The sequence below is a fragment of the Curtobacterium sp. 458 genome (genome assembly GCF_030406605.1).
Taxonomy (GTDB): Bacteria; Actinomycetota; Actinomycetes; order Actinomycetales; family Microbacteriaceae; genus Curtobacterium.
The window spans coordinates 3,623,238-3,677,865 of the sequence record NZ_CP129104.1 but is presented as its reverse complement, the minus strand read 5'-3'; the positions used below and the strand labels follow the sequence as shown (position 1 = coordinate 3,677,865).

Genomic DNA, 54,628 nt, shown 5'->3' with positions numbered 1-54,628 from the left:
ACGCCACCGCGGGCCGGGCGACCGGTCCAGGCGTCGTCGGTCCATGCGAAGCGCTCGGGGTCGACGACCTCGGACGGGCCGTGCACCCCCTCGGGCTGGAACCGGCTGCGGGGGTCCGGGCGGAGCGCGTCGTCGTCGTCGATGCGGAAGCCGTAGCGCGCACCGACGTGGGGGAGCACCGCGTCGGTGGTCCACCAGTCGTCGGTGCCGCGGGTCAGTGGGTACTCGACGTCGTCGACGACGAGCCGGACCCGGTCGGGCTCCGGCGCCCAGACGGCGTAGCGGGCGGGGACGGTCATGCGTGGCCTTCCAGGATGTCGACCTCGGCCTGCGCCTCGGACTCGGGTTCGTCGGGGCTCGTGCCGCCGGACGTGGTGGTGGAGCCGGTCGTGGCCCGGGAGCCGGACGCGGTGTCTGCCGTGGTGTCGGCGCCCGCGGACTCGCGCTCCGTGCCGTCGGCGACGGCCGCGGGCACGAGGAGGGCGACGGGGAGGTCGGCGAGCACCTCGGCCAGGGGGATGCCCCGGGAAGCCGGCACGCGCCTCCCGGTCAGCAGGTCCACGCGCTCCACGGGGGCCGCGTGCACCAGGGTGTCACCCCAGCCACCGACGCGCTCGAGGCCGATCGGCAGGCGCGTCGCTATGGTGACGGCACCGCCGCGGTCGAACGCGAGCACGTGGTCGGCGGCGACGCCACTGGCCTCGAGACCGAGGTACCGGGTGAACAGCTCCGGGTGGTCGCGGCGGAGCCGGAGTGCGCGGCTCGTGACGAGCACCTTCGCGGCACCGTCGAGCCCGATCGCTGGCAGCTGCTCGGGCCCGGACTCCTCCGGTCCGTCGAGGGTCGCGAGCGTGTGGCGGCGCTCGGCGTAGTCGACGGGGCGACGGTTGTCGGGGTCGACGAGGGAGCGGTCCCACGTCTCCGTGCCCTGGTAGACGTCCGGGACCCCCGGTGCGGTGAGCTGCACGAGCTTGGCGCCGAGGCCGTTCGACCAGCCGGCCTGATCGATCCGCTCGTCCAGTGCGTCGAGCACGGCGACCACGGCCGGGTCGTCGAACGCCGCGTCGACGAGCGCGTGCATCCGACGCTCGAAGTCCTCGTCCGGCTCCGTCCAGGTGGTGCTGTCGCCGGCCTCGCGCGACGCCTTCTCGGCGTAGGCGTGCAGACGCTCACGGCTGGCCGGCCGTGCTCCTACGATCGCTTGCCAGAGCAGGTCGGCGAGCACCGCGTCCTCGAGCGGGGCGAGGGACTGCAGCCGGTCGAGGGTCGACGACCACTCGTCCGCGATCTCGGCGAGCACGGCGATTCGGGCGCGGGTGTCCTCGCTCCGTTTCGTGTCGTGCGTCGTCAACGTCGTCATCGTGTGCGGCCAGCTGCCGAGACGATCACGCTGCGCCCGGTGGAAGTCCGCGACCGACACCGCGAACACGCTCGGGTCGCCGCCGACCTCGCTCAGGCTCGTCAGGCGGGAGGTGCGGTAGAACGCGGTGTCCTCGACGCCCTTCGCCATCACCATGCCGGAGGTCTGTTGCAGGCGCACCGCAGCGGCGGAGTCGGGGTCGATGAGGGTCGGCGCGATCCGGTCGATCACGTCGTCGAGGTCCGGACGTGCCTCGGCAGCGCCCTCGAGCGCGTCGATGAGGTGGTGCCCGCCCTCGGGCAGGTAGGTCCGGTAGACGTCGAAGGACGCGATGACCTCGGCCAGTGCGTCGACGACGCGGTCCTCGGGGAGGCCCTCGGTCGTCGGGGCGAGCAGCCGCGCGAGGCGTCGGACCTCGCTCCCGAGGATGCCGTCGGCGATGCCGCGTCGGGTGTCGTGCGTGAGATGCTGCCAGTCGGCCGGTTCGGCGCCCGACGCGGCGGTCAGGGCCTCCTGCCCGGCGGGGTCCACGAACACGCGGTCGACCACCCCGAGGGCGTCGTAGCCCGTCGTGCCGTCGACCGGCCACGACGCCGGGAGTTCCTCACCCGGTTCGAGGATCTTCTCGACGAGCGTGTAGGCGCCGCCGGTCAGGCCGGCGAGGTCGTCGAGGTACCCGGCCGGGTCGTACAGGCCGTCCGGGTGGTCGATGCGCAGACCGTCCACGAGGCCGTCCCGGAACCACCCACCGATCACGCCGTGCGACGCGGCGAAGACCTCGGGTTCCTCGACCCGGATCGCCGCCAACGTGTTCACCGCGAAGAACCGGCGGTAGTTCAGCTCGTGGTCGGCGCGCTTCCAGTGCACGAACTCGTAGTGCTGCCGGGCGTGCACGTCCGCGACGGAGCCGCCCGCGTGCACCGTGCCCGGCGCGGTCGGGTACGCGGTCTCGCCGACGTACAGCCGGTCGTCACGGAGTTCGACGGCGTCGAGCAGCCGGTCGTCGAGCACCGGCACCCGGATGCGACCGTCGGCGGCCTCCCAGTCGACGTCGAACGCCCACGCGACCGGTGAGCCCTGCCCCTGCTCGAGCAGCGACCACCACCACGGGTTCGCCGACGGGGTGGCGACCCCGACGTGGTTCGGGACGACGTCGACGAGCACGCCGAGCCCCGCCGCGTGCGCGGCCTCCGCCAGCGCACGGAAGGCCTCGTCACCGCCACGCTCGACGTCGACGCGGGTGTGGTCCACCACGTCGTAGCCGTGCTGCGAACCGGGCTCCGCCTGGAGCACGGGCGACAGGTACAGCCAGTCCGCGCCGAGGTCGTGCACGTAGTCGACGACCTCCCGCGCACGCGACAGGTCGAAGTCGGGCGTGATCTGGAGTCGGTAGGTCGAGGTGGGGACGCGCCTGGCGCTCATCGGGTTCCTTCGTCGGACGGCGCGGGGGCTCCGGCCGGGTTCTTCGGGGTGCTCGGCTCGGTGGAGGTCGCGTCGACCGGGGTGGTCCGGACCTCGTGGTCGGGCTCTTCGCGGAGGACGATCATCGACCGTGCGGGCACGTCGAGCGCGGTGCCGGCGTCGAGGACCTCTTCGCGGGCGCCGGGGTCGGCCGTGTCGATGCGGACCGTCCAGCCCGGCGCGTACTCCTCCGGCGGAAGGGTGAACGTGACGACGCCGTCGTGCGCGTTGAAGTACGTGATGAACGCGACGTCGCTCACCCGTTCACCACGGGCGTCGCGGCCGCGGATGCCGTCGCCGTTGAGGTACATGCCGACGCTCTTGCCGAAGCCCGAGTCCCAGTCCTCCGGGTCCATGGCCTCGCCGGAGGGGGTGAGCCAGACCACGTCGGGGAGCGGTTCGCCCTCACCCCGGCGGACCGGGCGCCCGTTGAAGTAGCGCGTCCGTCGGAACGTCGGGTGGTCGTGCCGCAGCTTCACGACGTCGGCCGTGAACTGGACGAGGTCGTCGTCGGCGTGCTCCCAGTCGATCCAGCTGATCGCGGAGTCCTGTGCGTACACGTTGTTGTTGCCGGACTGCGTGCGCCCGAGTTCGTCGCCGTGCGCGATCATCGGCACGCCCTGGCTGAGCAGCAGCGTCGCGAGGAAGTTCCGCCGCCGCTGGAGCCGCAGCGCGGTGATCTCCGGGTCGTCGGTCGGACCCTCGACCCCGGAGTTCCACGACCGGTTGTGGCTCTCGCCGTCGTTGTTGTCCTCGCCGTTGGCCTCGTTGTGCTTCTCGTTGTAGGCGACGAGGTCGTACAGCGTGAAGCCGTCGTGCGCGGTGATGAAGTTGATGCTCGCCTTGGGCGTCCGGCCGTCGTGCTCGTAGAGGTCCGCCGAGCCGGAGATCCGCGACGCGAACTCGCCGAGCGTCGAGGGCTCCCCGCGCCAGAAGTCACGCACGGTGTCGCGGTACTTGCCGTTCCACTCCGACCACTGCGGCGGGAAGTTGCCGACCTGGTAGCCGCCCGGCCCCACGTCCCACGGCTCGGCGATGAGCTTCACCTGCGAGACGATCGGGTCCTGCTGGACCAGTTCGAAGAACGCCGCGAGCCGGTCGACCTCGTAGAACTCCCGCGCGAGGGCGGCCGCGAGGTCGAAGCGGAACCCGTCGACGTGCATCTCCGTCACCCAGTACCGCAGGGAGTCCATGATGAGCTGCAGCGAGTGCGGGTGCCCGACGTTGAGCGAGTTGCCCGTGCCCGTGGTGTCCATGTAGTACCGCTTGTCGTCCTCGACGAGGCGGTAGTAGGCGGCGTTGTCGATCCCGCGGAAGGACAGCGTCGGCCCGAGGTGGTTGCCCTCTGCCGTGTGGTTGTAGACCACGTCGAGGACGACCTCGATGCCCGCGCGGTGCAGTTCGCGCACCATCGCCTTGAACTCCTGCACCTGCTGCCCGCGGTCGCCCGAGGACGAGTAGTGCGAGTGCGGGGCGAAGAACCCGATGGTGTTGTAGCCCCAGTAGTTCGACAGCCCCTTCTCCTGCAGGGTCGAGTCGTTCACGAACTGGTGCACGGGCATGAGTTCGAGCGTGGTCACCCCGAGGCGCTGCAGGTGCGCGATCACGGCCGGGTGCGCGACGCCCGCGTACGTGCCGCGCTGCTCCTCGGGCACGTCCGGGTGGGTCTCGGTGAGCCCCTTGACGTGTGCCTCGTAGATGACCGTCTCGCCGTAGGGGATCCGCGGTGCGCGGTCGCCCTGCCAGTCGAAGAACGGGTTGATCACGACGCCCTTCATCATGTGCGGCGCCGAGTCCTGGTCGTCCGTGGAGTCCGGGTCGCCGAACGTGTACGAGAACAGCGCCTGGTCCCAGTCGATGTCGCCGCTCGTCGCCTTCGCGTACGGGTCGAGCAGCAGCTTGTTCGGGTTCGCGCGCAGGCCGTTCGCCGGGTCGTACGGGCCGTGCACGCGGAAGCCGTACTCCTGCCCCGGCCCGATGTTCGGCAGGTAGGCGTGCCACACGTAGGCGTCCACCTCGACGAGGTCGACGCACTCCTCGGTGCCGTCCTCGTCGAAGAGGCAGAGCTCCACGCGGTCCGCGGTCTCGCTGAACAGGGCGAAGTTCGTGCCGCTGCCGTCGTAGGTCGCGCCGAGCGGGTACGGGTTGCCGGGCCAGGTGTGCAAGCGGTCCTCCAGGTGTGGGTTGCGCCAACATATCGGCGCCACCCCTCCACGTCCGCAGACAAGCCCCAGCGGTGGATGAACACCCCGTGCTCGCCCGCCTGTGGAGGGAGCGCCGAGTAGCCTCGCGCGCATGGCCAACATCGTGACGCAGATCGCAGACAAGGTGCGCCCCGCCGGGGTCAGCACGAACTACGGGGAGCCCGTCGAGGTCGGCGACCAGACGCTCATCCCGGTCTCCATCGCCTGGTTCGGCTTCGGCGGCGGCGGGGACGACGAGAACGGCGGCGGCGGTGGCGGTGGCGGCACCTCGATCCCGGTCGGCGCCTACGTCCGGCGCCCCGGCAAGGACCTCGAGTTCGAGCCGAACCTCATCTCGCTGCTCGCGGTGAGCATCCCGGTGATCTGGGTGACCGGCACGGTCCTCCGCAAGCTGGTGCGGGTCCTCAAGAAGTAGCGGACGACGGCCTGGAGGCACGTGGCGAGCCCGCCACGTGCCTCCAGGCCGTCTCATGCGCACCACGCGCAACGCGAGCGCAGCGCGCAGTACACTGCTGGCACACACACGGGAGTCCGGTCACCGGGCTGAGAGGGAGCGAACGGCGCTCCGACCGTCGAACCTGATCCGGATCATGCCGGCGCAGGGAGGAGTCACCACCATGCCTTCGCGCATCCAGTCAACCGTTCCGTCCACCGGCCAGACGGTCCCGGCCCCCAGGCGCTCGCTGCGCTGGCGGGTCGTCGACATCGTCGTGGCGAGCGTCCTCGCCGTCGCGCTCGGCGTCGTCTTCAGGGTCTGGGAGTTCCCCTACGAGCCCCTCAGCGCGGCGATGAAGCTCCTGCTCCCGGGCACCCAGGCGCTGTTCGGCGGTGTCTGGCTGCTCGCCGGGCCCGTCGTCGCCATCGTCGTCCGGAAGCCCGGCGCCGCGCTCTACGGCGAGATCGTCGCCGCGTCCGTCGAGGCCCTCTTCGGTACCCAGTGGGGCTGGGGCACGCTCGAGGCCGGACTCGTGCAGGGCCTCGGCGCCGAACTGGTCCTGGCACTGTTCCTGTACCGCGTGTACCGCCTGCCGGTCGTCGCGCTCGCCGGGGCCGCCGCCGGCCTCGCGCTCGGCATCAACGACTCGATCCTCTGGTACCCCGGCTACGCGCTCGGGTTCAAGGTCGTCTACATCGTTTGCGCGGTCATCTCCGGCGCGGTGATCGCCGGGGTCGGCTCGTGGTTCCTGGTCCGGGCACTCGCCCGCACCGGTGTGCTGTCGTCCTTCGCCGCCGGACGCGAGCACAACCGGCGCGCCGACCGGTGACCAGCGGCACCCGGATCGCGTTCGCGGGCTGGGGCTGGCGGTACCCGGAACGCGCCGAGTGGGCGGTCCGCGGCGTCGACCTCGTCGTCGAGCCCGGCGAACGGGTGGCGGTCGTCGGACCGTCCGGCGCCGGGAAGTCCACGCTCCTCCGAGCCGTGGCCGCCGTGCTCCCGGACGAGCCCGATGCGACCGACGACGCCGCCGCCGAGGTGGAGGGCACGCTGCTCGTCGACGGCACCGACCCGCGCGACGCCCGCGGCCGGGTCGGCCTCGTCATGCAGGACCCCGAGGCGCACACGGTCATGTCGCGCATCGGCGACGACGTGGCGTTCGGCTGCGAGAACGCCGGCGTGCCGCGCGCGGAGACCTGGGAACGTGTCCGGGACGCCTTGGAGGTCGTCGGCCTCGACCTGCCGCTCGACCGCAGCACCGCGCAGCTCTCCGGCGGGCAGCGGCAGCGACTCGCTCTGGCCGGGGTGCTCGCCATGCAACCCGGCGCCCTCGTGCTCGACGAACCCTGCGCCAACCTCGACCCGTCCGGCGTCGAGCAGGTCCACGCCGCCGTCCGTTCCCTGCTCGACGCCACCGGGGCGACCCTCCTGGTCGTCGAGCACCGGATCGGCACCTGGCTCGACCTCGTCGACCGGCTCGTGCTGCTCGAACCGGGCGGTGGGGTGGTCGCGGACGGGGCTCCCGACACGGTGCTCGCGACGCACGGAGCCGCGCTGACCGCTGCCGGGGTGTGGGTGCCCGGTGCGGAGCCCGGCCGGGGGAGCGTCCGGCACGACCGTCCCGGAACCCCGACGGAACTCCTCCGCGCCGCACGCCTCGGGACGGCGCGCGGCCGGCGACAGCCCGTCGGGAGGGGCATCGACCTCGCGGTGCGGTCCGGGAACGTCGTCGCCGTCACGGGGCCGAACGGCATCGGCAAGTCGACGCTCGGCCTGACGCTCGCCGGACTCCTCCGTCCCACGGACGGCACGCTGACGGCCGCACCCGAGCTCGCCGGGGACGCCGGCGCCGGCACCGCCCCGCACGCGTGGTCGAGCCGGGCCCTCGCGGCGCGGATCGGCACGGTGTTCCAGGACCCCGAGCACCAGTTCGTCGCACGGACCGTCCGCGAGGAACTCGCCGCCGGCCCACGAGCCCTCGACCAGGACGGCGTCGACGAACGGGTCGCCGAGCTGCTCGACGAGTTCGGCCTCGCCCACCTCGCGGACGCGAACCCGTTCACCCTGTCCGGCGGCGAGCAACGGCGGCTCGCGATCGCCGCGGTCGTCGCGAGCAGTCCGCCGGTCGTCGTCCTCGACGAGCCGACGTCCGGTCAGGACCGCGCCACGTGGGAGTCCGTCGTGCAGCACCTCGGTGCGCTCGCCGACGCGGGTACCGCGATCGTCGCGGTGACGCACGACCGCGACCTCGTCCGGGCGCTCGACGCCGACGAGGTGGTGCTCGCCGCCGACGGCGTGACCAGGGTCTCGGCCGCGCGGTCCGACGACGCGACGGCCGCGACGGCACCGGGGGTGCCGCGGTGACCGCCCCGTCGACCGCGCCCGCACGCCGGACGCGACCCGTGCCTCCCGGCCGGCCCCTGCCGCCACCCGCCGCCCGCGGGATCCGCGGCGTCCAGCCCGTCGCCTCGCTCCTGGGGGTCCTCGGCCTCGGGGTGTTCCTCGTCCTGAGCCTCGACGTCGTGTCCGCGGCCGTCGCCCTCGCCCTCGAGCTCGCGCTGCTGCCGCTCCTCCGCATCCCACCGCGCACGCTGCTGCTCCGGACGTCGCCCGTGCTCCTCGCGGTCCCACTCACGGCGCTCAGCATCGCGCTGTACGGCCGACCCTCCGGACGTGAGTGGTTCGACCTCGGCTTCGCGCACGTGACCGACGGCTCCCTGACGCTCGCGCTCGCGACCGCGCTCCGGGTGCTCGCGATCGGACTGCCCGGCGTCGTGCTGTTCATCCGGGCCGACCCCACCGACCTCGCGGACGGCCTCGCCCAGGTGCTCCGGCTGCCCGCGCGGTTCGTGCTCGGAGCACTCGCGGCCGTGCGGATGATCACGCTGCTCGGCGACGACTGGCGGCAGCTCGCCATGGCCCGCCGGGCGCGGGGCCTCGCCGACACCGGACGCATCCGCCGAGCGGCGTCGATGGCGTTCGCGCTGCTCGTGCTCGCGCTCCGGCGGGGGACCACCCTCGCGGTCGCCATGGAGTCCCGGGGGTTCGGGGCGCCCGGACGCCGCACGTGGGCGCGTCCGGCCCGCTTCGCCGGCCCGGAGTGGGCGATGGCCGCGGTGCTCGTCGGGATCGGCGTGGTCGCCACCGCGGTCGCGATCGCGGCGGGGACGTGGCGTGCCTGACGGCGACGGCCTGGAGGCGCGGGTCGCTCGGGCAGCGTCGACCCGCGTCGGTGATCGGGCCGCCACGGCGGCTGCGGTCGCCCCCGGTGACGAGGCGCCGCGGGACGACGGGGCTGCGCGGGGCGACGGGGCTGCGCGGGGCGACGGGGCTGCGCGGGGCGACGGGGTCGCGCGGGGCGGACGTGCTGGTGGGGTCGGTGGCGCCGGTGGGTTCGTCTCGGTCGGTGCGCTGGCCGCGAACCTCGCAGCGCGGGCGCGGGCGCGGGCGCGGACGCAGGCTGCGGCGCCGGCCTCTGCTCGCGTCGTCGTGCTGCTCGACGGACGGTCGGGGACGGGCAAGACCACGCTCGGGGAGGCGCTCGCCGAGGAACTCGACGCCCAGCTCGTGCACCTCGACGACGTCTACCCGGGGTGGGACGGCCTCCGTGCCGCCGCGGACGCCGTCGTCACCGACGTGCTCGGTCCGGCGTCGGGACACCGCCGATGGGACTGGGACGCCTCGGCACCCGCCGGTTGGACGGCGGTCGATCCGGGCCTGCCGGTCGTCGTCGAGGGGTGCGGCGCCCTGTCACGAGCGTCGGCGCCGCTGGCGACCCTGCGCGTGTGGCTGGAGGCGGACGACGACGAACGGTGGCGCCGGGCGATCGGCCGCGACGGCGAGGTCTTCGCCCGCGAGTGGGACCGGTGGGCTGCCCAGGAGCAGGCGTTCATCGCGGCCGAGGACCCGGCGTCCTTGGCCGACGTGGTCATCCGGACCTGATCCGCGGATGCTCGCCCCGATTTCGGACCGTCGTCGCTGCGCGCGGTGTCGCGTCTCGAGTCAGGCCCAGCCGAGCTCGTGCAGGCGCTCGTCGTCGATGCCGTAGTAGTGCCCGATCTCGTGCACGAGGGTCGTGTGCACCTCGTCGCGCAGTTCGTCCTCGGTGTCGCACTCCGCGAGGTGCGCCGTGCGGAACACCACGATCCGGTCCGGGAGCTCGCCGAACCCGTACTGCCCGCGCTCGGTCGCGGCGACGCCGTCGTACACGCCGAACAGGTCGGAGCCGTCCTCGGGGGCGTCCTCGACGACGAAGGCGACGTTGTCGAGCCCGTCGAGCATGTCGTCCGGCAGCCGGTCGAGCTCATCGGAGACGAGCTGCTCGAAGTCGTCGGGGGACATCTCCATCACGAGTCGATCGTGTCACACCGCGTCCGTGAGCCGCCGTACGGCATGCGAAGAGCCCCGGCCGAACGACCGGGGCTCTTCATCGTGGGGTGAATAACGGGTCTCGAACCCGCGACCTCCTAGACCACAACCAGGCGCTCTACCAACTGAGCTATATCCACCATGTCCGGGCCGGGTGACCGGCGCGACCACTCAATAGTAGTACATGCACGGCCGGATTCCGACCACGTGTGTCGTCACTCGGTGGGCTGGGCGAGCCGCGGCTCCCACTTCGCGACGACCTCGGCCTGGACGGCCCGGACGTCGTCGGTCGAGGGGCCGGGGTCGGCGACGAAACCGGCGCGGCGGTAGTACTCGAGCTCGCGGATCGACTCGAGGATGTCGGCGAGGGCTCGGTGGCCGCCGTGCTTCTCCGGGGCGTTGAAGTACACGCGCGGGAACCACCGTCGGCACAGCTCCTTGATGCTCGACACGTCGACGCTCCGGTAGTGCAGGTGGTTGTCGACCCGCGGCATGTACTTGGCGAGGAACGCCCGATCGGTGCCGATGGTGTTGCCCGCCAGGGGAGCGGTGCCCTCACCCGGCACGTGGGCGAGGATGTACTCGAGCACCTGGTACTCGGCGTCGGCGAGGCTCACACCGTCCGGGATCTCGTCGATGAGCCCCGAGGTCGTGTGCATGTTCGTGACGAACTCGTTCATGTTGTCGAGCGCGGACTGGTCCGGCTTGATCACGATGTCGAAGCCGGGGTGCACCGGCACGAGGTCGAAGTCGGTGATGACGACGGCCACCTCGACGAGTTCGTCGACCGCGAGGTCGAGACCCGTCATCTCGCAGTCGATCCAGACGAGGCGGTCGTTCGCAGTTGCCATGTCGTCGATCCTATTCCCGTGCGCGGACGGCCCCTCCACGGGTGGTGGCGGGGCCGTCCGGGTGGAGTGGGTGGTGTGTCAGGCCATCTCGCCCGCGGTGACCGCCTCGGCCTCGACGCGGACCGGCTCCGGACCGTCGTCGACCCGGCGCAGCACCCGCGTGGTGGTGGCGACGACCACGAACGCGATCGCGACCGATGCCCCGGCGAACACGTACGCGGCGCTCGGCGCGATGGCGTCCGCCAGCAGGGTCGCCACGGGCGGCGCGATCGCGCCACCGATGAACCGCACCGCGGAGTACGCGCTGGAGGCCACCGAGCGGGGGAGGTCCGTCGCCTCCATGACGCACTCGGTCAGGACGGTGTTGAGCACGCCGAGCACGAGGCCGCCGATGATGACGCAGATGATCAGGCCGACCTGCGACGACACGACCACGGCCGCGGCGAACAGGTCGAGCGCGAGCAGCGGCAGCGCGATCTTGAGCACCGTCGTGCGGCGGAGCCGTGCGGTGAGCATCGGCGCGACCCAGACCGAGGTGATCGCCAGCCCGACGCCCCATCCGAAGAACGTGAACCCGATGCCGATCGCGCCGAAGCCGAGCGGGAAGGGCGTGTAGGCGAGCAGCACGAAGAAGCCGATGTTGTAGAACAGCGCGGTGACGGCGAGGGCCGCGAGCGCCGGGCGGCCGAGTGCGCGGAACGGTGCGGAGAGCTTCGTCGGCGTCGGCTTCTCGATGCCGGACGTCTTCAGCAGCGTGACGATGGCGATGAACGCGATCGCCATGAGCGTGGTCACGCCGAAGAACGGCCCACGCCAGCTCACGTTGCCGAGCAGACCGCCGACGAGCGGTCCGATCGCGATGCCGAGGCCGAGTGCCGCCTCGTACAGGATGATCGCGGACGCGGTGCCGCCGGACGCCGCCCCGACGATGGTCGCGAGCGCGGTCGAGATGAAGAGCGCGTTGCCGAGGCCCCAGCCGGCGCGGAAGTCGATGATGCTCGACACGCTGTTCGACGTGGCGGCGAGCACCGAGAACGCCACGATCAGTGCGAGGCCGATGAGTAGGGTGTTCTTCGGACCGATCCGGCTCGACACCCAGCTGGTGAAGAACATCGCGACGCCCGTGACGGCGAGGTAGCTGGTGAAGAGCAGCTCGGTCTGTGCGGCCGTGGCCTGCAGGGACGACGCGATCGCGGGGAGGATCGGGTCGACGAGCCCGATGCCCATGAAGGCGACGACACAGGCGAAGGCGATGGCCCAGACCGCGGAGGACTGCTTGAGGATGCTGCCGGAGGCGGCGGGTGCGTGGGCGTTCACGCGGTGATCTCCGTTCGTGTGGTGGTGGCGCTGCGGGCGGCGATGATGGCGGCTGCTTCGTGCAGTGCATCCCACTCGTCGTCGGTGAGGTCGGCGAAGAGCGGCCCGACCGTCCGTGTGAGGGTGGCGCGCCATGCGACGAGGCGGTCGCGCCCGGCGTCCGTGATCGTGATGAGCTGGCCCCGCGAGTCGTCGGGGTCCACGGTGCGTGAGACCAGGCCGTCGTCGAGCATGCCGGCGACGAGGCGCGTCATCGTGGGCTGTGCGACCCGGGATGCCTCGGCGAGCTCGCCGAGGCGGAGCGGCTGGTCGGTCTCGAGGATGCCGAGCGTGCGCCAGACCGCGGGGGAGGTCGTGTTGCCGGTGGACCGGACCGCGGTGCGGATCAGGCGGTTCACGGAGACGAGGAGCGTCTCGACCGTCTGCTCGCGGGATGTTTCCATAGCAAAACTATATAGCCCGGCTATGGATCAGTCAACAGGTGTGCCCTGGTACAAGGGATGCATGAGTGACATCACGATCTCCGAGGGTGACGAGTACACCGCGATCTTCCACGGCGGCCCCTTCGACGGCACGACCGACACCCGCACCGCCACGGGTGGTGCGCTGGACGACGAGATCACCGTCTACGCCGACGTCGAGGGCCTCCAGACGGCCTTCGCCTACCGCCTCACCAAGTCGCGCCAGGTGCTCGACCAGACCTCCGGCGAGTACACCTACGACCCGTCCGACTCCGACCCGGTCGACGACCTCCAGGACCGTGGCGACCGTTCCGGCGAGTTCGACCGGGAGTAGACCGACGCCGCGCCGCGTTGTCCCCGCCGTGCGACTCGACCTCTGGACCTCCGCCTTCTGCCCGCCCTGTGCCGCGGCCCGGCGCGTTGCAGCCGAGGCGGCGGCGCTCGTGCCGGACCTGACCGTGTCCGAACGGGACGTCGCGGCGCATCCCGACCACGCGGAACGCCTCGGCATCCGGTCGACGCCCACGATCATCGTGCGTGGCGACGACGGCGCCGAGGTGTTCCGCTCACCGGGCGTACCGACGCGCGACCAGCTGCTGGTCGCGGTCGCGAAGGCCCTCCCGCCCGCCGACGGGTGAACCCGGCCTGGAGGCACGGATCACCTTCCGCACGACCTGTTTCGTCCGGCGCACGGGCGTCCCCACGACGAGTGCGACGCTGCCGAGGAACGATCGGTCGTCGCGGCCGAGCGCGTTCTTGCGCTCCCAGGCCCGGCGCAGTGCCCCGCCCCGGCTGCGCCGCGCGGCCGGTCGGTCGACCAGTCTGCCGTCGTCCCGCTGCAGCATGAGGTCATCGGCGCGCACCGCCCAGTCGTCGTCCGACGGCGGGTGGAAGTGGTTGTCCCGGAGCCACTCGGGCCGGACCGTCCGGAACCGCCCGGCGATGAGGTCGGAGGCGTCCCCCGGCAGGCCGCTGCCCTCGAAGACCTCGTTGATGAGCTGCGGGCCGACACCGAAGTCCGTCAGCGTCAGTGCTGGGACGCCGGCGGCCACGGCCTCGAGGACGGCCGTCGAACTCACCGTGACGAGGGCCACCGCACGGGCGAGGTGCTCGGCCATCGGTCCCGATTCGACCACGAGGTTCGCCGGGGCGTCCGCGGGGACGAGCTCCGCGTAGGGGTGCTCCTCGCGGTGGGTCTGCTGTTCGCCCGTCGTCGCCCGGATCTTGACGACGACCCGCCACTCGGGGTGGGCGATCGCCGTCGCAGTGAGCCAGTGCACGATCCGCTGCCGCTCGGCCCGGTCGCTCGGCACGCTCGGTTGCGCCGCGAACACGACCGAGTCACGCACTGGTGTCGCTCCGCCCGACCGGGTGCCGCGGGTGTGCGCCGGCCGGGCGAACGGCAGCGTCGCGAGTGCGAACGCGGGTTCGAGGCCGCCGGTGCGGGCGAGGTCCTCGTAGGCACGGACCTCGCGGTGGCTGTGCAGGACGAACAGGTCGGCGCGCGCCCGGAGGAACACGCCCTTCCACTTCGCCGGGTAGGAGATGCCCGGGAGTCCGGTCACGAGGACCGGTCGGTCGCGGACGTGCCGGTGCACCTGGTCGACCACGAGCTCCGCGACCGGGCCGATGAGCGCGACGAGCACGGCGTCCGGCGGATCCTCGCGGAGACGGCGCACGACCACGTCGAGGTCGGTCGGCTCCGGCGGCAGCGAGGCGAGGTGCGCCAGACGCGCGTCGAGGCCCCGGAAGGCCGAGCGGAGCTGTGCCCTGCTCGCGGTCCGTGGGGTCCGCACCGTCAGGAGTTCGAGGTCCCAGTGTGCCGGGGCGGTGGCCAGCAGGTGGGCGCCCCACTTCGCGAAGGAGTCGGTGTCGACCAGGCCGACCACGCGGCGGCGGCGGGTCGGCACGGCGGAGGCGGGTCGTGCCTCCAGGGCGACCGTCGAGGAGTCCGCGACGTCCGTCACGCGACCACCCGACGGAGCTTGGCGAGCGGGGCCTCCTCGCCCGGGAACACCCGCTTGATGCCGTCGCCGAGCGCGGTCTCGATGATCCGCACGTCACGGGCCAGCGTCGCGAGCCCGTGCGGCTCGAGCGAGGCCGCGTGGTCGGAGCCCCACATGGTGCGGTCGAGCGTGATGTGCCGCTCCACCGCGGTGGCACCCAGGGCGACCGCGGCGATCGAGATCTGCAGTCCGGGCTCGTGGCCGGAGTACCCGACGGGGACGCCCGCGTACCGGTTCGCGAGGGTGTCGATCATGCGGAGGTTCGCCTCCTCCGCCGGGAGCGGGTACGTCGACGTCGCGTGCATGAGGACGAGCCGCGCGGTCCCGAGCGTCGCGACCGCGCGGTCGATCTGCTCCAGCGTGGACATGCCGGTCGACAGGATCACGGGCTTCCCCGTCGCGGCGACGGCCTCGAGCAGCTCGAGGTCGGTCACGGACGCCGAGGCGATCTTGTACGCGACGACGCCGAGGTCCTCGAGGAAGTGCACGGAGGGCACGTCCCAGGGAGAGGCGAACCAGTCGAGCCCGCGGAGCGTGGCGTGGTCGCCGATCTCGATGTACTGCTCGCGGTCGAACTCGACCCGGTAGCGGTACTCGAGGTACGTCATGTCGCCCCACGGCGTGCTGCGCGGGGTGTTCTTCATGTGCTCCGGCGTGGAGATCTCCGGCGTGCGCTTCTGGAACTTCACGGCCTGGAGTCCGGCGTCGGCCGCGACGTCGACGAGGCGCTTCGCGATGTCGACGTCGCCGTTGTGGTTCAGGCCGATCTCCCCGATCAGGTAGGCCGGGTGGCCGGCGCCGATCGTGGACGAGCCGATGGTGACGGTCATGGTGCTCCGTTCGGTACGGGGACGAGCGCGGTGGCGAGTGCCTGGGCCACGGTGAGGTCGGTCTCGTCGTCGACGTCCACGGCGGTGGCGGCGTCCACGACGGCGAGTTCGGTCCGGCCGAAGAACCGGTGCCCGTGCTCCCGGAACCCGTCGACGCGGAGGACGTAGAAGGACCCGGTCTCGCGGAACTCCGCAGCGCGGTCCTGCCGATGCGGGCGCACCGCAGCGTCGTGGTTCACGGCGCGGGCCCGCCCGTCGGCGTCCACGCGCCAGAGGAAGGCGTGCGACGGCGCCGCGGCGAACACGACGTCCGCGGCGCCGCTGCGCACGCGGTGCACCGCCGCGTCGAGGTCGGCGGGGTCGGTGAACGGCGAGGTCGCCTGCAGGAACACGAGGACCTCGGGTACCTCGTCGTGGATCTGCTCGAGGACGTCCAGCACGTGCAGCAGCGCCGATTCGCTCGAAGCCGTGTCCCCGGCGAGGTCCGCCGGTCGGTGCAGCACCCGGGCGCCCGCGGCTCGGGCCTCGTCGGCGATGTCGGGTCCGTCGGTGGAGACCACGACCGTGTCGATCGAGGGCGTCGCCAGCGCGGCGTCGACCGCCCGCGCCACGAGGCTCCGCCCGCCCACCTGACGGAGGTTCTTGCCGGGGACGCCCTTCGAGCCGGCGCGCGCGGGCACGACGGCGAGGACGCGGCCGATGGAGCTCATGCGCCGGACGCTACGGAGGGCCGGTGTCGCGGAGGCGAACACGAGGGGGCCACCAGTGGAAGCGCACAGGAAGCCGCGGCTGCCCCGGGTCGTGGTCGATGGCTGCCGGCGCCGTGGCTGGTCGCCACCTGCCGTCGGGGCTAGGGTCGTGCGGTGCTCACTGCCGACGACGCCCTCGACCCCCGGCCGCGCCGGATCCTCGTCGCCGGGGTGTCCGGTGTCGGGAAGACGACCACCGCCCGTCGGATCGCGGACGTGCTCGGCGTGCCGCACACCGAGATCGACGCGCTGTTCCACGGGCCGGACTGGGAACCACGGGCGACCTTCGTCGACGACGTCGATCGCTTCACGAGCGAGCCGGCCTGGGTGACGGAGTGGATGTACGCCCCGGTGCGTGAACTGCTCGTGGAGCGCGCCGACACGCTCGTGTGGGTGGACCTGCCGACCCGAGTGGCGCTCTGGCGGCTGCTGCGACGGACCCTCCGGCGACGCCTGCGCCGCCTCGAGCTCTGGAACGGGAACGTCGAGCCGTCGCTGTGGACGTTCTTCACCGACCGCGAGCACATCCTGCGCTGGGGGATCTCGACCCGCAACAAGTTCCGGGAGCGGGTGCCGCCGCTCGAACGGTCCGCGCCGCACCTGCGCATCGTGCACCTCCGCTCGCAGCGGGAGGTCGACGTGTTCGTCGAGCGCCTGGCACGACCCGCGGTCTAGAATCGTCGCCGTCCGCCTCCGTAGCTCAGTGGATAGAGCAGGTGGTTTCTACCCTCCGTGTCGCGGGTTCGATTCCTGCCGGGGGCACCGACGGCGAAGGCCGCCACCCCTCGGGGTGGCGGCCTTCTCGCGTCTGGTGGCGGTGCGGGTCCGGTGGCGGTGCGCGTCTGGTGTCCGTGCGGGTCCGGTGGCGGTGCGCGTCTGGTGTCCGTGCGGGTCCGGCGCCGGGGCCGGTGCGGGTGCGGGTCTGGTGCCCGCGCGGGTCACTCGTCGTCGTCGGACGCGCGGCGGCGGATCTCGTTCGCGCTGATCGGTTGCGTGTAGGGCGCTTCGTCGGTCTCGTGTGCGTCGGCCGGCTCGGCGGCAGCGCCGTCGACCCGCGTGGGGACCGACTTCGTACTCGGCGCCGAGACCGTGGCAGCGGGACGGTTGACGTGTGCATCGGCAGCGGTCGGTCGAGCCACGGGCGGAGGCACCTCGCGGTCCTGCGTGCCGGGTCGTGCGGCGTCGTCCACGACGTCGGTCTCGTCGTCGTCGGTACGGCGCTGGGCGACCGGGTGGGCGGACACCGCCCGTGCGGGACCGGCCGACGCGCCGGGCGCAGGTGCGGACGTCGCCGGTGCGGAAGCGGCCGCTGCGGAGGCCGAGCGGGAGGCCGGGGAGCCGAGCGCCGGCCGGATCGGTGCCTGTGCGGACGAGCCGTCGCCGTCGGGCCGGGCCAGTCCGTCACCGTAGGGGCGGGTCAGGCCGTCGCCGAGCGGCGTGGTCGCTGCCGTGGCACCCGACGCGCCGGCAGCCGACGGGGCCGGGGCAGCGCCGGCTCCCGACCGGGGAGCGGGCCGCAGCGACGTCGTGGACGGCGTCTGCGCGTCGGACTGTCGAGCCGAAGCCTGGTCGGCGTTCCAGTCCTGCTGCCGCTTCACGAGTTCAGCGTCCGGGTCCGGGGACTCGAACTTCCACCGCTCGAGGTCGCTCTTGAAGAGCTTGCGCGCCCGGTTCGGCCGGGCCTGCCACTCGAGGAGACGGTCGCGGAACTCCGCGAGGGACTGTTCCGCCTGGAACGAGAAGGTCGACGAGTTCTTCTTGATGTCGGCGATCTCGTGTTGTGCCCAGTTCGCGGCCATCGGTGAACCGCTCACGGGCAGGAGCCGCAGCCGGACGTCGGCGTCCTCGGCCAGGTGGTCGGCGTAGGCGCGCTCGTCGTGCCCGAGCGACCCCCACGTCGCAGCCTTCCGTGCCGCGGAGATGATGGCCGCGACGGCGGCGTTCTTCGCCTCGCGCTCCTGCAGGGCGACGACCCGCTTGGTCGCGCCGCGGCCGATGAGCGCGGCGACGACACCGGCCACCACGATGGCGACGAAGGGGATGATGGCGCCCGACAGCACCCGCCATCCCGCGTCCGACGCGGTCCAGTCCATCAGGTCGTTCCACCAGTTCATGCGCGAACCGTACCGACCGTGCGGCGTGACGTCGTGGAGGCCACCCGGCGATCCGCACTTCCGCCGGACGGGCGCCGCGTGGAGCGCATCATCCCCACCGCAGGCAGTCCACGGCGTCGTCGGCGGACCACACGTCGGGGAACTCGACGAAGCGCCGCTCGGTGGCGACGTAGCGCCGTGCGCGGTAGGCGGTCCCGCCGGCGACGTCCACGCGGTCCACGTAGCCGACGATCTCGCCGTTGGCCCGGGTCACGCGGCTGAGGTCGTCCCGCACGTCGAGGATGCGGAGGTCGCCCCGACTGCGGGCGACGGAGGACGTGCGGAGCCGGAAGGCCGGTTCGGTAGAGGTGTGCTCGGTCGTGGTCGGCACGGTCGTGATCGGCACGGTGTCCTCCTGTGGTGCGTTCGATGTCTCCGTGGTTCGTGGGGACGACGCTACGGGCGACCACCGACACGCCGGGGCGAGCGCCCGGAACTGTGGACCTGCGTCTCCGGCCGCTCGCTGTGCAGGAGCGTCTCCCGACTCCCAGTGGGCCCGGACGTCGTGCGCGGTAGCGTGGGCGGCATGACGACCTTCGTGCTCGCTGGTGGATGCTTCTGGTGCCTCGATGCGGTGTACCGCACGCTCCAGGGCGTGCAGGACGTCGTGTCCGGGTACGTCGGAGGGACGACCGACGGCCCGACCTACGAAGCCGTCTGCACGGGCACGACCGGTCACGCCGAGGCCGTCGCGGTCACCTTCGACGAGTCGGTGCTGCCGGCCGACGTGGTGCTCGACGTCTTCTTCACGCTGCACGACCCGCGCCAGCTGAACCGCCAGGGGGCCGATGTCGGCACGCAGTACCGCTCGGCGATGTTCCCCGCGGACGACGGACAGCGTGCGCTGTTCGAGCGCGCGGTCGAACGCGCCTCGGATGTCTGGGACGGCGGTGTCGTGACGACCATCGAGCCGCTCACGACGTTCCACCGGGCGGAGGAGTACCACCAGGACTTCTTCGCGAAGAACCCCGGTCAGGGCTACTGCCTCGCGGTGGCGCTGCCGAAGGTGAACAAGGTCCGCAAGGCCTACAGTCAGTACATCCTGGCGTCCTAGCCACGGGCGTCGGGGCCACGAGGAGGTGGTCGATCGATGACGAACAACACGATGACGAACAGCACGACGGGTGACTCGACGACGAGTGACGCAGGCACCTGGGTGGCGGTGGGCCCGGCCGGCGCGGTCGGCAGCATCCACCGCGAGCCGGACGGCTTCCACGTGGAGCTGTTCGGGCGACGCGGTACCGGATCGGTGTTCCCGTCGCTGGACTCCGCCAAGAGCGCGGTCCACTCGGCGATGGGTCCGCTCGCGGACCGTCCGGAGTTCCGCGCGCACTGAGGGTGCGGACCACCGGCACCGCGGCGCCGTGGTCCACACGCTGACCCGGCCTGGGGGCACGGTTCGCCGTTCCTGCACAGGTCGCTCTGAGTGCTTCACGACTCACAGATCGAGGCCCGGGCCGCTGACGCGGCCCGGGCCTCGCGACGATCGGACCATGAACGACACGATCACGATCTGCGGCATCGTCGCCACCGAACCCCGGCACCTGGTCACCGACACCGGCGTCGCCATCACGAGCCTCCGTCTGGCCTCACCGTCGCGCCGGTTCGACCGCGCCACCGGCGTCTGGACGAACGGCGCGACCAACTGGTTCACCGTCACGGCCTTCCGGTCGCTCGCGGCGAACGTCCACAAGTCCCTGAAGAAGGGCGACCGCATCGTGGTGACCGGCCGGGTGCGCATCCGCACGTGGGAGCGGGACGGTCGCGGCGGCACCTCGGTCGAGGTCGACGCCGAGGGCATCGGGCACGACCTCGCGTGGGGCATCAGCAACTGGATCCGTGTCCCGCGCCAGGCGAACGAGGTCGCGGTCTCGCCCGTGGACAGCTCGCGGGTGGACCCCCAGACGGGCGAGGTCCACGGCCAGCACGACCCGGCCCTGCCCGACGACGACCCGGGCGTCGGTCCGGACGACCAGTCTGGTACCCGCGCGGGCGACGAGCCCGACGTCGAGCGGCTCCCGGACCCGGCCGAGGCGGATCGACACGCGGCGGCGATACTCGGCGAGCCTGCACCAGGCATGGGCTTCGCCACCGCTGGTCCGGCCCACGCGCTCCGGCCGGTCGGGCCCGATGCGGAGGACGTCGACGGGCACGAGCCGGAGGACCCGTACGTCGGCGGGGCTGCGGCCTGAACCCGTCCGACATCCCGCGTACCGGAGTGCCGGTCACTCGTAGGTGGCCGGCACTCCGGACGGGTGTTCAGCGGTTCAGCGGCCGTTCCAGTACTGGGCGATCATCGCGATGCCCGAGACCTGGTCCGTGTCCCAGTTGCGACCCGACCCGAGGCCCGAGACCCGGCCGTCGATCGCGAAGCTCGCTCCTTGCTGCTTGGCGGAGTTCGTCTGCTTCGCCTTGAGTCCGTGGAAGGAGAAGCCCGTGTTCCAGGTGCCGTTCAGACCCTTGCGTCCCGAGACGTTGCCGACGGCGATGCTGACGTTCTGCACCGTCGAGTGGACGACGTCGCCGTTCAGGCGGGCGTTCGCCTCGGCGTTGAAGAACAGCCGCGGCTCGAGGTTGACCTTCACGGTGGCGACCGTTCGGTGGTTGACACTCAGCGCGACGGTGTCGTTCGTCCACCAGCGGAGGCCCACCGGGGTGAGGTTGTTCGACGCCGCGTTGAGGTAGCCGTACGTGAACTTGCCGTTCTGCACGCGCTCCCAGATGTAGCGGGGCTTGCCCTTGCTCTGGGGTGAACCGGAGTCGGACTGGATGCCGAACGAGATCGCGTTGTTGTGCGCGTCGTGGATGTTGATGTAGGAGGAGTAGCCCGTGCCGGACCCCTTGGCGCTGATGTTCGCCGTGTAGGTCACGTAGGGCGTGCCCGACGGGGTCGTGATGGCCGACGCGGGGGCTGCTGGGGTGGACACCGCGATGCCCAGCGCGAGCGCGCCGATGAGGGGCAGCATGAGGCGTCGGAGTCGGTTGTTCGCCATGAGGTCCTGGTCCTGGTCCTGATCGAAGCCGTGCTGGTGGTTTCGGGTCCCGCCGGCGAGTGATGCAGGTACCGTACGTCGGCCGACCGCGGCCTGTCAGCCCCCGAACGGGTCCGTGCGTGTTCCGGCGGACCCGGTCACCCCGTCCTGGCACCGCCCGCCGCGCGGTCCGTCGCTCGGGTCACTACACTTGACCGCGATATGGCTGAGTACATCTACCAGATGGTCCGCGCCCGCAAGTCGGTCGGCGACAAGCTGATCCTCGACGACGTCACGATGTCGTTCCTCCCCGGCGCGAAGATCGGCGTCGTCGGGCCGAACGGTGCGGGCAAGTCGACGATCCTGAAGATCATGGCGGGTCTCGACCAGCCGTCCAACGGCGAGGCGAAGCTGACCCCCGGTTTCACCGTCGGCATCCTCATGCAGGAGCCCGAGCTGGACGAGGACAAGACCGTCCTCGAGAACGTCCAGCAGGGCGTCGGTGAGATCCACGGCAAGGTCGTCCGCTTCAACGAGATCTCCGCCCTCATGGCAGAGCCCGACGCGGACTTCGACGCGCTCCTCGCGGAGATGGGCACGCTGCAGGAGGAGATCGACGCCGCCGACGCGTGGGACCTCGACTCGCAGCTCGAGCAGGCCATGGCCGCGCTCCAGTGCCCCCCGGGGGACGAGATGGTCACCCACCTGTCCGGCGGTGAGAAGCGTCGCGTCGCCCTCTGCAAGCTCCTCCTGCAGAAGCCCGACCTGCTGCTCCTCGACGAGCCCACCAACCACCTCGACGCCGAGTCCGTGCTGTGGCTCGAGCAGCACCTGCAGCAGTACCACGGTGCCGTCCTCGCGGTCACCCACGACCGGTACTTCCTCGACCACGTCGCACAGTGGATCGCCGAGGTCGACCGCGGACGCCTGTACCCGTACGAGGGCAACTACTCGACGTACCTCGAGAAGAAGCGCGCCCGCCTCGAGGTCCAGGGCAAGAAGGACGCCAAGCTCGCGAAGCGACTGTCCTCGGAGCTCGACTGGGTGCGGAGCAACCAGAAGGGCCGTCAGGCGAAGTCGAAGGCTCGTCTCGCCCGCTACGAGGAGATGGTCGCCGAGGCCGAGCGCACGCGGAAGCTCGACTTCGAGGAGATCGTGATCCCGGTCGGGCCGCGCCTCGGCTCGCAGGTGATCGACGCCGAGAAGCTGCACAAGCAGTTCGGTGAGCGCGTCATCATCGACGACCTCTCCTTCACGCTGCCCCGCAACGGCATCGTGGGCGTCATCGGCCCGAACGGCGTCGGCAAGACCACGCTGTTCAAGACGATCGTCGGCCTCGAGCCGCTCGACGGCGGCACGCTGAAGATCGGTGAGACGGTCGACATCTCCTACGTCGACCAGAGCCGCGGCGGCATCGACCCGAACAAGAACCTGTGGGAGGTCGTGTCCGACGGGCTCGACTACATCCAGGTCGGCAAGACCGAGATCCCGTCGCGCGCCTACGTGTCGCAGTTCGGCTTCAAGGGCCCGGACCAGCAGAAGAAGGCCGGTGTCCTCTCCGGTGGTGAGCGGAACCGTCTCAACCTGGCGCTGACGCTCAAGCAGGGCGGCAACCTCCTCCTCCTCGACGAGCCGACGAACGACCTCGACGTCGAGACGCTCGGCAGCCTCGAGAACGCGCTGCTCGAGTACCCGGGCTGCGCCGTGGTGATCACCCACGACCGGTGGTTCCTCGACCGCATCGCCACGCACATCCTCGCGTGGGAGGGCCTGAACGAGGACGGCACACCGAACTGGTACTGGTTCGAGGGCAACTTCGAGGCGTACGAGGAGAACAAGATCGAGCGCCTCGGCGCCGACGCCGCGAAGCCCGGTCGCGCGACGTACCGCAAGCTCACCCGCGACTGACCCGTGGCGGTGTTGCACGCTCCGATCCGCATGCGGTGGAGCGACATCGACGCGTACGGGCACGTCAACAACTCCGCGATGCTGCGTCTCCTCGAGGAGGCGCGCATCGTGGGGTTCTGGGGTGCCGACCCGGACGAGGTCGGTGCGGACGGCTCGATCCCCGAGCCGATCATCGACGGCCGACCGGGTTCGGGCACGATGACCGTGATCGCGGCGCAGCGGCTCGAGTACCTCGCGTCGATCCCGTACTTCCGCCAGCCGCTCGACATCCGGATGTGGATCGGCCGGATCGGTGGCGCGAGCATCGACGTGTCGTACGAGGTGTGGACCCCGGTCGGTCACGAGCCCGCCGAGCTCTACACCCGTGCGACGACGGCCCTCGTGATGGTCGACGCCGAGACGAACCGGCCGCGGCGCCTGACCGAGGCCGAGCGTGCGGCCTGCGAACCGTACATCCAGGACCCGGTGCGGTTCTCCCGCCCCTGACCCGCACCGGCGACCGACACCGGCCCGGTCCGGCCCTGCCCGGCCCCGTCCGGCCCGGACCGGCCTGTCGTCCAGTGTCAGCGCGGGACGCGCATCATCCCCTCCTGCGCGACGCTCGCCAGCAGCCGACCGTCGCGCGAGAACATCCGGCCGAACGCGAGTCCCCGACCGCCCTGCGCGCTCGGGGACTCCTGCGTGTAGAGGATCCAGTCGTCGGCGCGGCCGTCCCGGTGCCACCACATCGCGTGGTCGAGGCTCGCGCTCTTCACTCCGGGCGTGCCCCAGGCCACCCCGTGGCGACGCATCACGGGCTCGAGGATCGAGAGGTCGCTCGCGTACCCGAGGACTGCGCGGTGCAGTGCCGGGTCCTCCGGCAGGTCGCCGTCCACCCGGAACCACACGGCCTGGTGGGGGAGACGCTCGCCCTCCACGTCGACGAACACCGGACCCTCGACGTGCCGGAGGTCGATCGAGCGCTCGGCCCAGGCTCGGGCGACCGGGTGGTCGATCGCGCTCAGGATCGAGGCCGCCGACGGCAGGTCCTCCGGAGCCGGGGTGTCGACCGGGAACGGGTCCTGGTGCTCGACGCCGTCGTCGGGCCGCTGGAACGAGGCGATCATCGAGAAGATGGGTACGCCCCGCTGGTACGCCTGCACCCGCCGGGTCGCGAACGACCGGCCGTCGTGGATCCGTTCGACGCCGAACGTGATCGGGAGCTCGGTGTCACCGGGTCGGAGGAAGTACCCGTGCATCGAGTGGATGTCGCGGTCATCGATGGTCGCCTGTGCCGCGACGATGCACTGCGCGAGCACCTGCCCACCGAAGACGCGGCCGTTCGGTGACCAGTGGCTGGCCCCGGTCAGGATCGTCTCACCCGTGCTCGCGCCGGTGTCGTCGAGCCGCAGGGTCCGCAGGAAGTCCGGTTCGCTCACGGGCACATCCTACGAAGCGGGCGCCCCGGTAGGATCCAGAGGACATGGGCACCACCTTCACCCTCCCCGACGTCGCCTCGCTCGGTGACCTCCGCACCTACCTCGGACGCGCCGCCCGGGTCGAGGACGGCTCGGTCCGACTCATCGCCGACTCCGGCGTCCTGGCGGTCTACACGGCGATCCTCTACCCGCTGGGGCTGCTCGACGAACTGCCGACCGTCCTCGGGCTCCGCACGTTCTCGCTCGCCGAACCCACCACGATCGACGCGGTCGTGCCGCTCGCCTCGCTGCAGGAGCGCCTCCGGCTGCTGGCCGAGGCGCAGGACGCCGAGCACGCCGAGGGTGCCGACCCGACCCGAGCGACCCCCATCGAGGTCGAACTGCCGCTCGAGGTCAACACGGTCACCTGGGCAGCGATCTCCCCGCCGCGCGGTGGGTGGGTCCCGCTGCCCGACGTCTCGTCGGAGCTCCTCAAGCGCGCCGCGAAGGCCGGCATCGCCGAGGTCGCCGAGGCCGTCCCGTCGAACGCCGGGGACGCCATCGTCCGCCGGGTCCGCTCCGAGGTCTGGGGCCGACCGATCCCGATGATCGAGCACCTGCCGGCGGGCGCCGGGTTCGCGGGGGAGAGCCTCGGGTTCCTCGGGCACGACCCCGTCCGGGTGTTCGAGACCGGCCCGTGGAGCCGCCTCACGACGTCCCGAGGACACGTGCTCGTGAAGCGCCGGGCCTGGTCCCTCAGCTCCTGACGGACCGCGCGTCCGCGCCGGCGGCGACCAGCGTGACCACGAGCACGACGACCAGCGCGACCGCCAGCGCGCACCGGGAACGGCGTGGTTGGCTGGACGCATGCACGTCTTCCTCACCGGCGCCTCCGGCTACATCGGTTCCTCCGTCCTCCGTGCCCTCATCGCCCACGGGCACGAGGTCACCGCGATCGTCCGCTCCGACGAGAAGGCCCAGCGGGTCCGTGACGCCGGCGGCCACGCGATCGTCGGGGACGTCACGGACACGGACGTCGTCGAGCGACTCGCGCACGAGAGCGGCGGCGTCGTGCACACCGCCTCGGCCGAGGACGTCGACCCCGGGTTCACCGCCACGGTCCTCCGCGCGTTCGAGGGCACCCCGAAGCCGTTCGTGCACACCGGCGGGATCTTCACCTTCGGCAACTCGACGGATATCTCCGAGCAGTCGCCGATCGACCCGCCCTCGCTGACCGCCTGGCGCGTCGCGAACGAGGCCGCCGTCCGGTCGAGCTCGGCGCACACGACCATCGTCGCCCCCGGCATCGTCTACGGCCGCGGTGCCGGCATCCCGGCGATGTTCGTCGGCGACGGCGAGCACGAGGTCCGACTCGTCGGCGACGGCTCGCAGCGGTGGACGACGGTGCACATCGACGACCTCGGCGAGCTGTACGTGCTGGCGCTCCACCGTGCCGAGCAGGACGGCTACGTCGTCGCCGCGACCGGGGACAACCCGACGCTGCGCGAGATCGCGGAGGCCGGAGCGCACGGGTCGCCGGTGGTCGCGGAGAGGGTCGACGAGTCCCGCAGCCGCCTCGGTGACGCCTTCGCGGACGCGCTGCTGCTCCACCAGGAGGCGTCCGGCGCGCACGCGCGCGCCGCGTTCGGGTGGAACCCGACTCGCCCCTCGCTCGTCGAGGACATGGCCGACGGGTCGTACGTGCGCTGACGTCGCCCCCGGCGTCGTCCCGGCCACCCACCGGACGGGAGGCGCGGGTCGTCGCCGCCCCGCGCCTCCCGTCCGGTGTCTGATGACCGTCCGACGGACGTCAGTCGAACGTGTTCGTCATCGCGTGCGCGGCGCGGTCGAGGTAGCCCCAGAGCTCGGCCTCGTCGAGGGGCGCGAGCCCCAGCGACTCGACCGCCTCGTGCATGTGGTGGAGCCAGCGCTCGCGGGCCTCCGGCGTGATGCGGAAGGGGTTGTGCCGCATGCGGAGGCGCGGGTGACCGCGCTCCTCGCTGTAGGTGCCCGGACCGCCCCAGTACTGCTGCAGGAAGGCCGACAGCCGCCAGATCGCGCCCTCGAGGTCGTCGGCCGGGTACATCGGCCAGATGACGTCGTCCTGCTGCACACCCTCGTAGAACCGCCGGACGAGCCGGTCGAAGGTCGGCGCACCGCCGATGCGGTCGTACAGCGAGCCGGTCGCCGAGACGCCGTGCTCACCGACGCGGAGGGTGATCGGCTGTGCGGGTACGCCACCGGGGCGGGGCGTGCTGGTCGGGGCGACGTCGTCGGTCATGCGGTGCGGCTCACTTCTGGTCGGTCGTGTCGTCGTCGGTGCGGATGGCCTGACCGAGCAGGTTGCGCTTCGGCTTCCGTGACTTCGTCGGGGCGGGGGTCGGCTGGGTCCGGACGGTGCGGAGGCCGTTGATCGAGGTCGCGTTCTCCCAGCCGGCGGGCATGATCATCGCCATCGCGGGCAGGGTCACCCCGAGCTCGTCGACCGAGCGCTTCAGCCGGATCCGGAGCTCGCGGCCGACGGCGTCGAGCTCGGACGCGCGGGTCTTGACGACCAGGCGGAACACCATGCCGGCGTCGGTGATCGACTGCAGGCCCCAGATCTCCGGCTTCTCGACGATGCGCTGCCGCCAGCGGGGCTCCTGCGACATCGTCACCGCTGCCTTGAGGAGGGCATCCTGCACGGCGTCGATGTCGGTGTCGTACGGGACGGTGATGTCCACGAGGACGCGCGACCACCCCTGCGAGAGGTTGCCGACGCGGAGGATCTGGCCGTTCGGCACGAACCAGAGGATGCCGTTCACGTCGCGGATCTGCATCACGCGGAGTCCGACGTTCTCGACGACGCCGGTGGCCTGCCCGGTGTCGACGACGTCGCCGACGCCCGCCTGGTCCTCGAGGATCATGAAGACGCCGGACAGCAGGTCCTTCACGATGCTCTGCGCGCCGACCGCCAGGCCGGCGGCCACGAGTGAGGCGCCACCGACGATGCCGACGGCGGCGTTCGGGAGTACCTGGGGGATGATGACCGCGAGCGCGATGATCACCACGACCACGGTCGCGAGGTTCTCGAGCACGCTCCCGAGCGTGCGGGTGCGCTGCACGACGCGTGCGGCCTGCACCGGTGAGGCGATCAGGGCCTGGGTGTCGTCCGTTCCCTGTCGCTTCTTCACACCGAGCACGACCCGGTCCACGACGCCCTTGATCGTCCGACGGAGGAGCAGCCGGACGATGATCGCGACCACGATCGTCACCACGATGACGATCGGGATGCGCCACACCGTGACGAACTCGGTGAAGTTGTTCGAGATCCACTTCGAGGTCTCGTCGGTCCCTGCAGCCAACAACATCATCCGAACGATGCTAGAGGGCGGGGCCTTGGCGTCCCGTGAGGAACACCGAGACCCCGCCCGTCAGCGGTCAGTGCCGGCGGCTCAGGCGTCCGCCGCCTGGACTCGGAGCGCCCGCTCGGTGCCCGCGAGGTTCTCGGTCACGATGCGGCGCAGCGCCGGCGTCTCCGGGTTCGCGTCGAGCCAGGCCCGAGCGGCGTCCCGCAGCTCGACCGAGGCGAGCGGCGCCGGGTAGAGCCCGGTGACGATCGTGTCGGCCATGTGGTAGCTGCGCTCGGCCCAGATGCGGGTGAGGACGTCGAAGTACTTCGGCACGAGGCCCTCGAGCACGACCGGGCTGTTGACGTGCTGGTACCCGACCGTGGTCTGGCGGACGATCGCGTTCGGCAGCGCGTCCGAGTCGACGAGCGACGAGAACGCGGCGAGCTTGCCCTCCGCCGTCGGGATCGACGCGCGGGCGCGGGCAGCGGCCTGCTCGCCGGACGCGGTCTTGTCCGCCGCGAGCTCGGTGTCGACGTCCGACCCGTCGGCAGCACCGGCGAGCACGAGGCCCTCCAGCAGCTCCCAGCGGAGGTCGGTGTCGACCTCGAGCCCGTCGAGCGCGACCGAACCGTCCCGCAGCCCACGGAGGGTCGCGACGTGCTCGGGAGTCGACGGGATCTGCGCGAAGAACTTCACGAACTGGAACTGTGCGTCCGAGCCGGCCTCGGCCTCGGTCGCGAGGGTCCACAGCGTGTCGCCGACCTGCCGGATCGTCGCCTCGGACTTCGCCGGTGCGACGTAGTTGCGGGCGGTGAGCAGCAGCTGCGACAGCGTCGTGCGGATCGTCGTCGACTCGGTCTCGCTCGCGATGTTGCCGAGGACGAGGCGCACGTAGTCGCTCGCGGGGGCCTCGGCGTCGCGCGTGGCGTCCCAGATGGCACCCCAGACGATCGAGCGCGCGAGCGGGTTCGCGATGTCGGCGAGGTGCGCGATCGCGGTCTGGCGGGACTGCTCGTCGAGGCGGATCTTCGCGTAGGCGAGGTCGTCGTCGTTGAGCAGCACGAGGTCGCCGCGGTGGACGCCGACGAGCTCCGGGACCTCCGTGCGAGCGCCGTCGACGTCGATCTCGACGCGGTGGGTGCGCTCGAGCTTGCCGCCCTCGGCCGCCGCGTAGACGCCGATCGCCAGACGGTGCGGGCGGAGCGTCGGGTACTCGGAAGGAGCCTCCTGCAGGACCGCGAACGACGTGATGGTGCCGTCCGCGTCGACGTCGAACTCCGGGCGGAGCGTGTTCACGCCCGCGGTCTCGAGCCACAGCGCCGACCAGTCCGAGAGGTCGCGGCCGCTCGTGGCCTCGAGCTCGACGAGCAGGTCACGCAGCTCGGTGTTCCCGTGGTGGTGCTTCTTGAAGTACGCCGAGACCCCGGCGAAGAAGGCGTCGATGCCGACCCACGCGACGAGCTGCTTGAGGACCGAGCCGCCCTTCGCGTAGGTGATGCCGTCGAAGTTGACCTGGACGTCCTCGAGGTCGTTGATCGTCGCGACGATCGGGTGCGTCGAGGGCAGCTGGTCCTGCCGGTACGCCCACGACTTCTCCATCGCCTGGAACGTGGTCCACGCCTCGGTCCACTCGGTGGCCTCGGCCGTCGCGATGGTGGAGGCCCACTCGGCGAAGGACTCGTTGAGCCAGAGGTCGTTCCACCACTTCATCGTGACGAGGTCGCCGAACCACATGTGCGCGAGCTCGTGCAGGATCGTGACGACCCGGCGCTCCTTGATGGCGTCGGTGACCTTGGAGCGGAACACGTAGGTCTCGGTGAAGGTCACCGCGCCCGCGTTCTCCATGGCGCCGGCGTTGAACTCCGGCACGAAGAGCTGGTCGTACTTCTCGAACGGGTACGGGACGTCGAACTTCTCCTCGTAGTAGGCGAAGCCCTTCTTCGTGATGTCGAACACGTACTCGGGGTCGAGGTACTCGGCGAGCGACTTCCGCGCGAACACGCCGAGGGGGATCGTCCGGCCGTCACGGCTCGTCAGCTCGTCCCGCACGACCTCGTACGGGCCGGCGACCAGCGCGGTGATGTAGCTCGAGATCGTCGCGGTCGGGGCGAACGACCACGTCGCGACGTCGCCGTCGACGTGCGGCTCGGGCGTGGGGGAGTTCGACACGACCTGCCAGCGGGCGGGTGCCGTGACGGTGAAGGAGAACTCGGCCTTGAGGTCGGGCTGCTCGAACACGGCGAACATGCGTCGCGAGTCCGGGACCTCGAACTGGGAGTACAGGTACACCTCGTCGTCGACGGGGTCCACGAAGCGGTGCAGGCCCTCGCCCGTGTTCGTGTACAGCGCGTCGGCGACGACGACGAGCTCGTTCTGCTCCTGCAGCCCGTCGAGCTGGATGCGGACGCCGTCGTTCACCGCGGCGACGTCGAGCGCGGTGCCGTTCAGGGTGACGGAGTGCACGGTCTTCGTGATCGCGTCGATGAAGGTCGAGGCCCCGGCGGTCGCGGTGAACCGCACGCGCGTGGTGCTGCCGAAGGTCTCGGCGCCGCGGGTGAGGTCGAGCTCGACGTCGTACGACTGCACGTCGACGACGTTCGCGCGTTCCTGGGCTTCGATTCGGGTGAGGTTCTCTCCGGGCACGGACGCTCCAACTTCCACTGTGGACGCGGACGGTCGTTGTCCGCGTGCGAGGGGTCCCGGCGCGGCGTCGTGCACCGGCGGGACGGTCGACTCCAGCCTAGCGAGCGCGCGTACGCTCGCATCCGTGACCGACACGACTGTGGACAACACCTCCCAACGAACCGCCGTGGACTTCTGGTTCGACCCGAACTGCCCGTGGGCCTGGATGACGAGCCGGTGGGTGGGCGAGGTCGAGCGGCAGCGCCCGATCGACGTCACCTGGCACGTGATGAGCCTGTTCGTGCTGAACGAGCACCAGGACGTCCCGGAGGACTACCGCGAGCGCCTCACGAAGGGGCAGGTCTACCCGCGCATCGTCGCCGCCGCGCGGCTCCGGCACGGGGACCAGGTCGTGAAGCCGCTCTACGACGCCCTCGGGGAGCACGTCCACCACCGCCAGGAGAGCGACCCCGAGCAGGTCGTCCCCGCCGTGCTCGCGGAGCTCGACCTCGACGCGGACCTGCTCGAGTACGCCTGGACGGACGAGGTCGACCAGGCCGTCCGCGCGAGCCACCAGGACGGCATCGACCGCGTCGGTCAGGACGTGGGGACGCCGGTGATCGCCGTCGACGGCACCGCGTTCTTCGGACCGGTCATCTCCCCGGCTCCGAAGGGCCAGGAGGCGCTCGACCTCTGGGACGGCGTCGTCGCGGTCGCGAAGTACCCGGGCTTCTTCGAGCTCAAGCGCTCGAGGACCGTCGGCCCGATCTTCGACACCACCGCCTGACGCGCGGGGCGGTCGGCCGGGAGGCGCGGGTCGCCCCCGCCCCGCCGCACGCGTGGTGCGGATGGTCGCCGCACAACCGAAGACGCGCGGAACCATGTGATCGTCCGGTTCGGTCTGACTTTGGTTGTGCAGGAGCGCAGGAGCGCATGGGCGCGGGAGCGCGGGAGCGCAGGAGCGCGGGGCGGCCGGGAGGCACGGATCGCTCCCGCCGCGCGGCTGCGGCTCCCGGGGGCGGTTCAGTCGAGCGACAACCGCATGAGCGTCAGGTCGAGCCAGCGGTCGAACTTCCGCCCCACCTCGGGCAGCACGCCCACGGTGGTGAACCCGAGGCGCTCGTGCAGCGCGATCGATCCGGTGTTCGACGAGCAGATCCCCGCCATCATGACGTGGTGGCCGTCCGCTCGTGCCCGGTCGACCAGGGCGCGCATGAGCACCGTCGCGACACCGCGCCCGCGGAACCGGTCGACCACGTAGACGCTGTGCTCGACCGTGTGCCGGTAGCCCTCCTTCGGTCGGAACGGCCCGTAGGTCGAGTACCCGGCGACGACGCCGTCGACCTCCGCGACGAGGACCGGGAAGCCGTCGGCTCGTCGCTCCGCGAGCCAGGTGTCGAACCACGCGCGCGGCTGCGGCTCGTCCTGCCAGATCGCGGTGGAGTGCAGGACGGCATCGACGTGCAGCGCGTGGACGACGTCGAGGTCGCGCGGCTCGCAGTCCCGCACCGAGACCGGGCCCACTCCGTTCGTCGCATATGCTGTCGCCATGTCTCACATCGTAGACGACGAGTCGGACCTCGCGGAACGGGCCCTCGGCGAGCGACTCCAGCGGCTGCGGACCGAGCGGAAGTGGAGCCTCACCGAGCTCGCCGAGGAGTCGGGCGTCTCCCGCGCCATGATCAACCGCGTCGAACGCGGGGTGTCCAGCCCGACCGCGACGATCCTCGGGCGGCTCTCCGGGGCGTTCGGGCTCACGGTGTCACAGCTCCTCGACGAGAGCCTCGAACACGAGGTGCCCAGGGCGAGCGATCCCGACGAGGCGCGCGGCGTCCAACGCGGCGCGACCGCGGATTCCTGGACCGACCCCGACACCGGGTACCGGCGCCGTCCCGTCTCGAGTGCGGACTTCCCCGCGGACGTGACCGAGGTGCGCCTCCCGGCCGGCCGCGAAGTGGCCTACCCGGCGTCCGCGTACGCCTTCCTGCGGCACTGCATCTGGGTGCTCGACGGCACCCTCGAACTCGTCGTCGGCGACGCGGTGACCCGCCTCGGGACGGGGGACCGGATCGAGCTCGGCGAGCCGGCCGACGTCGTCTACCGGAACACCGGCGACGAGCCCACGCGGTACGTCGTGGTCGTGGTCAGGGGTCGGTAGGCGCGGGAATAGGATCGAGGCCATGCGCATCCACCTCGGAACGGACCACGCCGGCCTCGAGTTCAACAAGACCCTCGCCCAGCACCTGACGGAGGCCGGGCACGAGGTGGTGGACCACGGGCCGACCGAGTACGACGCGCTCGACGACTACCCCTCGTTCTGCATCAACGCCGCGCACGCCGTGGTGCAGGACCAGCGTGCCGGGGTCGAGGCCCTCGGCGTCGTGTTCGGCGGCTCGGGCAACGGCGAGCAGATCGCCGCGAACAAGGTCGAGGGCGTCCGCGCCGCGCTCGTCTGGAACGAGTCGACCGCGCTGCTCGCCCGCCAGCACAACGACGCGAACGTCATCTCGATCGGCGCCCGCCAGCACACCGAGGACGAGGCCATGCGCTTCGTCGACCTCTTCGTCGCGGAGCCCTTCTCGGGCGAGGAGCGCCACGCCCGTCGCATCGCGCAGCTGGCGGAGTACGAGACGACGGGGCACATCGCCGGTAAGCAGATCGACGAGTAGGCCGGGTAGACAGGCTCCATGCCCGAGGGTCACTCCGTCCACCGCATCGCCAACCAGTTCACCCGGCACTTCGTCGGCAAGCGCTGCGAGGTCTCCAGTCCGCAGGGGCGCTTCGCCGCCGGGGCCGAACGGCTCGACGGCGCGCGGATGGTCGCGGCCCGCGCGGTCGGCAAGCAGATGTTCCTCGAGTTCGAGGGCGACCTGTTCCTCCGCGTGCACCTCGGCCTGTACGGCGCGTGGGACTTCGCGGGCGTGATCTCCTCGGCCGAGGCGCTGTCCGAGGACGGCGACGGCGAGGAGTCGCTCTCGTCCATCGGCGCGCCGCGGCTGGCCCGCTACCGGATGGCCGAGCAGGAGAAGGCGGAGGACCCGATCGAGTCGTTCCCGCCGGACCCGGTCGGACAGGTGCGCGTCCGCATCCTCACGGAGGACACCGTCGCCGACCTCCGCGGCCCGACGGCGTGCGTCGTCGAGGACCCGGCCGGCGTGCAGCAGGCGCTCGACAAGCTCGGCCCGGACCCGATCAACGACGACGGGCCAGAGGCCGAGAAGACCTTCGTGGAGAACGTCCGAAAGCGCCGCGTCGCGATCGGGCAGCTGCTCATGGACCAGTCGGTGGTGAGCGGGATCGGCAACATCTACCGTGCCGAGCTGCTGTTCCGGCAGCGCATCGACCCGTACAAGCCGGGGAACACGCTGACGGTCAAGCAGGCGAAGGCACTGTGGCAGGACTGGTCGGTGCTCCTCCACGCGGGTGTCCGTGACGGCCTCATGCTCACAATGGACGGCCTCTCGAAGGCCGAGCACGCCAAAGCCGTGCGGTCGCGGAAGGACCGCCACTGGGTGTACCACCGCCAGGGCGAGCCCTGCCGGGTCTGCGGCACCGAGGTCCGGATGGCGGACATGGCCGGCCGCAAGCTGTACTGGTGCCCGAAGGACCAGAAGTAGCCCGGGTCACACGTCGAGGTACGTGAACCGCCCCGCGATCGCCGTCCCGAGCACGGGCATCCCGCGCAGCTCGGTCGACGAGGACGCCGCGAGCGGATCGGCCCCGAGCAGCACCAGGTCCGCCGCGTCACCGACGGACACACCGACCCGCCGGCCCTCGGTCGACCCGCGCCACGCGGTCACCGCAGCGAGTCGCTCGGCGGGGTGCCACGGCTCGCGGCCGTCACGGTCGCGCCCCACCGCGGCAGCCATCGACACCCAGGGGTCGAGCGGTGCGACGGGCGCGTCCGACCCGAGCAACAGCGTCGCACCGGCACGGTCGAGGGACGCGAACGGGAACGCCCGGTCCGTCGCACCAGCCCAGTGGCGGTCCGCGATGTCCCGGTCGTCCATCGCGTGCTCGGGCTGCACGGACGCCGCCACGCCGAGCCGGGCGAACCGCTCGACGTCGTCCACCTCGAGGAGCTGGGCGTGCTCGATCGTGCCGCGGGCACCGACGGCCTCGAACACGTCGAGCGCGAGGGTGTTCGCCCGGTCGCCGATCGCGTGCACCGCGGGGACGAGTCCGGCATCGACGGCGCGGCGGACCATCGCGACGAGGTCCTCGAACGCGTACGCGAGCACACCCTCGCCCGAGGCCATCGCCGCGGTCCTCGTGCCGAGCGACCCGTCGGTGATCACCTTGAACGGACCCATCCGGACGAGGCCCCGGGTGCCCGGGACGCCGTCGCCGCTCCGCAGCCCCCGCTCGATCGCCGCGTCGAGCTCGCCCGGGTACACGCCGGAGTCGACCCGCAGGCCGTCGGTGCCGGCCTGCACGCGCCGCGTCCACCGGTCGATCCCGAACACCATCTCGAGGTCGCGCACCCGCGTCACGCCGCGCGCCGCAGCGGCCTCGACGGCGTCCGCGACGTAACCGTCGAGCACGTCGTCCGGCACACGCGACAACGCGCCGGTCACGTCGAACGCGTCCTGCTCGCGCAGGACGCCGTCCTCGCCCGCCGCGAGCGGCCGGCCGACGAGCGCGGCGAAGTGCTGCAGCGCGAGGGCGTTGCACCACACGGCGTGCAGGTCCGCACTGATCACGACGACCGGGAGGCCCGGTGCGGCCTGGTCGAGCAGCGCACGTCGCGCGGGGCGTGGCCACATCCCGTCTCGGTAGCCGTGGGCGACGAGCACACGGTCCGTCACGCCGGTCCGGGCCGCGTCCGCCAGGAGGGCGGCGGTCGCCTCGGCGGAGTCACAGCCGGAGACGTCGACCCGCCGGCGCACGAGCGCCCACTGGTCGAAGTGCACGTGGTGGTCGACGAGCCCAGGGCCGAGCCACGCGCCGGACGCCTCGACGACGTCGGTGTCGGGGCCGGACGGCTCGAGCGTCCCGGCCGGGGCGATCGCGGTGACCCGCCCGTCGACGACACGGACGTCGGACGGGGCGCCCGAGGTGCCCACCCGGCGGACGGTGCGGAGCAGTGTCTCGGTCATCCCCACCGTCACGGCCGGTCCGCCGCTGGCGCGTCGGCCCGGAACCGGCGGCGTGGGCCCTGCGCCTCCCGGCCGGTCACGCGTACGGCGTGTGCTCTGGCCATCTCGTCGCCGAGCGCCGGCGACGCGTAGGGGCCGTCGCCACGGAGGCCCGCGATGATCCGCTCGACGACCTCGGGTGCCTTGTTCTGCGACAGCTTGGCGCGGGCGTCGAACCGGGTGACGCGGATGCGGATGCCCACGGTGCCGAGGGCGATGCGGCGGGCGGTCTCCTGGTCGACGTCGAGGGAGACCGGTTCCGGCATGCGCTGCTCGAAGTGGTCGACGAGTTCGCCGAGGACGCGGAAGTTCTCGTCGTCCGAGAGGATCTCCGGCGTGCCCCAGCAGTGGGCGGTGACGTGGTTCCAGGTCGGGACGAACTGCTCGGGCGGGTACCAGGCGGGGGAGACGTAGCCGTGCGGTCCCTGGAACACGACGAGGACCTCGTGCTGCCCGAGCTCGTGCGCGACCTCGTCGGGGCGGCCGACGTGGGAGACGAGGACGATCTCGTCGTCGCCGCCCGCCGTGGTGTCGAGCAGCACCGGGTAGTGCGAGGCGACGAGCCCGGCGTCGGTGTGCGACACGATCGTGGCCCACGGACTCGCGGCGATGAGCCGACGGACCTCGGCGACGTCGGTCATGAGGAAGTGGGGTGTGTGCCGCATGGGTCGAGCGTGGCACATGCCAGGGTGGAGCACATGACGAACCGCGCCGCGTACGAGACCGTCCTGCCGTACATCCGCGAGTGGGTGTCGTACAAGGTCTGGCAGCTCCGGGTGCCCGGCGTGCAGGTCGCGATCGGGTTCCGCGGTGAGGAGCTGTTCTCGGAGGCGTGGGGCTGGGCCGACGTCGAGGCGCGGCGACCCCTCACCACGACGAGCATCTTCCGGATCGCCTCGCACTCGAAGACGTTCACCGCCACCGCACTCCTGCAGCTCGCCGAGCGCGGGGCGATCCGGCTCGACGACCCGGTCGGTCGGTACGTCCCCGCACTGGTGGAGGGCGGATCGCCGATCGCCGACGCGACGATCCGGGAGCTCATGGAGATGGGCGCCGGCGTCATCCGGGACGGGCACGACGGGGACCACTGGTCGCAGCTCCGCCCGTTCCCCGACGAGGACGAGCTGCTCGCGCTGGTGCTCGACCGTGGGCAGAAGGCGCCGGCAGGGTCGTCGTTCGGCTACTCGAACCTCGGCTACGCGCTGCTCGGGCTCGTCGTCCAGGCGGCGAGCGGGCAGTCGTACGGCGAGTTCGTCCGGAGCTCGATCGTCGACCCGCTCGGGCTGACCGGCACCGGCCCCGACTGGGACCCGACCCGCGCCGACGAGTTCGTCGTCGGCTACTCGGGCCTGCACGACAGCCGGACCCGGCACCGCCTCGAACACGTCGACACCCGGGCGTTGGCAGCGGCGACGGGGTTCCACGGCACCGCGTCCGACCTGGTCCGGTACTTCTCCGCGCACGTCATCGGTCAGGGCGACCTGCTGACGGACCACTCGAAGCGCCTTGCCCAGCGCGTGGCGTGGAGCCCGACCGACACCGAGGGCACCCGCGGCTACGGTGCCGGCTTCATCACCGACACCCAGGGCGGCCGGGCCGTCCGCGGGCACTCGGGCGGGTTCCCGGGACACATCACGCAGTCCTGGTTCGACCCGGAGTCCGGGCTCGTCGTCTCGGTCCTCACGAGCGCCGCGGCCGGCCCAGCGACCCTCATCGCGAACGCGGCCATCGCCCTGCTCGACGCGGCCGCGGACGCCTCGGCACCGGGGACGCCCATCCCGACGGGCGTCGACCCGGAGACGTACACCGGTCGGTTCGCGAACCCGTGGGGCATCACCGACGTCGCCCGGGTCGGGGACCGCCTGCTCGCGATCGACCCGATGACGCCAGCACCGCTCGAAGGGGTCACCCGACTCGAGGTGGTCGACGCCGACACCCTGCGCATGACGGCCGGTCCGCGCTTCGGCTCGATCGACGAGGACGTGACCTACGACCGAGCGGCCGACGGCTCCGTCCGCTCGATCCGGGGCGGCGGCGGCATGACCGAGTCGGCGTGGACGCTCCCCGACGAGTCCCCGGAGACTGCCGCGGCACTCGCCTGACGTCCCGGCGCCCGCCGAACCGCGCGGCGTCCGCGACGCTGCCCGGCGGGTGTTGAGGACCGGTCAGCGGACCTCGGCGGTCGACCAGAGCGTGCGTGCGACGTCGCGCACCGGGCGCAGGAGCGGCGGCAGGAAGAGCACGGCTGCGGCAGCGTAGGCCACGGCCTGCACGACACCGGGCGCCAGGACGATGACGTTCAGGGCGGCCTGCGACACCGCCGCGAGCGGCGCGAACCAGCTCAGTGCGAAGTGCGCCACCACCAGGAGCCCGCCGCCGAGGGCCACGATCCACCCGAGGGCCCGTCGGAAGCCCGACGAACCGCGGACCACCTGGACACCGAACGCCAGGAGGAGCACGACCGCGACGAGCGCCACGAACGACCCCACGATGCCGGGCACGGGCCACGAGACCGCGTACAGGAGCGTGGCGAGCGCGAAGGTCACCGTCGCCCGAGCGCGGGTCCGCCAGGCCGCCACGAGGACGACCACGGCGCCGAGGCCGCCGAGGACCGCGCCGGTGACGAGCCAGGTCTGCGGGACGAACACGATCGTCGCCTCCAGCGCACCCCGGGCCGCCGGAGCGAGGGCCGCGACCACGGCAGCGAGTGCGATCCAGCGTTCCCCCGTGCTCCTGTGCATGACCGCAGCGTACGCCCGGGCGGGGGATAACCCCACCCCGAGTCCGGGAGACGGCAGGATGGGACGGGGACGGCCCCGACGCGAGGCTTGGTGTCATGACCGACACCGCCCGCCTCGACCAGGCCGAGACCGTCCCGCTCAACGACTCGCTGCCGACAGGAGCCACACGACCCATGCCCGAGCAGCCGACCCCGCCACCCGGCTGGCAGGGCACTCCGCCGCCGTCCCAGCAACCGCCCGTGACCGGCGGTCCGGGTGCGGGGAGCGCAGGCGTCGGGGGTACCGGCTCCGGGATGACCGCCGGGGCGTTCTACCGTGATGCCTGGCGTCGCCTGCCCCGCGACTTCGGCTACATGGCCCTCACCGCGGTGCTGCTCTGCACCCTCTACGCGGCGTTCCCCGCGGCGGTGTTCGGCGGTGGCTTCCGCGACCTGTTCAACCCGTTCGTCCTGCTCATGTTCTTCATCGCGCTGTTCATCGCGCGGTGGCTCGGGCAGTTCGAGAAGCTCCGCATCGGCTGGGCCGACAAGCGCCCGATCCGTCCGGTGGACTGGACGCCCCGGTGGCAGCAGAACTGGTGGACCCGCACCGGTTCGGCCGTCGCCAACCCGCACTACTGGCTGTACCTGCTGCACGCCGCCGTGGTCTACCCGATCGCCGCGCTCGTCACCGTCGGTGTCGGTGCTCTCCTCATCGCCGGCTTCACCTGGCCGATCGTCGTCGGCGGGATCGCCGTCCTGAACCGGGCGTCGGCCGGGTACTTCGGCGGTCTCGACAGCGCCTCGGTCGTGACGCTCGGGTTCCTCGGCCTGCTCTCGATGGCGGCGTCGGTCGCGCTGTTCCCGCTCTGGGCGCGCGGCTCCGTACTCGCGCACTGGTGGATCGACTTCGGCCTGCTCGGCGGCTTCCGTGCCGAGGTCCTCGAGCGCCGCGTGGCGGGACTCCAGGCGTCCCGTGCCGGCGCCGTGACCGCCGAGGGGCAGGCGCTCCGGCAGATCGAGCGCGACCTGCACGACGGCCCGCAGCAGCGCCTCGTCCGGCTCCGGATGGACCTCTCCGCGGCCGAGCGTGCGATCGACAAGGACCCGGCGAAGGCCCGGCAGCTCATCGGCGAGGCCTCGACGCACGCGCAGGACGCCCTCGACGAGCTGCGGGCGCTGTCCCGCGGGTTCGCACCGCCGATCCTGCTCGACCGCGGGCTCGTCGCCGCCCTCGAGGCCCTCGTCGCCCGGACGCCGATCCCCGTCGGGCTCGAGGTCCGCCTGCCGGACGGCCTGGAGCTCGCGACCGAGATCCAGCGCAACGTGTACTTCACCGTGAGCGAGCTGCTCACGAACACGACGAAGCACGCCGGAGCCTCCACGGCGGCGGTGTACCTCGGCCTCGTGGTCGATGCCTCGGGTGTCTGGTACCTCACCGTCAGCGTCACCGACGACGGCCGCGGCGGTGCCCGTCCCGAGGAGGGCCACGGCATCGAGGGGCTGATGGGCCGGATGCGCGCCCTCGACGGCGAACTCACCGTGTCGAGCCCGGAGGGTGGCCCGACCGAGGCCACCGCCCGCATCCCGCTCGGTGCGCTGAACGGGGTGCCGGTCCAGCACCGGTAGGTCGGTAGGATCGTCGGCATGAGCGACGGCCCGGGTGCAGCACGCATCCGGGCCGTCGTCGTCGACGATGCCGTGCTCCTCCGCGAGGGCCTGGCGCGCGTGCTCGACGAGGCAGGCATCGACGTCGTCGGACAGCACGCCGACGCGGCCTCGTTCCTGGCAACGCTGCCGGAGGACGCCCCCGACGTGGTGGTGATGGACGTCCGGATGCCCCCGACCTTCACGGACGAGGGGGTCCGGGCAGCGGTCGAGACCCGACGTGTGAGCCCGCGCACCGGTGTCCTCCTGCTCTCCCAGTACGTGGAGGCCACCTACGCCGAGGACGTCCTCGCCGCCGGGGCGACCGGCATCGGCTACCTCCTCAAGGACCGCGTGACCCGGCTCGAGGAGATCGACGACGCGGTGCGTCGGATCGCCTCCGGCGGGACGGTCCTCGACCCCGAGGTCGTCACGCAGCTCATGAGCCGCCGCCGCGACCCGCTCGCGGCCCTCACACCGCGTGAACGGGAGGTCCTGGGACTCATGGCCGAGGGGCGCACGAACGCGGCCATCGCCCGCGCGCTCGTCATCGGCACCGGGGCCGTGGAGAAGCACGTGTCGAGCATCTTCGGCAAGCTCGCCCTCGAGGACACCGGGGAGGACCACCGCCGCGTCCTCGCCGTGCTCGCCTACCTCGGCTGAGCGCGACACCCGTGACGCGCGTCCCCGCCCCGCTCCTCGCCCTCGCGGCGATCGTCTCCGTCCAGCTCGGTGCGGCGATCGCGAAGACCCGCTTCGACGAGGTCGGTTCCGTCGGGGCCGCGGCGCTCCGCCTGGTGATCGGTGCCGTCGTCCTCGCCCTCGTCGTGCGGCCACGGGTGCGGCACTGGACACGAGCGCAGTGGCTCGGCGCCGTCGCACTCGGGGTCGCGCTCGGCGGCATGAACGTCTTCATCTACGTCGCGTTCGCGAGCATCCCCATCGGGGTCGCGGTGACGATCGAGTTCCTGGGGCCGCTCACCCTCTCGCTCGTGCACACCAGACGTTGGCGGGACGCGCTCTGGGCCCTGCTCGCGCTCGCCGGCGTCGTGCTGCTCGGGGTCGGGCCGTCCGCCGTCACGTCCGTGGCCGGGGTGCTCTTCGCGGTCCTCGCGGCGGGGTGCTGGGCGGGCTACATCGTGATGAACCGGCACGTCGGGCAGGCGATCCCCGGCGTGGACGGCCTCGCGGTGTCGATGCTCGTCGCGATGCTGGTGGCGCTGCCGTTCGGTGCTGGCGAGGCCGTGCGTGGTGTCGCGGCGGATCCGTCGCTGCTGCTCGTGTTCGGCGCCGTCGCGGTCCTGTCGAGCGTGCTGCCCTACGCGCTGGAGATGCTCGCGCTCCGCCGGATGCCGACACGGGTGTTCGGTGTGCTGCAGAGCCTCGGGCCGGCGATCGCGGCGCTGGCAGGACTGGTCGTCCTCGCCGAGGGACTGTCGGCCCAGGAGGTGGCGGCGCTCGCCTGCGTGACGGCCGCGAGCGTCGGCGTCACGCTGTCCGCACGCCGCAGGCGCGCCTGAAGCTGCCGGAGACGGTGGTCAGGGACAGTGCGGGGGGAAGTGGCCCGGACTCGGACCGGAGGCCCGCACCACGTTCCGTACGGACGGAACGCGAGCAGGGCCTCCAGTCCGGACAAGACCCGCCTACTCGTCGCGGAGGAAGTCCGCGTACGTGGGTTCTGACGACTCACCCGACAGGAGCGACGGGTCGTTGACCCGACGTTCGACGTAGGCCGAGATGACCTCGGGCGGGGTGAGCACGTGCGCGACCCAGGACGGCACCTCGCTCTTCTTCATGGTGCCTCCTTCCAGTACGTTGCTCGCGTGACCGAAAGTCTCGATCATCGAGTTACTTGCAGTACCGGTGTGGCGTAAACGATCCTCGGGATGTCCGCACATGTCAATGCAGTGCGTTGTGCGGACTCCGGTAGGCGTCACCGTGCGTCGCGGACCGTCCCCGTGGACTCGCGCACACTGAGCGTCAGGGCCGGTCCGGGCTGGGACGGCAGGGGTCCCGGTGCGTCGATCTGGGCGCGGAGCAGGGTGGCCGCACGCTGCCCGAGCTCGACCGTGTCGCGGGTGAGCGAGGTGATCGCCGGCCGCACGAGCCGGACCATCGCGGAGTCGTCGAACGACACGATCGACACGTCGCCGGGGACGTGCACGCCCATCTCGCTCGCCACCCCGAGCCCGGCGACGGCGAGGACGTCGTTGTCGTAGACGATCGCGGTCGGGCGGTCCCGGCGGGACAGGAGCTCCCGGGTGGCCCGGGCGCCCGCCTCGGCCGAGTAGTCGGTCGGCACGGACACCGCGTCCTCGAGGTCGCCGGCGACGGCGAAGGACCGCACCCGCTCGATCCGCATCGCGGTGTGCTCGTACTCCGGACGCCCGGCGACGTGCGCGATCCGCCGGTGTCCGAGCGCGAGCAGGTAGCGCAGGACGGTGTCGGTCGCGTCGGAGTCGTCGATCCAGACCGACGGGGCCGAGCCCGCGGGGGACGGGTGCGACCCCACGACGACGGTCGGCATCCCGAGCTCGGCGAGCAGGGCCAGCCGCGGGTCGTCGCGGCGCGGGTCGATGACGATGACGCCGTCGACCCGGTGCCCGCGCCACCAGTCGCGGTAGGTCGCCAGTTCCTCGTCCGCGTCACGGGCGACGAGGAGGTTCATGCCGACGTGGCTGCCGGCGAGCCCGAGCTGGATGCCGGAGATGAGGTCGCCGAAGAACGACTCGGTGCCGAGTGTGCGCGCGGGGCGGTTCAGCACGAAGCCGATCGACCCCGCCTTCGCGCCACCGAGTGCGCGCGCAGCGGTGTGCGGCTGCCAGTCGAGCTCGCGGGCGATCTGCTGCACCCGGAGCCGGGTCTCGGGGGAGACCCCGGGACGGTCGTTGAGCGCGAAGGAGACCGCGCTGATGGACACGCCGGCACGCGCTGCGATGTCGGCGATCGTCGTCCGGCGTTTCGGGGCCACGGCTTGACTATAGCGTTTTAGTCGTGCATCGTCGCTGCCACGCGCTGGTTCGGCGACAGCAACTGAACCGTTTGAGCACGATGACGAAGGAGTCACATCCCATGAGGACCACGACACGCAAGCGGGGCGGCGCCGTCGCCCTGCTCGCCACGGCTGCAGCGGCAGCACTCGCCCTGACCGGTTGCTCGAGCGGCGGCGGCGCGGCCACCGGCAGCAGCGGGAAGATCGATGGCACGATCACGCTCCAGACCTGGGCGCTGACGCCGACCTACACGGACTACCTCAACGGGGTCATCAAGGGCTTCGAGAAGGAGCACCCCGACGCGAAGGTCAAGCTGCAGGACCAGCCCGGCGACGGCTACGCGGACAAGGTGCTCAGCCAGGCGTCCTCGAACACGCTGCCGGACGTCATCAACCTGCCGCCGGACATCGCCCTGCCGCTCGCCAAGCGCGGGTTCCTGCAGGACGTGTCGAAGGACGACAGCAAGCTCGCGAGCACCTACGTCTCCGGTGCGCTCGACTCGTACGAGTACAAGGGGCTCGACGGCACGTACGGCTACCCCTGGTACCTCAACACCGACGTCGACTACTGGAACACGACGATGTTCGACAAGTGCGGCCTCGACGCGGACAACCCGCCGAAGACCACCGACGACCTCTTCACGCAGGCGAAGACGATGCACGAGAAGTGCCCCGACGACTACCTGATGAGCCGCAAGCCCGGCCTCGGTGACTTCACCCTCGCCGGCGTCAAGGTCCTCAACAGCGACGGCACGAAGTTCACCTTCGCCGACTCGTCGAAGGCCGCCGACCTCATCGGCCGCTACAAGACCGCGTACCAGGACGGCTACATGCCCTCGAACGTCCTGAACAGCGACTACCTGGGCAACTCGACGCTGTTCACCCAGCAGAAGGTCGCCTGGACCACCGGCGGCGCGACGGCCCTGTCCGACATGGTCAAGAACAACCCGTCGCTCAAGGGCAACGTCACGGTGAGCCCCGCGCTCGACACCCCGCCGCTCTACGTGCAGGGCCTGTCCGTGTCGTCGAAGTCGAAGCACCTCGCCACGGCCGAGGCGTTCGCGCAGTACATGACGAACGCGAAGAACCAGGAGGCGTTCGCGCACCTGGTGAACATCTTCCCCTCGACCACGTCGTCGCAGTCCGACCCGTACTTCTCGAAGGACGACGGCACCGTGAACGGCAAGGCGCGCGTCCTCGCGAACGAGGCGCTCAAGCAGGCGAAGGTGCTCAACCCGGTCGAGGCGAACTCCGCGATGACGGACTTCCTCGACCAGCAGATCGCCCTCGCCATGAAGGGCCAGGTCTCGCCGGAGAAGGCCCTCCAGACGGCGCAGACCAAGATGAACACCCTCCTGGCCAACGGCTGATGCGCGCCAACCGCTGGTTCACGCCCTGGCTGCTCGTCCTGCCGGCACTCGTCTGGCTGCTCGCGTTCAGCCTCTGGCCGTCGATCAACACCGTCCGGCTGTCGTTCACCAACGCCAGCCCCCTCGGGGGCGTGAGCCAGTGGGTGGGTCTCGCGAACTTCAGGACCCTGCTCGGCGATCCGCAGGTGTGGGAGGCGCTCCTCAACAGCGTCATCTACATGGCGGTCTGCCTGCCGCTGCTGACCGTGCTGCCGCTGCTCATCGCGGTGCTCGTGCAGCAGAAGCTCCCCGGCATCGCGTTCTTCCGCACGGCGTACTACACGCCCGTGATCGCCTCCGCGGTCGTCGTCGGCCTCATCTGGACCTGGATCCTCGACGACCGCGGGGTCATCAACGAGATCGTGAAGGCCCTCGGAGGCGCGGGCATCCCGTTCCTCACCGACCGGTGGCTGCTGCTCATCAGCGCGATCAGCCTGACGGTCTGGAAGGGCCTCGGCTACTACATGATCATCTTCCTCGCGGCCCTCGGGAACGTCGGCAAGGACCTGCACGAGGCCGCGGCGCTCGACGGCGCCGGTGCCGTGCGGCGGTTCTGGTCGGTCACGATGCCCGGGGTCCGCGGGACGATGACGCTCGTCGGCATCCTGGTGTGCGTCAGCGCGCTCCGGGTGTTCAGCGAGCTCTACATCCTCACCAACGGCACGGGTGGGCCCGGCGGGCAGGACAACTCGCTCGTCATGCTCATCCAGCAGTACGCCCGCGGGTTCACCGGCAACCTCGGCTACGCGTCCGCCCTGAGCCTCCTGCTCTTCGTCGTGACGCTCATCCCGATGCTCGCCCTCGCCCGCATGAACAGCAAGGCCGACAAGTGACGAACACGACCAACACGACCGAGCCGGTCATCGGAGGCGCCGCCGGCGTGGCGGCCCCCGCGCCGGACGTGACCGGCGCGACGGAACCGGACCGCGCCTCCAGGCCGGACGGACGCGATGGACGGCGCCGCCGCCGCCAGGTGTGGGGCGTCATGTCCACCCGCGAGAAGGTGGTCCGCTACGTCCTGCTGATCGTCGTCCTCTTCATCACGATCGGCCCGTTCCTCTGGCAGCTCTCGACCTCGCTCAAGGGCGCCGGCGAGGACATCTACACCGCGAACCCGTCGTTCATCCCGACCGAGCCGACCATCGAGAACTACCTCAAGGTGGCGGCCGCGATCCCGGTCTGGCGGTACATCGGCAACTCGCTGCTCGTCGCCGCGATCGACGTGTTCGGCAACATCGTGTTCGCGACGCTCGCCGGCTTCGCCCTCGCTCGCCTGCAGTGGCGCTTCCGGAAGGCCGTCCTCGGGCTCTTCCTCGCCACCCTCGTGCTGCCGGGCGAGGCCACGATCATCAGCCAGTTCGTCACCGTGAAGGACCTCGGCCTCGCCGACAACCTCGTCGGTGTCGCGCTGCCCGGCATGATCGCGGCGCTCAACGTGCTGCTCATGTTCAACGCGTTCCGGCAGATCCCCGAGGAGATCGACCAGGCCGCGGTGATGGATGGTGCGAACGCGATGCAGCGCCTGCGGTACATCTCGCTGCCCGCCGTGCAGGGCACCATCGCCGTGATCGCGATCTTCTCGTTCATCGGGGCGTGGGACGACTTCCTCTGGCCGCTCATCGTGCTGCAGTCGCCGCAGAACCTGACGCTCACGGTCGGTCTGCAGTACCTCCAGGGCACGTTCGCCACCGACCAGCGCATGATCGCGGCCGGCACGATGATCGCGTTCATCCCGATCGCGGTGATCTTCGCGGTGCTGCAGCGCTTCTTCTTCAAGGGCGTCGAAGAGGGCGGGGTGAAGGGCTGATGCGCTTCGGCGTCAACTACACACCGGCCGTCGGCTGGTTCCACTCCTGGCTCGACTTCTCGCCGTCGGACACCGCGCGCGACCTCGAGGCGATCGCGTCACTCGGCGCGGACCACGTGCGGATCTTCCCGCTCTGGCCGGTCGTGCAGCCGAACCGGACGCTCATCCGGGCCTCGGCGCTGCGCGACGTCGCGACCGTCGTCGACATCGCGGGGTCGTTCGGCCTCGACGTGAACGTCGACGCGTTGCAGGGCCACCTGTCGAGCTTCGACTTCGTGCCGTCCTGGCTCGACAGCTGGCACCGACGGAACATGTTCACCGACCCGGACGTCGTCGCATCGACCGCCGCGTACGTCGAGGCGCTCGCCGCAGCGGTCGCGGACCAGCCGAACCTGCTCGGCATCTCGATCGGCAACGAGGTCAACCAGTTCGCGCACGCCCCGCACCCGGCCCCGCACGACACCACGGCGGAGCAGGGGCACGCCTGGGCCGCGGCGATGGTCGCGGCTGCGCGTTCCGGGCTCGCGTCCGGTGCGTCCGGCGCGTCCGGTGCGTCCGGCCTGGAGGCGCGGCTCGGCTCCGACCCGTCGGCCTCCGCCCTCGCCGGGTCGCGTCCGGGTCCGCTGGTCACCGTCGCGCAGTACGACGCGGCCTGGTACGACGACGCACAGCCCTTCGGCCCGGAGCACGCGGCGGACCACGGCGACGCCACGGTCACGCACTCGTGGGTGTTCAACGGGACGGCGGCGCTGCACGGCCCGCTCGGCGCCGGGTCGGTCCGGCACGGGGAGTACCTGCTGCAGCTCGCGGCGGCCTGGAACCGGGAGCCCCGTCGGCCGAACTGGTTGCAGGAGGTCGGCGCGCCGACGAACGTCGTCCCACCCGCGGACGCCGCGGCGTTCACGGAGCAGACGATCCGCCACGTCGCCGGCGCGCAGGACGTCCTCGGCGTCACGTGGTGGTGCTCGCACGACGTCTCCCGGTCGCTCGCGGACTTCCCCGAGCTCGAGTACGACCTCGGCCTGTTCACCAACGACGGCGCGCTCAAGCCGGCGGGGGAGGCCTTCGCCGCCCTCGCCCGCAAGGGGATCGCCGCACCGGTGGCACCGCCGTCGACCGCGCTCGTCCTCGACGACGTGCTGGCCGACGGGTCGCCCCGCTACGGCACCCGAGCCGACTGCGCGCCCGGTGGCCGGTTCGCCGCCGCGTGGCTCGCACTCGCCGAGTCGTCGGAGGACGGCCGTGGGCCGCAGGTGGTCCTGCGTTCCCGACTCGCCGACGAGACGCTCCGCACCGCACGGGGGGTCACGAGCATCGTGGAGGTGCCGACGGACCTCGACGGCACCGCACTGACCGTCGCGCACCCCGCGACCATGCCCTGACCCTCGGCTGCCCTGACCCTCGGCTGCCCTGACCCTCGGCAGCACTCACCACCGCCAGTCCCGACCATCCGCCCTGCTGCCGGCAGCGACGCCGGCCCTCCCTCCCGGAAGGACCCCATGCACGACGACATCCCCCTCACCACCGGACGCGCCCGACGGGTCCTCGACGAGCGCATCCTGCCCGCGGTGCACGCGACGGCGACGCCGCTCGACACCGCCTGGCACGAACTCCCGGGTGAGCCGATCCCGCCGGCGGCCGGGCTCGCGCTCGACTTCGAGCCGTACGAGGTCGGCACGACGTGGGGTGCTGCGTGGGGCACGACGTGGTTCCGGCTGACCGGGACCGTGCCGGCGGACTGGGCCGGACGGCGCGTCGAGGCCGTGATCGACCTCGGGTTCGACAAGAACATGCCGGGCTTCCAGTGCGAGGGGCTCGTGTACCTCGCCGACGGCACCCCGGTGAAGTCGATCAACCCGCGGAACCAGTGGGTGCTCATCGCCGAGGAAGCAGCGGGCGGTGAGACGGTCGAGCTCTTCGTCGAGGCCGCGTCGAACCCGGTCCTGCTCGACTACCACCCCTTCCTCGTCACGCACGAGGGCGACATCGAGACCTCGTCCCCGAAGCGCCTCTACACGTCGCGTCGGATGGACCTCGCGGTCTTCGAGTCCGACGTGCACGAGCTCGCGCTCGACCTCGAGGTGCTCCTCGAGCTCCAGGCGCAGCTGCCCGAGGGACCCCGGCGGATGCGGATCCTGCAGGCGCTGGACGACGCCCTCGACCGACTCGACCTGCAGCACATCGCGGAGACCGCCGCCGACGCCCGCGGTGCGCTCGCCGACGTCCTCGCCGCACCGGCCGACGCCTCGGCGCACACGATCTCGGCGGTCGGGCACGCCCACATCGACTCCGCCTGGCTGTGGCCGGTGCGCGAGACGATCCGGAAGGTCGCTCGCACCACCTCGACGATGACCGAGCTCATCGACCAGACCGACGACTTCCTCTACGGCATGTCGAGCGCGCAGCAGTACGCCTGGATCAAGGAGCACCGTCCCGAGGTGTACGCCCGGGTGCAGGCCGCGGTCGAGGCCGGCCGGTTCCTGCCGCTCGGCGGCATGTGGGTCGAGTCAGACACGGTGATGCCCACGGGCGAGAGCATCGTGCGGCAGTTCTCGCAGGGACAGCGGTTCTTCGAGCGGGAGTTCGGCATCCGACCGAAGGGCGTCTGGCTGCCGGACAGCTTCGGGTACTCGCCGGCGCTGCCGCAGCTCATGCGCCGCGCGGGCTTCGAGTGGTTCTTCACGCAGAAGATCTCGTGGAACCAGGTCAACAAGTTCCCGCACCACACGTTCCTCTGGGAGGGCATCGACGGGTCGCGGGTGTTCTCGCACTTCCCGTCGATGGACACGTACAACTCCCGGCTGTCCGGGGAAGAGGTGGCGAAGGCCTCACGGCAGTTCCGCGAGAACCGCCTCGCCACCGGGTCGATCGCACCCGTCGGCTGGGGTGACGGCGGTGGTGGCACGACCCGCGAGATGACCGGCACGGCCGCACGCCTCGCCGACCTCGAGGGCAGCGCCAAGGTCCGCTGGGAGCACCCGGACACGTTCTTCGACCGGGCGAAGGCCGAGCTGCCGAACCCGCCGGTGTGGGTGGGGGAGCTCTACCTCGAGCTGCACCGCGCGACGCTCACGAGCCAGCACCAGACGAAGCAGGGCAACCGCCGGAGCGAGCAGCTGCTGATCGAGGCGGAGCTGTGGGCGGCGACCGCGGCCGCACGCACCGACTTCGCGTACCCGTACGACGAGCTCGACGCCCTCTGGCAGCAGGTCCTCCTGCAGCAGTTCCACGACATCCTCCCGGGCACCTCGATCGCCTGGGTGCACCGCGAAGCGGTGGCGAAGTACGCCGAGACGGCCGCACGCCTCGAAGCGGTCATCGCCGACGCCCTGTCGGCACTGACGGGTGCCGGTGACGCGACCGTCGTCGTGAACCCCGCCCCGTTCCTCCAGGCCGGCGCACCCGCGCAGGGCGCCCTCCTGGCGACCGACGTGCCGGCGGCGACCCCGGTGTCGCTGACCGCACAGGACGGCGGGTACGTGCTGACGAACGACCTCGTCCGCGTGGTCGTCGACGCGCGTGGCCTCGTGACGAGCGCGGTCGACCTCACCACCGGACGCGAGGCGATCGCGCCCGGCCAGGTCGCGAACCTGCTGCAGCTGCACCAGGACTTCCCGAACATGTGGGACGCCTGGGACGTCGACCGGTACTACCGCAACCGGGTCGAGGACCTCGTCGCGGTCGAGACGATCGACGCATCGGTCGACGACCGCGGCGTCGCACGGGTCGTGGTGTCGCGCGCCTTCGGCGATTCGACCGTGACACAGGAGATCACGCTCGCGCCCGGGTCCCGCACGCTGGAGTTCGCGCAGGTGACGGACTGGCACGAGACCGAGAAGTTCCTCAAGGTCGCGTTCCCCCTCGACGTCCGCGCCGAGCACACCGTCGCCGAGACGCAGTTCGGCGCACAGAAGCGGGTGACGCACACGAACACCTCGTGGGAGGCCGCGAAGTTCGAGACCTCGATGCACCGGTACGTGCTCGTCGAGGAGCCGGGGTTCGGAGTGGCGCTCGTGAACGACTCGATCCACGGGTTCGACACCACGCGCGACGCGGTCGACGGCCACGTCACCACCACCGTCCGGCTCTCGCTGCTCCGGGCACCGCGGTTCCCCGACCCCGAGACCGACCAGGGCGAGCAGACCCACCGGTACGGCATCGTCATCGGGACCGACCAGCTCGGAGCCACGGAGGCCGGCGTCGTCATGAACGCGGGCGCACGGACCGTCAGGGGTGCGCACGGGTTCGAGCCGCTCGTGCAGGTGTCCGGCGACGTCGTCCTGTCGAGCGTCAAGCTCGCCGACGACCGTTCCGGTGACCTGATCGTGCGCGTGTACGAGCCGTCCGGCCGTCGCGGCACCGGCGGCATCGCGGTGGACGGCCCCTGGTCCGCTCCGGCCGAGGTCACGCTGCTCGAGGAGCCCGACGCGGCCCTGCCGGGTACGGCCTCGGTCAGCGTCGGCGTCGTCGCGTTCCCGGTCGACGCCTACGAGGTGCGCACCTTCCGGTACCCGCGCGCCTGAGACTCCGCCGCCGGGGCTTCGGGTGCCCCGGCGGCGGTCCCCGGTCGGCAGCCGCCGGCCCCCGGTCGGCATCCGCCGGTCGGTTCGTCACTCGAAGAGGAGTGTCATGAAGAAGTCCATGAAGTTCGGGATCGTGGCGGCCATCGCCGCGATGGTGGCGGCACCGCTCGTGCCCTCCGCCGCGTCGGCAGCGCCGTCGCCCACTGGTTCGTCACACGGCGTCGGCGCCCACCACGGCGTCGGGCACGGAGCACAGCCGCACTCGACGCCCACGAAGAGCGGGCCGACCAGCATCGCCTACGTCGAGGTGAACAACGACCAGCTGTCGAACGTCGGCCGGTACACCCTGGCGAACGGCGCGAACGCGTTCGACGTCGCGATCATCTTCGCCGCGAACATCAACTGGGACGGGTCGAAGGCCGTCCTGTACAACAACGAGAACGTCCAGCGCACCCTCGACGACGCCGCGACCCAGATCCGGCCGCTGCAGGCGAAGGGCATCAAGGTCTCGCTGTCGATCCTCGGCAACCACCAGGGCGCCGGCATCGCGAACTTCCCGACGCAGGCGGCTGCTGCCGACTTCGCGGCCCAGGTCTCGGCGACCGTGGCGAAGTACGGGCTCGACGGCGTGGACCTCGACGACGAGTACTCCGACTACGGGGTGAACGGCACCCCGCAGCCGAACCAGCAGTCGATCGGGTGGCTCATCAGCGCCCTCCGCGCCGACATGCCCGGCAAGCTCATCTCGTTCTACGACATCGGCCCGGCGTCCTCCGCCCTGGCCTCGTCGAGCTCGACGATCGGCTCGCAGCTCGACTACGCCTGGAACCCGTACTACGGCACCTACTCGGCGCCGTCGATCCCGGGGCTCGGCAAGGACCGCCTGTCCGCGGCCGCCGTCGACATCCAGAACACGTCGCAGTCCGCGGCCGTCTCGCTGGCACAACGGACGAAGGCAGACGGCTACGGCGTCTTCATGACGTACAACCTGCCGGACGGTGACGTCTCGCCCTACGTGTCGTCGTTGACGCAGGTGCTCTACGGGCAGGCCGCGTCGTACCAGTGACGCGCGCGTCGCTCCGGCGACTCGCCTCGTGCGCCCCGCGGCTCCGGCACCGGCCTGGAGGCGCGGGGCGCGCCCGTCCCGCCGCTCGCGTCGGACGGTGACTTCGCGTTCGGTCGTGGCCGATCCGGTGCGCGATCCTCGGGATCCGTGCACCGGAACGGCCATCTCCGGATCCGGAGACCGGCTCGCCCGACGTCGTACGATCGCCGCGTGGAGATCGAGTTCGACGGCGAGGTCATCGAGTGGCGCGGCCCGGCGCCGTTCTTCTACGCCGTCGTCCCGCCCGACGCCGCGGAGACGATCCACGAGCTCGCTCCGATGCTCACCTACGGCTGGGGTGTCATCCCCGCCCGGGTGACGATCGGCAGGGTGTCCTGGACGACCTCGCTGTTCCCGAAGGACGGCGGGTACCTCGTGCCGCTCCGGGCGGCGGAGCGTCGACAGGCGGGGGTCGAGCTCGGCGACCGCCCGCACGTCACGCTCACCTTCGGCGACGCCTGACCGCTGCAGGGGACGGCCGGTCGCGGCCGATCACCGGTAGCGGGTGACCTCGGCGAGTACGACGTCGGTGTTCGTGCTCGTCAGTGTCGGCGATCCGGTGCCGACAGCTCGTCGCAGTGCTCGCTCGCGATCGACGACGGCACGCACGGCCCGGAGCTCTGCGTGGCGGAGGCTCCAGCGGACGAGGGCGGTGCCGAGTCGGTTGGTGAGGATCTCGACGGGGGAGACGGGTGGAGTCGGGATGGTGCGGGGCTGGAACGTGGTCACGGTGTCGGCTCCTGCGGCTGGTCGTCGTCGATGATCGGGACGGTGCGGATCTGGGTGAAGACGCGACGGACGCCCTCGGGGAGGTCGGCGACGCGACCCCGGACGGCCCGGTACCGGTCGATGACGGCGTCGAACTCTTGCCACATCGCCTCGTACTCCTCGGGCGTCAACGCGACGTAGGTGACCGAGCCGGACGTCCCGCGCCACTCGGCGGGCACGGTCGACTGGTCGCGGGTCATCCAGTCGCGGACGAGGTCGTTCTCGGAGTCCATCACCGAGAGCCCCGCGAGCTGCGTCGCGGTCTGCTGCGCGGTCGACGGGAGGTCGGTGCCCGGTCCGCCGATGCTGAACCGGCCCTCGGTCCGCTGCCACCAGCGGTCACGGGCGGTCCCGCGGTCGGGGAGCTCGTGCACGAGACCGTGCTTCTCGAGCTGACGGAGGTGGTAGCTCGTCGAGCCGCTCGACTCGCCGAGCCGCTCGCCGAGGGTGGTCGCCGTCGACGGCCCGTACTGCGACAGGAGGTCGAGGAGGCGCGCTCGGAGCGGGTGCGCCAGGGCCTTGAGGGCGGCGACGTCGAGGATGCGGAGCTCGTCGGTCACGGGGCGAGCGTACACCGCAAAGAACTGTTTGCAAACACTTCTTTGCGAACGTTCCCTTGCGACCTCGCGGAGACGAACGAGCGAGCGCCGGCACGATGTGCCGGCGCTCTCGGATCGGAGGGGGCGACGGGAGTCGAGCATCGGCGCAGTGCCGGTTCGAGACGGGGTGCTCCGTAGTGGAGGGGATGACGGGAATCGAGCATCGGCGCAGTGCCGGTTCGAGACGGGGTGCTCCGTGGTGGAGGGGATGACGGGAATCGAGCATCGGCGCAGTGCCGGTTCGAGACGGGGTGCTCCGTAGTGGAGGGGATGACGGGGATCGAGCATCGGCGCAGTGCCGGTTGCGGAAGTGGAGGGGATGACGGGAATCGAACCCGCGTAGCCAGTTTGGAAGACTGGGGCTCTACCATTGAGCTACATCCCCGCGGCCGCGAACGAGTCGCAGCCCCATCATCGTAGCGGACGAACAGCGACCGACATGCCACCCCTCGTGACGCTCCCGCCGAGCGACCGTGATGCCCGTCGGATCCGGTGGTCGCGGGTCGTCTCGTACACCCTGGTGGTCCTCGCCGCGGTCGTGTTCTCGCTCCGCCCGGCGCTGTTCGGCGATCCCCAGGGCCAACCCGTCCACGCGCTCCTGCACGTCTGGCGCGTCGTCCTCGGCATCGTCCTGGTGCTCGCCGCGGCGGCCGTGCAGGTGCTCGTCGGCATCCGCTGGCGACGCGGGCTCCGACGCCGCGCCGAGGACGACTGATCCCTCCGCGGTTGCTCGCCGACCACCCCGGACCCACGACGCTCCACAGCTGCCGGGAACCGGGCACCCACGGACCGCTAGACTCATCGGGGTCGTCCGCGCCGTCAGGCGTGTCCGGCCACCCCTGGCCCAGTCAAACGGGGCGTAGCTCAGCTTGGTAGAGCGCCCGCTTTGGGAGCGGGAGGTCGCAGGTTCAAATCCTGTCGCCCCGACCAGGTCCACAAGAACGTCAACCAACAGGAGTACATCCCTTGGCCACCAGCACCGTCGACAAGCTGAGCGACACCCGCGTCAAGCTCACCGTGAACGTGACGCCGGAAGACCTCAAGCCGAGCATCGACCACGCGTACAAGCACATCGCCGAGCAGATCAACATCCCGGGCTTCCGCAAGGGCAAGGTCCCGCCGGCGATCGTCGACCAGCGTGTCGGCCGTGGCGAGGTCCTGAACCACGCCGTCGGCGACGCGATCGACAACTTCTACCGCCAGGCGGTGGAGGAGCAGGAGCTGCGCATCCTCGGCCGCGCCGAGGCCGACGTCGCCGAGCTCCCGAACGTGAAGGACTTCACGGGCGACCTCGTCCTCACGTTCGAGGTCGACGTCCGTCCGGAGTTCGACCTCCCGGACTACTCGAACTACGAGCTCACGGTCGACGCCGTGGACGTCACCGACGAGGAGATCGAGGAGGAGCTGCAGAACCTGCGCACCCGCTTCGGCACGCTCGTCACGGTCGACCGTCCGGCGACGAAGGGCGACTTCGCGCAGATCGACCTCACCGCC

Annotated in this window: 56 protein-coding genes, 4 tRNA genes and 1 riboswitch (2 of these 61 only partly in view); of the genes, 33 read left to right on the top strand and 27 right to left on the bottom strand. The window is 71.5% G+C overall.

The genetic code is table 11. The annotated features are described in order from the left end of the window. The 3 genes in view from treZ to glgX are tightly spaced (each overlapping or abutting the next) and all read right to left on the bottom strand, a layout consistent with a single transcriptional unit that may run on beyond the window. Positions 1 to 299, bottom strand: the 5' portion of a protein-coding gene (gene treZ, locus QPJ90_RS17690) for a malto-oligosyltrehalose trehalohydrolase (protein ID WP_290132431.1). 1,456 nt of this gene lie to the left of the window's left edge; the window shows 299 of its 1,755 coding nt (coding positions 1–299); it begins with the start codon at positions 297 to 299; its stop codon lies off the left edge, out of view. Continuing rightward, positions 296 to 2,782, bottom strand: a complete 2,487-nt coding sequence (treY, locus tag QPJ90_RS17685) for a malto-oligosyltrehalose synthase (RefSeq protein ID WP_290132430.1) — start codon at positions 2,780 to 2,782, stop codon at positions 296 to 298. Before treY ends, treZ begins: the two co-directional genes overlap by 4 nt. Further along, positions 2,779 to 4,986, bottom strand: coding sequence for a glycogen debranching protein GlgX (gene glgX / locus QPJ90_RS17680; protein ID WP_290132429.1), 2,208 nt, complete (start codon positions 4,984 to 4,986; stop codon positions 2,779 to 2,781). The genes treY and glgX overlap by 4 nt, the downstream gene beginning before the upstream one ends. Before the next feature lie 130 nt (positions 4,987 to 5,116). Between glgX and QPJ90_RS17675 the strand changes: the two genes are divergently transcribed. From QPJ90_RS17675 to QPJ90_RS17655, 5 genes are all read left to right on the top strand, one after another. Continuing rightward, positions 5,117 to 5,440 carry a hypothetical protein gene (locus QPJ90_RS17675; RefSeq protein WP_290132428.1) on the top strand — a complete coding sequence of 108 codons (324 nt, stop codon included), beginning with the start codon at positions 5,117 to 5,119 and terminating at the stop codon, positions 5,438 to 5,440. A 98-nt stretch (positions 5,441 to 5,538) separates the two neighbouring features. Then, positions 5,539 to 5,648, top strand: a riboswitch (TPP riboswitch). Next, the gene (locus tag QPJ90_RS17670; protein ID WP_290132427.1) at positions 5,643 to 6,290 is read left to right on the top strand and encodes an ECF transporter S component; all 648 of its coding nucleotides are present in this window, start codon (positions 5,643 to 5,645) and stop codon (positions 6,288 to 6,290) included. Its footprint overlaps the riboswitch before it by 6 nt. Further along, the gene (locus tag QPJ90_RS17665) at positions 6,287 to 7,825 is read left to right on the top strand and encodes an ATP-binding cassette domain-containing protein (RefSeq protein WP_290132426.1); all 1,539 of its coding nucleotides are present in this window, start codon (positions 6,287 to 6,289) and stop codon (positions 7,823 to 7,825) included. The genes QPJ90_RS17670 and QPJ90_RS17665 overlap by 4 nt, the downstream gene beginning before the upstream one ends. Then, positions 7,822 to 8,643, top strand: a complete 822-nt coding sequence (locus QPJ90_RS17660; protein ID WP_354670483.1) for an energy-coupling factor transporter transmembrane component T — start codon at positions 7,822 to 7,824, stop codon at positions 8,641 to 8,643. The genes QPJ90_RS17665 and QPJ90_RS17660 overlap by 4 nt, the downstream gene beginning before the upstream one ends. After that, a complete protein-coding gene (locus QPJ90_RS17655) occupies positions 8,636 to 9,403 on the top strand; it encodes a hypothetical protein (protein WP_290132425.1) in 768 nt (255 codons plus the stop codon). Before QPJ90_RS17660 ends, QPJ90_RS17655 begins: the two co-directional genes overlap by 8 nt. Before the next feature lie 60 nt (positions 9,404 to 9,463). Here the strand turns inward: QPJ90_RS17655 and QPJ90_RS17650 are convergent, their stop codons facing one another. The 5 genes from QPJ90_RS17650 to QPJ90_RS17630 form a co-directional block, all read right to left on the bottom strand. Beyond that, positions 9,464 to 9,808, bottom strand: coding sequence for a metallopeptidase family protein (locus QPJ90_RS17650; protein WP_290132424.1), 345 nt, complete (start codon positions 9,806 to 9,808; stop codon positions 9,464 to 9,466). An 85-nt stretch (positions 9,809 to 9,893) separates the two neighbouring features. Further along, positions 9,894 to 9,969 (bottom strand) — tRNA-His (locus QPJ90_RS17645). A gap of 75 nt (positions 9,970 to 10,044) precedes the next feature. Continuing rightward, positions 10,045 to 10,680 (bottom strand): oligoribonuclease, encoded by a 636-nt coding sequence (gene orn, locus QPJ90_RS17640; protein WP_290132423.1) that lies wholly within the window; start codon positions 10,678 to 10,680, stop codon positions 10,045 to 10,047. A 78-nt stretch (positions 10,681 to 10,758) separates the two neighbouring features. Further along, entirely contained in the window at positions 10,759 to 11,997 is a 1,239-nt protein-coding gene (locus QPJ90_RS17635) for an MFS transporter (RefSeq protein WP_290132422.1), read from the bottom strand. Then, positions 11,994 to 12,440, bottom strand: a complete 447-nt coding sequence (locus QPJ90_RS17630) for a MarR family transcriptional regulator (protein ID WP_290132421.1) — start codon at positions 12,438 to 12,440, stop codon at positions 11,994 to 11,996. The genes QPJ90_RS17635 and QPJ90_RS17630 overlap by 4 nt, the downstream gene beginning before the upstream one ends. A gap of 61 nt (positions 12,441 to 12,501) precedes the next feature. On the opposite strand from QPJ90_RS17630, the gene QPJ90_RS17625 reads away from it, so the two are divergent. Next, positions 12,502 to 12,792, top strand: a complete 291-nt coding sequence (locus QPJ90_RS17625) for an oligoribonuclease (RefSeq protein ID WP_290132420.1) — start codon at positions 12,502 to 12,504, stop codon at positions 12,790 to 12,792. Between the two features lie 232 nt (positions 12,793 to 13,024). Here QPJ90_RS17625 and QPJ90_RS17615 read toward each other — a convergent pair whose 3' ends face one another. From QPJ90_RS17615 to QPJ90_RS17605, 3 genes are read right to left on the bottom strand one after another with little or no spacing between them, the layout of a single operon-like run. Next, entirely contained in the window at positions 13,025 to 14,425 is a 1,401-nt protein-coding gene (locus QPJ90_RS17615) for a DUF6716 putative glycosyltransferase (RefSeq protein ID WP_290132419.1), read from the bottom strand. Next, entirely contained in the window at positions 14,422 to 15,294 is an 873-nt protein-coding gene (locus QPJ90_RS17610) for an N-acetylneuraminate synthase family protein (RefSeq protein WP_290132418.1), read from the bottom strand. Before QPJ90_RS17610 ends, QPJ90_RS17615 begins: the two co-directional genes overlap by 4 nt. Then, positions 15,291 to 16,004, bottom strand: coding sequence for an acylneuraminate cytidylyltransferase family protein (locus tag QPJ90_RS17605; protein ID WP_290132417.1), 714 nt, complete (start codon positions 16,002 to 16,004; stop codon positions 15,291 to 15,293). The genes QPJ90_RS17610 and QPJ90_RS17605 overlap by 4 nt, the downstream gene beginning before the upstream one ends. Positions 16,005 to 16,157: 153 nt before the next feature. On the opposite strand from QPJ90_RS17605, the gene QPJ90_RS17600 reads away from it, so the two are divergent. Beyond that, the gene (locus tag QPJ90_RS17600; protein WP_290132416.1) at positions 16,158 to 16,718 is read left to right on the top strand and encodes an AAA family ATPase; all 561 of its coding nucleotides are present in this window, start codon (positions 16,158 to 16,160) and stop codon (positions 16,716 to 16,718) included. Between the two features lie 14 nt (positions 16,719 to 16,732). Then, positions 16,733 to 16,805: transfer RNA gene (locus QPJ90_RS17595), tRNA-Arg, on the top strand. A gap of 176 nt (positions 16,806 to 16,981) precedes the next feature. Here QPJ90_RS17595 and QPJ90_RS17590 read toward each other — a convergent pair. Together QPJ90_RS17590 and QPJ90_RS17585 are read right to left on the bottom strand one after the other, a co-directional pair. Then, positions 16,982 to 18,157 (bottom strand): hypothetical protein, encoded by a 1,176-nt coding sequence (locus QPJ90_RS17590; protein ID WP_290132415.1) that lies wholly within the window; start codon positions 18,155 to 18,157, stop codon positions 16,982 to 16,984. Between the two features lie 88 nt (positions 18,158 to 18,245). Continuing rightward, positions 18,246 to 18,542 carry a hypothetical protein gene (locus QPJ90_RS17585; RefSeq protein ID WP_290132414.1) on the bottom strand — a complete coding sequence of 99 codons (297 nt, stop codon included), beginning with the start codon at positions 18,540 to 18,542 and terminating at the stop codon, positions 18,246 to 18,248. Positions 18,543 to 18,722: 180 nt separating this feature from the next. On the opposite strand from QPJ90_RS17585, the gene msrA reads away from it, so the two are divergent. From msrA to QPJ90_RS17570, 3 genes are all read left to right on the top strand, one after another. Beyond that, entirely contained in the window at positions 18,723 to 19,250 is a 528-nt protein-coding gene (gene msrA / locus QPJ90_RS17580) for a peptide-methionine (S)-S-oxide reductase MsrA (protein ID WP_290132413.1), read from the top strand. Between the two features lie 36 nt (positions 19,251 to 19,286). Continuing rightward, on the top strand, positions 19,287 to 19,532 hold the full coding sequence (locus tag QPJ90_RS17575) for a methyltransferase (protein ID WP_290132412.1): 246 nt from the start codon (positions 19,287 to 19,289) through the stop codon (positions 19,530 to 19,532). Positions 19,533 to 19,689: 157 nt separating this feature from the next. Beyond that, entirely contained in the window at positions 19,690 to 20,388 is a 699-nt protein-coding gene (locus tag QPJ90_RS17570; protein ID WP_290132411.1) for a single-stranded DNA-binding protein, read from the top strand. Positions 20,389 to 20,463: 75 nt separating this feature from the next. Here the strand turns inward: QPJ90_RS17570 and QPJ90_RS17565 are convergent, their stop codons facing one another. Further along, positions 20,464 to 21,189: a hypothetical protein gene (locus QPJ90_RS17565; protein WP_290132410.1), complete on the bottom strand. Its 726-nt coding sequence runs from the start codon at positions 21,187 to 21,189 to the stop codon at positions 20,464 to 20,466. 201 nt (positions 21,190 to 21,390) lie between these two features. Here QPJ90_RS17565 and ettA point away from each other — a divergent pair, with 201 nt between their 5' ends. Together ettA and QPJ90_RS17555 are read left to right on the top strand one after the other, a co-directional pair. After that, positions 21,391 to 23,076 carry an energy-dependent translational throttle protein EttA gene (ettA, locus tag QPJ90_RS17560; protein ID WP_290132409.1) on the top strand — a complete coding sequence of 562 codons (1,686 nt, stop codon included), beginning with the start codon at positions 21,391 to 21,393 and terminating at the stop codon, positions 23,074 to 23,076. Between the two features lie 30 nt (positions 23,077 to 23,106). Continuing rightward, entirely contained in the window at positions 23,107 to 23,562 is a 456-nt protein-coding gene (locus tag QPJ90_RS17555; RefSeq protein ID WP_290132408.1) for a thioesterase family protein, read from the top strand. 77 nt (positions 23,563 to 23,639) lie between these two features. Here the strand turns inward: QPJ90_RS17555 and QPJ90_RS17550 are convergent, their stop codons facing one another. Further along, positions 23,640 to 24,494, bottom strand: a complete 855-nt coding sequence (locus QPJ90_RS17550) for an acyl-CoA thioesterase II (RefSeq protein WP_290132407.1) — start codon at positions 24,492 to 24,494, stop codon at positions 23,640 to 23,642. 44 nt (positions 24,495 to 24,538) lie between these two features. Between QPJ90_RS17550 and QPJ90_RS17545 the strand changes: the two genes are divergently transcribed. Beyond that, on the top strand, positions 24,539 to 25,240 hold the full coding sequence (locus tag QPJ90_RS17545; RefSeq protein WP_290132406.1) for a hypothetical protein: 702 nt from the start codon (positions 24,539 to 24,541) through the stop codon (positions 25,238 to 25,240). Positions 25,241 to 25,340: 100 nt separating this feature from the next. Beyond that, positions 25,341 to 26,183, top strand: coding sequence for an NAD-dependent epimerase/dehydratase family protein (locus tag QPJ90_RS17540; RefSeq protein ID WP_290132405.1), 843 nt, complete (start codon positions 25,341 to 25,343; stop codon positions 26,181 to 26,183). Between the two features lie 100 nt (positions 26,184 to 26,283). Here the strand turns inward: QPJ90_RS17540 and QPJ90_RS17535 are convergent, their stop codons facing one another. The 3 genes from QPJ90_RS17535 to pepN form a co-directional block, all read right to left on the bottom strand. Further along, positions 26,284 to 26,754, bottom strand: coding sequence for a globin (locus tag QPJ90_RS17535; protein WP_290132404.1), 471 nt, complete (start codon positions 26,752 to 26,754; stop codon positions 26,284 to 26,286). Between the two features lie 10 nt (positions 26,755 to 26,764). Then, the gene (locus QPJ90_RS17530; protein ID WP_290132403.1) at positions 26,765 to 27,826 is read right to left on the bottom strand and encodes a mechanosensitive ion channel domain-containing protein; all 1,062 of its coding nucleotides are present in this window, start codon (positions 27,824 to 27,826) and stop codon (positions 26,765 to 26,767) included. 81 nt (positions 27,827 to 27,907) lie between these two features. After that, entirely contained in the window at positions 27,908 to 30,448 is a 2,541-nt protein-coding gene (gene pepN, locus QPJ90_RS17525; protein ID WP_290132402.1) for an aminopeptidase N, read from the bottom strand. Between the two features lie 124 nt (positions 30,449 to 30,572). Between pepN and QPJ90_RS17520 the strand changes: the two genes are divergently transcribed. After that, a complete protein-coding gene (locus tag QPJ90_RS17520) occupies positions 30,573 to 31,214 on the top strand; it encodes a DsbA family protein (protein ID WP_290132401.1) in 642 nt (213 codons plus the stop codon). Between the two features lie 236 nt (positions 31,215 to 31,450). On the opposite strand, the gene QPJ90_RS17515 is transcribed toward QPJ90_RS17520, so the two are convergent. Continuing rightward, positions 31,451 to 31,978 carry a GNAT family N-acetyltransferase gene (locus QPJ90_RS17515; RefSeq protein ID WP_290132400.1) on the bottom strand — a complete coding sequence of 176 codons (528 nt, stop codon included), beginning with the start codon at positions 31,976 to 31,978 and terminating at the stop codon, positions 31,451 to 31,453. On the opposite strand from QPJ90_RS17515, the gene QPJ90_RS17510 reads away from it, so the two are divergent. Genes QPJ90_RS17510 through QPJ90_RS17500 form a run of 3 tightly spaced genes read left to right on the top strand, consistent with a single transcriptional unit; the run spans position 31,977 to position 34,044 of the window. Further along, the gene (locus QPJ90_RS17510) at positions 31,977 to 32,585 is read left to right on the top strand and encodes an XRE family transcriptional regulator (RefSeq protein WP_290132399.1); all 609 of its coding nucleotides are present in this window, start codon (positions 31,977 to 31,979) and stop codon (positions 32,583 to 32,585) included. The two genes, QPJ90_RS17515 and QPJ90_RS17510, sit on opposite strands and share 2 nt — an antisense overlap. 22 nt (positions 32,586 to 32,607) lie before the next feature. Continuing rightward, entirely contained in the window at positions 32,608 to 33,096 is a 489-nt protein-coding gene (locus QPJ90_RS17505) for a ribose-5-phosphate isomerase (RefSeq protein WP_290132398.1), read from the top strand. Positions 33,097 to 33,114: 18 nt separating this feature from the next. Further along, entirely contained in the window at positions 33,115 to 34,044 is a 930-nt protein-coding gene (locus tag QPJ90_RS17500; RefSeq protein WP_290132397.1) for a DNA-formamidopyrimidine glycosylase family protein, read from the top strand. Between the two features lie 6 nt (positions 34,045 to 34,050). On the opposite strand, the gene QPJ90_RS17495 is transcribed toward QPJ90_RS17500, so the two are convergent. Together QPJ90_RS17495 and QPJ90_RS17490 are read right to left on the bottom strand one after the other, a co-directional pair. Continuing rightward, the gene (locus QPJ90_RS17495) at positions 34,051 to 35,526 is read right to left on the bottom strand and encodes an amidohydrolase family protein (protein WP_290132396.1); all 1,476 of its coding nucleotides are present in this window, start codon (positions 35,524 to 35,526) and stop codon (positions 34,051 to 34,053) included. An 8-nt stretch (positions 35,527 to 35,534) separates the two neighbouring features. After that, positions 35,535 to 36,230, bottom strand: coding sequence for an FMN-binding negative transcriptional regulator (locus QPJ90_RS17490; protein WP_290132395.1), 696 nt, complete (start codon positions 36,228 to 36,230; stop codon positions 35,535 to 35,537). Between the two features lie 33 nt (positions 36,231 to 36,263). On the opposite strand from QPJ90_RS17490, the gene QPJ90_RS17485 reads away from it, so the two are divergent. Beyond that, positions 36,264 to 37,667, top strand: a complete 1,404-nt coding sequence (locus QPJ90_RS17485; protein WP_290132394.1) for a serine hydrolase — start codon at positions 36,264 to 36,266, stop codon at positions 37,665 to 37,667. Positions 37,668 to 37,730: 63 nt separating this feature from the next. Here the strand turns inward: QPJ90_RS17485 and QPJ90_RS17480 are convergent, their stop codons facing one another. Further along, positions 37,731 to 38,306: a hypothetical protein gene (locus QPJ90_RS17480; protein WP_290132393.1), complete on the bottom strand. Its 576-nt coding sequence runs from the start codon at positions 38,304 to 38,306 to the stop codon at positions 37,731 to 37,733. Positions 38,307 to 38,401: 95 nt separating this feature from the next. Between QPJ90_RS17480 and QPJ90_RS17475 the strand changes: the two genes are divergently transcribed. The 3 genes from QPJ90_RS17475 to QPJ90_RS17465 are packed head-to-tail and all read left to right on the top strand — an operon-like array spanning position 38,402 to position 41,451. Then, complete coding sequence (locus QPJ90_RS17475; RefSeq protein WP_290132392.1) at positions 38,402 to 39,913, top strand: sensor histidine kinase; 1,512 nt, start codon at positions 38,402 to 38,404, stop codon at positions 39,911 to 39,913. A gap of 18 nt (positions 39,914 to 39,931) precedes the next feature. After that, on the top strand, positions 39,932 to 40,594 hold the full coding sequence (locus tag QPJ90_RS17470) for a response regulator transcription factor (RefSeq protein ID WP_290132391.1): 663 nt from the start codon (positions 39,932 to 39,934) through the stop codon (positions 40,592 to 40,594). A gap of 11 nt (positions 40,595 to 40,605) precedes the next feature. Continuing rightward, positions 40,606 to 41,451 (top strand): EamA family transporter, encoded by an 846-nt coding sequence (locus tag QPJ90_RS17465; protein WP_290132390.1) that lies wholly within the window; start codon positions 40,606 to 40,608, stop codon positions 41,449 to 41,451. A 123-nt stretch (positions 41,452 to 41,574) separates the two neighbouring features. On the opposite strand, the gene QPJ90_RS17460 is transcribed toward QPJ90_RS17465, so the two are convergent. Further along, positions 41,575 to 41,727, bottom strand: a complete 153-nt coding sequence (locus tag QPJ90_RS17460) for a hypothetical protein (RefSeq protein WP_193750422.1) — start codon at positions 41,725 to 41,727, stop codon at positions 41,575 to 41,577. Between the two features lie 137 nt (positions 41,728 to 41,864). After that, positions 41,865 to 42,902, bottom strand: a complete 1,038-nt coding sequence (locus tag QPJ90_RS17455; protein ID WP_290132389.1) for a LacI family DNA-binding transcriptional regulator — start codon at positions 42,900 to 42,902, stop codon at positions 41,865 to 41,867. A gap of 101 nt (positions 42,903 to 43,003) precedes the next feature. Between QPJ90_RS17455 and QPJ90_RS17450 the strand changes: the two genes are divergently transcribed. The 7 genes from QPJ90_RS17450 (at position 43,004) to QPJ90_RS17420 (ending at position 52,229) form a co-directional block, all read left to right on the top strand. Further along, a complete protein-coding gene (locus tag QPJ90_RS17450; protein WP_290132388.1) occupies positions 43,004 to 44,293 on the top strand; it encodes a sugar ABC transporter substrate-binding protein in 1,290 nt (429 codons plus the stop codon). Further along, positions 44,293 to 45,165, top strand: a complete 873-nt coding sequence (locus QPJ90_RS17445) for a sugar ABC transporter permease (RefSeq protein ID WP_290132387.1) — start codon at positions 44,293 to 44,295, stop codon at positions 45,163 to 45,165. The genes QPJ90_RS17450 and QPJ90_RS17445 overlap by 1 nt, the downstream gene beginning before the upstream one ends. After that, complete coding sequence (locus tag QPJ90_RS17440; protein ID WP_290132386.1) at positions 45,162 to 46,139, top strand: carbohydrate ABC transporter permease; 978 nt, start codon at positions 45,162 to 45,164, stop codon at positions 46,137 to 46,139. The genes QPJ90_RS17445 and QPJ90_RS17440 overlap by 4 nt, the downstream gene beginning before the upstream one ends. After that, on the top strand, positions 46,139 to 47,521 hold the full coding sequence (locus QPJ90_RS17435; protein ID WP_290132385.1) for a cellulase family glycosylhydrolase: 1,383 nt from the start codon (positions 46,139 to 46,141) through the stop codon (positions 47,519 to 47,521). The genes QPJ90_RS17440 and QPJ90_RS17435 overlap by 1 nt, the downstream gene beginning before the upstream one ends. Before the next feature lie 117 nt (positions 47,522 to 47,638). After that, a complete protein-coding gene (locus QPJ90_RS17430) occupies positions 47,639 to 50,662 on the top strand; it encodes a glycoside hydrolase family 38 C-terminal domain-containing protein (protein WP_290132384.1) in 3,024 nt (1,007 codons plus the stop codon). A gap of 106 nt (positions 50,663 to 50,768) precedes the next feature. Continuing rightward, the gene (locus tag QPJ90_RS17425) at positions 50,769 to 51,728 is read left to right on the top strand and encodes an endo-beta-N-acetylglucosaminidase H (RefSeq protein ID WP_290132383.1); all 960 of its coding nucleotides are present in this window, start codon (positions 50,769 to 50,771) and stop codon (positions 51,726 to 51,728) included. Positions 51,729 to 51,938: 210 nt separating this feature from the next. Next, the gene (locus tag QPJ90_RS17420; protein WP_290132382.1) at positions 51,939 to 52,229 is read left to right on the top strand and encodes a DUF1905 domain-containing protein; all 291 of its coding nucleotides are present in this window, start codon (positions 51,939 to 51,941) and stop codon (positions 52,227 to 52,229) included. A 30-nt stretch (positions 52,230 to 52,259) separates the two neighbouring features. Here QPJ90_RS17420 and QPJ90_RS17415 read toward each other — a convergent pair whose 3' ends face one another. From QPJ90_RS17415 to QPJ90_RS17405, 3 genes are all read right to left on the bottom strand, one after another. Continuing rightward, the gene (locus tag QPJ90_RS17415; protein ID WP_290132381.1) at positions 52,260 to 52,496 is read right to left on the bottom strand and encodes a hypothetical protein; all 237 of its coding nucleotides are present in this window, start codon (positions 52,494 to 52,496) and stop codon (positions 52,260 to 52,262) included. Beyond that, positions 52,493 to 53,095 (bottom strand): helix-turn-helix domain-containing protein, encoded by a 603-nt coding sequence (locus tag QPJ90_RS17410; RefSeq protein WP_290132380.1) that lies wholly within the window; start codon positions 53,093 to 53,095, stop codon positions 52,493 to 52,495. Before QPJ90_RS17410 ends, QPJ90_RS17415 begins: the two co-directional genes overlap by 4 nt. 350 nt (positions 53,096 to 53,445) lie before the next feature. Next, positions 53,446 to 53,519, bottom strand: a tRNA-Gly gene (locus tag QPJ90_RS17405). 54 nt (positions 53,520 to 53,573) lie between these two features. Between QPJ90_RS17405 and QPJ90_RS17400 the strand changes: the two genes are divergently transcribed. The 3 genes from QPJ90_RS17400 to tig form a co-directional block, all read left to right on the top strand. Next, on the top strand, positions 53,574 to 53,849 hold the full coding sequence (locus QPJ90_RS17400; RefSeq protein WP_290132379.1) for a hypothetical protein: 276 nt from the start codon (positions 53,574 to 53,576) through the stop codon (positions 53,847 to 53,849). Between the two features lie 138 nt (positions 53,850 to 53,987). Continuing rightward, positions 53,988 to 54,064, top strand: a tRNA-Pro gene (locus QPJ90_RS17395). A gap of 36 nt (positions 54,065 to 54,100) precedes the next feature. Beyond that, positions 54,101 to 54,628 carry the 5' portion of a trigger factor gene (tig, locus tag QPJ90_RS17390; RefSeq protein ID WP_290132378.1) on the top strand. The gene runs 780 nt beyond the window's last position, so only the first 528 of its 1,308 coding nucleotides appear in the window; the start codon lies at positions 54,101 to 54,103; its stop codon lies beyond the right edge, outside the window.

Excerpts from the sequence above, each read along its gene's own strand:
- treY (WP_290132430.1), bottom strand. The coding sequence starts at position 2,782 with ATGAGCGCCAGGCGCGTCCCCACCTCGACCTACCGACTCCAGATCACG.
- QPJ90_RS17675 (WP_290132428.1), top strand. The coding sequence starts at position 5,117 with ATGGCCAACATCGTGACGCAGATCGCAGACAAGGTGCGCCCCGCCGGG.
- QPJ90_RS17670 (WP_290132427.1), top strand. The coding sequence starts at position 5,643 with ATGCCTTCGCGCATCCAGTCAACCGTTCCGTCCACCGGCCAGACGGTC.
- QPJ90_RS17650 (WP_290132424.1), bottom strand. The coding sequence starts at position 9,808 with ATGGAGATGTCCCCCGACGACTTCGAGCAGCTCGTCTCCGATGAGCTC.
- orn (WP_290132423.1), bottom strand. The coding sequence starts at position 10,680 with ATGGCAACTGCGAACGACCGCCTCGTCTGGATCGACTGCGAGATGACG.
- QPJ90_RS17630 (WP_290132421.1), bottom strand. The coding sequence starts at position 12,440 with ATGGAAACATCCCGCGAGCAGACGGTCGAGACGCTCCTCGTCTCCGTG.
- QPJ90_RS17625 (WP_290132420.1), top strand. The coding sequence starts at position 12,502 with ATGAGTGACATCACGATCTCCGAGGGTGACGAGTACACCGCGATCTTC.
- QPJ90_RS17610 (WP_290132418.1), bottom strand. The coding sequence starts at position 15,294 with ATGACCGTCACCATCGGCTCGTCCACGATCGGCGCCGGCCACCCGGCC.
- QPJ90_RS17605 (WP_290132417.1), bottom strand. The coding sequence starts at position 16,004 with ATGAGCTCCATCGGCCGCGTCCTCGCCGTCGTGCCCGCGCGCGCCGGC.
- QPJ90_RS17590 (WP_290132415.1), bottom strand. The coding sequence starts at position 18,157 with ATGAACTGGTGGAACGACCTGATGGACTGGACCGCGTCGGACGCGGGA.
- msrA (WP_290132413.1), top strand. The coding sequence starts at position 18,723 with ATGACGACCTTCGTGCTCGCTGGTGGATGCTTCTGGTGCCTCGATGCG.
- QPJ90_RS17575 (WP_290132412.1), top strand. The coding sequence starts at position 19,287 with ATGACGAACAACACGATGACGAACAGCACGACGGGTGACTCGACGACG.
- QPJ90_RS17570 (WP_290132411.1), top strand. The coding sequence starts at position 19,690 with ATGAACGACACGATCACGATCTGCGGCATCGTCGCCACCGAACCCCGG.
- QPJ90_RS17565 (WP_290132410.1), bottom strand. The coding sequence starts at position 21,189 with ATGGCGAACAACCGACTCCGACGCCTCATGCTGCCCCTCATCGGCGCG.
- ettA (WP_290132409.1), top strand. The coding sequence starts at position 21,391 with ATGGCTGAGTACATCTACCAGATGGTCCGCGCCCGCAAGTCGGTCGGC.
- QPJ90_RS17555 (WP_290132408.1), top strand. The coding sequence starts at position 23,107 with ATGCGGTGGAGCGACATCGACGCGTACGGGCACGTCAACAACTCCGCG.
- QPJ90_RS17545 (WP_290132406.1), top strand. The coding sequence starts at position 24,539 with ATGGGCACCACCTTCACCCTCCCCGACGTCGCCTCGCTCGGTGACCTC.
- QPJ90_RS17540 (WP_290132405.1), top strand. The coding sequence starts at position 25,341 with ATGCACGTCTTCCTCACCGGCGCCTCCGGCTACATCGGTTCCTCCGTC.
- QPJ90_RS17535 (WP_290132404.1), bottom strand. The coding sequence starts at position 26,754 with ATGACCGACGACGTCGCCCCGACCAGCACGCCCCGCCCCGGTGGCGTA.
- QPJ90_RS17530 (WP_290132403.1), bottom strand. The coding sequence starts at position 27,826 with ATGATGTTGTTGGCTGCAGGGACCGACGAGACCTCGAAGTGGATCTCG.
- QPJ90_RS17510 (WP_290132399.1), top strand. The coding sequence starts at position 31,977 with ATGTCTCACATCGTAGACGACGAGTCGGACCTCGCGGAACGGGCCCTC.
- QPJ90_RS17515 (WP_290132400.1), bottom strand. The coding sequence starts at position 31,978 with ATGGCGACAGCATATGCGACGAACGGAGTGGGCCCGGTCTCGGTGCGG.
- QPJ90_RS17505 (WP_290132398.1), top strand. The coding sequence starts at position 32,608 with ATGCGCATCCACCTCGGAACGGACCACGCCGGCCTCGAGTTCAACAAG.
- QPJ90_RS17500 (WP_290132397.1), top strand. The coding sequence starts at position 33,115 with ATGCCCGAGGGTCACTCCGTCCACCGCATCGCCAACCAGTTCACCCGG.
- QPJ90_RS17495 (WP_290132396.1), bottom strand. The coding sequence starts at position 35,526 with ATGACCGAGACACTGCTCCGCACCGTCCGCCGGGTGGGCACCTCGGGC.
- QPJ90_RS17490 (WP_290132395.1), bottom strand. The coding sequence starts at position 36,230 with ATGCGGCACACACCCCACTTCCTCATGACCGACGTCGCCGAGGTCCGT.
- QPJ90_RS17485 (WP_290132394.1), top strand. The coding sequence starts at position 36,264 with ATGACGAACCGCGCCGCGTACGAGACCGTCCTGCCGTACATCCGCGAG.
- QPJ90_RS17480 (WP_290132393.1), bottom strand. The coding sequence starts at position 38,306 with ATGCACAGGAGCACGGGGGAACGCTGGATCGCACTCGCTGCCGTGGTC.
- QPJ90_RS17475 (WP_290132392.1), top strand. The coding sequence starts at position 38,402 with ATGACCGACACCGCCCGCCTCGACCAGGCCGAGACCGTCCCGCTCAAC.
- QPJ90_RS17470 (WP_290132391.1), top strand. The coding sequence starts at position 39,932 with ATGAGCGACGGCCCGGGTGCAGCACGCATCCGGGCCGTCGTCGTCGAC.
- QPJ90_RS17460 (WP_193750422.1), bottom strand. The coding sequence starts at position 41,727 with ATGAAGAAGAGCGAGGTGCCGTCCTGGGTCGCGCACGTGCTCACCCCG.
- QPJ90_RS17450 (WP_290132388.1), top strand. The coding sequence starts at position 43,004 with ATGAGGACCACGACACGCAAGCGGGGCGGCGCCGTCGCCCTGCTCGCC.
- QPJ90_RS17445 (WP_290132387.1), top strand. The coding sequence starts at position 44,293 with ATGCGCGCCAACCGCTGGTTCACGCCCTGGCTGCTCGTCCTGCCGGCA.
- QPJ90_RS17435 (WP_290132385.1), top strand. The coding sequence starts at position 46,139 with ATGCGCTTCGGCGTCAACTACACACCGGCCGTCGGCTGGTTCCACTCC.
- QPJ90_RS17430 (WP_290132384.1), top strand. The coding sequence starts at position 47,639 with ATGCACGACGACATCCCCCTCACCACCGGACGCGCCCGACGGGTCCTC.
- QPJ90_RS17425 (WP_290132383.1), top strand. The coding sequence starts at position 50,769 with ATGAAGAAGTCCATGAAGTTCGGGATCGTGGCGGCCATCGCCGCGATG.
- QPJ90_RS17400 (WP_290132379.1), top strand. The coding sequence starts at position 53,574 with ATGCCACCCCTCGTGACGCTCCCGCCGAGCGACCGTGATGCCCGTCGG.